General features: G+C 65.2%; 45 protein-coding genes and 1 tRNA gene (1 of these 46 running past the window's edge). 21 read left to right on the forward strand and 25 right to left on the reverse strand.

Going from position 1 to position 57,671, the window contains the following annotated elements:
- Window positions 1-186: 186 nt before the first annotated feature.
- Window positions 187-843 carry a uracil-DNA glycosylase gene (locus A8G00_RS18735; protein WP_103001375.1) on the reverse strand — a complete coding sequence of 219 codons (657 nt, stop codon included), beginning with the start codon at window positions 841-843 and terminating at the stop codon, window positions 187-189.
- Window positions 844-866: 23 nt separating this feature from the next.
- Between A8G00_RS18735 and folK the strand changes: the two genes are divergently transcribed.
- Both folK and A8G00_RS18745 read left to right on the forward strand, forming a co-directional pair.
- Entirely contained in the window at window positions 867-1,367 is a 501-nt protein-coding gene (folK, locus tag A8G00_RS18740; protein WP_061934808.1) for a 2-amino-4-hydroxy-6-hydroxymethyldihydropteridine diphosphokinase, read from the forward strand.
- 45 nt (window positions 1,368-1,412) lie between these two features.
- Window positions 1,413-1,488: transfer RNA gene (locus tag A8G00_RS18745), tRNA-Lys, on the forward strand.
- A gap of 319 nt (window positions 1,489-1,807) precedes the next feature.
- Here A8G00_RS18745 and A8G00_RS18750 read toward each other — a convergent pair.
- The 4 genes from A8G00_RS18750 to A8G00_RS18765 are packed head-to-tail and all read right to left on the reverse strand — an operon-like array spanning window position 1,808 to window position 6,796.
- Complete coding sequence (locus tag A8G00_RS18750; protein ID WP_103001376.1) at window positions 1,808-2,980, reverse strand: acetyl-CoA C-acetyltransferase; 1,173 nt, start codon at window positions 2,978-2,980, stop codon at window positions 1,808-1,810.
- A 14-nt stretch (window positions 2,981-2,994) separates the two neighbouring features.
- The gene (npdG, locus tag A8G00_RS18755) at window positions 2,995-3,660 is read right to left on the reverse strand and encodes an NADPH-dependent F420 reductase (protein ID WP_103001377.1); all 666 of its coding nucleotides are present in this window, start codon (window positions 3,658-3,660) and stop codon (window positions 2,995-2,997) included.
- Window positions 3,650-6,043 carry a 5-amino-6-(D-ribitylamino)uracil--L-tyrosine 4-hydroxyphenyl transferase CofH gene (gene cofH / locus A8G00_RS18760; RefSeq protein WP_103001429.1) on the reverse strand — a complete coding sequence of 798 codons (2,394 nt, stop codon included), beginning with the start codon at window positions 6,041-6,043 and terminating at the stop codon, window positions 3,650-3,652. The genes npdG and cofH overlap by 11 nt, the downstream gene beginning before the upstream one ends.
- Before the next feature lie 33 nt (window positions 6,044-6,076).
- Window positions 6,077-6,796 carry a TetR/AcrR family transcriptional regulator gene (locus tag A8G00_RS18765; protein WP_061934802.1) on the reverse strand — a complete coding sequence of 240 codons (720 nt, stop codon included), beginning with the start codon at window positions 6,794-6,796 and terminating at the stop codon, window positions 6,077-6,079.
- Between the two features lie 97 nt (window positions 6,797-6,893).
- On the opposite strand from A8G00_RS18765, the gene A8G00_RS18770 reads away from it, so the two are divergent.
- From A8G00_RS18770 to A8G00_RS18815, 10 genes are all read left to right on the forward strand, one after another.
- Window positions 6,894-7,916 carry a phosphotransferase family protein gene (locus A8G00_RS18770; protein ID WP_103001378.1) on the forward strand — a complete coding sequence of 341 codons (1,023 nt, stop codon included), beginning with the start codon at window positions 6,894-6,896 and terminating at the stop codon, window positions 7,914-7,916.
- Between the two features lie 22 nt (window positions 7,917-7,938).
- Window positions 7,939-8,679 (forward strand): SDR family NAD(P)-dependent oxidoreductase, encoded by a 741-nt coding sequence (locus tag A8G00_RS18775; protein WP_103001379.1) that lies wholly within the window; start codon window positions 7,939-7,941, stop codon window positions 8,677-8,679.
- Window positions 8,680-8,702: 23 nt separating this feature from the next.
- Complete coding sequence (locus A8G00_RS18780; protein WP_103001380.1) at window positions 8,703-9,929, forward strand: acyl-CoA dehydrogenase family protein; 1,227 nt, start codon at window positions 8,703-8,705, stop codon at window positions 9,927-9,929.
- Window positions 9,930-9,961: 32 nt separating this feature from the next.
- The gene (locus A8G00_RS18785) at window positions 9,962-11,293 is read left to right on the forward strand and encodes an MFS transporter (protein WP_103001430.1); all 1,332 of its coding nucleotides are present in this window, start codon (window positions 9,962-9,964) and stop codon (window positions 11,291-11,293) included.
- Complete coding sequence (locus A8G00_RS18790; RefSeq protein ID WP_103001381.1) at window positions 11,293-12,828, forward strand: AMP-binding protein; 1,536 nt, start codon at window positions 11,293-11,295, stop codon at window positions 12,826-12,828. Before A8G00_RS18785 ends, A8G00_RS18790 begins: the two co-directional genes overlap by 1 nt.
- A 5-nt stretch (window positions 12,829-12,833) precedes the next feature.
- Window positions 12,834-14,912, forward strand: a complete 2,079-nt coding sequence (locus A8G00_RS18795; protein ID WP_103001382.1) for a PQQ-dependent dehydrogenase, methanol/ethanol family — start codon at window positions 12,834-12,836, stop codon at window positions 14,910-14,912.
- Window positions 14,899-16,974, forward strand: a complete 2,076-nt coding sequence (locus A8G00_RS18800) for a 3-hydroxyacyl-CoA dehydrogenase NAD-binding domain-containing protein (protein WP_103001383.1) — start codon at window positions 14,899-14,901, stop codon at window positions 16,972-16,974. The genes A8G00_RS18795 and A8G00_RS18800 overlap by 14 nt, the downstream gene beginning before the upstream one ends.
- Window positions 16,971-18,122 (forward strand): thiolase family protein, encoded by a 1,152-nt coding sequence (locus tag A8G00_RS18805; RefSeq protein ID WP_253258034.1) that lies wholly within the window; start codon window positions 16,971-16,973, stop codon window positions 18,120-18,122. Before A8G00_RS18800 ends, A8G00_RS18805 begins: the two co-directional genes overlap by 4 nt.
- Window positions 18,123-18,125: 3 nt before the next feature.
- Window positions 18,126-18,554, forward strand: coding sequence for a Zn-ribbon domain-containing OB-fold protein (locus A8G00_RS18810; RefSeq protein ID WP_044662062.1), 429 nt, complete (start codon window positions 18,126-18,128; stop codon window positions 18,552-18,554).
- Between the two features lie 155 nt (window positions 18,555-18,709).
- Window positions 18,710-19,723 carry an SMP-30/gluconolactonase/LRE family protein gene (locus A8G00_RS18815; protein WP_253258035.1) on the forward strand — a complete coding sequence of 338 codons (1,014 nt, stop codon included), beginning with the start codon at window positions 18,710-18,712 and terminating at the stop codon, window positions 19,721-19,723.
- Between the two features lie 48 nt (window positions 19,724-19,771).
- Here A8G00_RS18815 and A8G00_RS18820 read toward each other — a convergent pair whose 3' ends face one another.
- The 8 genes from A8G00_RS18820 to A8G00_RS18855 all read right to left on the reverse strand — a co-directional run bounded on the left by A8G00_RS18820 (window position 19,772) and on the right by A8G00_RS18855 (window position 29,477).
- Window positions 19,772-20,752 carry an NADPH:quinone oxidoreductase family protein gene (locus A8G00_RS18820; RefSeq protein ID WP_172451911.1) on the reverse strand — a complete coding sequence of 327 codons (981 nt, stop codon included), beginning with the start codon at window positions 20,750-20,752 and terminating at the stop codon, window positions 19,772-19,774.
- A gap of 3 nt (window positions 20,753-20,755) precedes the next feature.
- Window positions 20,756-21,397, reverse strand: a complete 642-nt coding sequence (locus tag A8G00_RS18825) for a nuclear transport factor 2 family protein (protein ID WP_103001385.1) — start codon at window positions 21,395-21,397, stop codon at window positions 20,756-20,758.
- 2 nt (window positions 21,398-21,399) lie between these two features.
- Window positions 21,400-22,407 carry an LLM class flavin-dependent oxidoreductase gene (locus A8G00_RS18830; protein WP_103001386.1) on the reverse strand — a complete coding sequence of 336 codons (1,008 nt, stop codon included), beginning with the start codon at window positions 22,405-22,407 and terminating at the stop codon, window positions 21,400-21,402.
- A 25-nt stretch (window positions 22,408-22,432) separates the two neighbouring features.
- Window positions 22,433-24,829, reverse strand: a complete 2,397-nt coding sequence (locus A8G00_RS18835) for a CoA transferase (protein WP_103001387.1) — start codon at window positions 24,827-24,829, stop codon at window positions 22,433-22,435.
- 152 nt (window positions 24,830-24,981) lie between these two features.
- Window positions 24,982-25,632, reverse strand: coding sequence for a flavin reductase family protein (locus tag A8G00_RS18840; RefSeq protein ID WP_103001388.1), 651 nt, complete (start codon window positions 25,630-25,632; stop codon window positions 24,982-24,984).
- 15 nt (window positions 25,633-25,647) lie between these two features.
- The gene (locus A8G00_RS18845) at window positions 25,648-26,457 is read right to left on the reverse strand and encodes an enoyl-CoA hydratase/isomerase family protein (protein ID WP_061934776.1); all 810 of its coding nucleotides are present in this window, start codon (window positions 26,455-26,457) and stop codon (window positions 25,648-25,650) included.
- Window positions 26,458-26,553: 96 nt separating this feature from the next.
- Window positions 26,554-27,285, reverse strand: a complete 732-nt coding sequence (locus tag A8G00_RS18850) for a TetR/AcrR family transcriptional regulator (protein WP_253258036.1) — start codon at window positions 27,283-27,285, stop codon at window positions 26,554-26,556.
- 164 nt (window positions 27,286-27,449) lie between these two features.
- Complete coding sequence (locus tag A8G00_RS18855; RefSeq protein ID WP_103001390.1) at window positions 27,450-29,477, reverse strand: PQQ-dependent dehydrogenase, methanol/ethanol family; 2,028 nt, start codon at window positions 29,475-29,477, stop codon at window positions 27,450-27,452.
- 193 nt (window positions 29,478-29,670) lie between these two features.
- Here A8G00_RS18855 and A8G00_RS18860 point away from each other — a divergent pair, with 193 nt between their 5' ends.
- The 3 genes from A8G00_RS18860 to A8G00_RS18870 are packed head-to-tail and all read left to right on the forward strand — an operon-like array spanning window position 29,671 to window position 32,062.
- Complete coding sequence (locus A8G00_RS18860; protein WP_103001391.1) at window positions 29,671-30,441, forward strand: enoyl-CoA hydratase/isomerase family protein; 771 nt, start codon at window positions 29,671-29,673, stop codon at window positions 30,439-30,441.
- Between the two features lie 5 nt (window positions 30,442-30,446).
- The gene (locus A8G00_RS18865) at window positions 30,447-30,872 is read left to right on the forward strand and encodes a Zn-ribbon domain-containing OB-fold protein (RefSeq protein WP_172451912.1); all 426 of its coding nucleotides are present in this window, start codon (window positions 30,447-30,449) and stop codon (window positions 30,870-30,872) included.
- A 2-nt stretch (window positions 30,873-30,874) separates the two neighbouring features.
- Window positions 30,875-32,062, forward strand: a complete 1,188-nt coding sequence (locus A8G00_RS18870; protein WP_103001393.1) for a thiolase family protein — start codon at window positions 30,875-30,877, stop codon at window positions 32,060-32,062.
- On the opposite strand, the gene glgX is transcribed toward A8G00_RS18870, so the two are convergent.
- The 6 genes from glgX to A8G00_RS18900 form a co-directional block, all read right to left on the reverse strand.
- Complete coding sequence (glgX, locus tag A8G00_RS18875; RefSeq protein WP_103001394.1) at window positions 32,042-33,910, reverse strand: glycogen debranching protein GlgX; 1,869 nt, start codon at window positions 33,908-33,910, stop codon at window positions 32,042-32,044. The genes A8G00_RS18870 and glgX overlap by 21 nt on opposite strands.
- The gene (gene glgA / locus A8G00_RS18880; protein ID WP_044662051.1) at window positions 33,907-35,355 is read right to left on the reverse strand and encodes a glycogen synthase GlgA; all 1,449 of its coding nucleotides are present in this window, start codon (window positions 35,353-35,355) and stop codon (window positions 33,907-33,909) included. Before glgA ends, glgX begins: the two co-directional genes overlap by 4 nt.
- Window positions 35,356-35,370: 15 nt before the next feature.
- Window positions 35,371-36,630, reverse strand: coding sequence for a glucose-1-phosphate adenylyltransferase (glgC, locus tag A8G00_RS18885; protein ID WP_025548086.1), 1,260 nt, complete (start codon window positions 36,628-36,630; stop codon window positions 35,371-35,373).
- 50 nt (window positions 36,631-36,680) lie between these two features.
- Entirely contained in the window at window positions 36,681-38,843 is a 2,163-nt protein-coding gene (gene glgB / locus A8G00_RS18890; protein ID WP_061934759.1) for a 1,4-alpha-glucan branching protein GlgB, read from the reverse strand.
- Window positions 38,844-38,861: 18 nt separating this feature from the next.
- Window positions 38,862-41,330 carry a glycogen/starch/alpha-glucan phosphorylase gene (locus tag A8G00_RS18895; RefSeq protein ID WP_061934757.1) on the reverse strand — a complete coding sequence of 823 codons (2,469 nt, stop codon included), beginning with the start codon at window positions 41,328-41,330 and terminating at the stop codon, window positions 38,862-38,864.
- A gap of 88 nt (window positions 41,331-41,418) precedes the next feature.
- Complete coding sequence (locus tag A8G00_RS18900; protein ID WP_103001395.1) at window positions 41,419-42,624, reverse strand: serine hydrolase; 1,206 nt, start codon at window positions 42,622-42,624, stop codon at window positions 41,419-41,421.
- Between the two features lie 236 nt (window positions 42,625-42,860).
- Between A8G00_RS18900 and A8G00_RS18905 the strand changes: the two genes are divergently transcribed.
- From A8G00_RS18905 to A8G00_RS18920, 4 genes are all read left to right on the forward strand, one after another.
- Complete coding sequence (locus A8G00_RS18905; RefSeq protein WP_044662047.1) at window positions 42,861-43,373, forward strand: RNA polymerase sigma factor; 513 nt, start codon at window positions 42,861-42,863, stop codon at window positions 43,371-43,373.
- Window positions 43,374-43,428: 55 nt separating this feature from the next.
- Window positions 43,429-44,361 carry a FecR domain-containing protein gene (locus tag A8G00_RS18910; RefSeq protein ID WP_103001433.1) on the forward strand — a complete coding sequence of 311 codons (933 nt, stop codon included), beginning with the start codon at window positions 43,429-43,431 and terminating at the stop codon, window positions 44,359-44,361.
- Entirely contained in the window at window positions 44,345-46,792 is a 2,448-nt protein-coding gene (locus A8G00_RS18915; protein ID WP_103001396.1) for a TonB-dependent receptor, read from the forward strand. The genes A8G00_RS18910 and A8G00_RS18915 overlap by 17 nt, the downstream gene beginning before the upstream one ends.
- A 102-nt stretch (window positions 46,793-46,894) precedes the next feature.
- Window positions 46,895-50,104, forward strand: a complete 3,210-nt coding sequence (locus tag A8G00_RS18920) for an autotransporter domain-containing protein (protein ID WP_103001397.1) — start codon at window positions 46,895-46,897, stop codon at window positions 50,102-50,104.
- A 148-nt stretch (window positions 50,105-50,252) separates the two neighbouring features.
- Here the strand turns inward: A8G00_RS18920 and A8G00_RS18925 are convergent, their stop codons facing one another.
- The 6 genes from A8G00_RS18925 to gatC all read right to left on the reverse strand — a co-directional run bounded on the left by A8G00_RS18925 (window position 50,253) and on the right by gatC (window position 56,407).
- A complete protein-coding gene (locus A8G00_RS18925; RefSeq protein ID WP_061934748.1) occupies window positions 50,253-50,873 on the reverse strand; it encodes a hypothetical protein in 621 nt (206 codons plus the stop codon).
- 9 nt (window positions 50,874-50,882) lie between these two features.
- Entirely contained in the window at window positions 50,883-52,043 is a 1,161-nt protein-coding gene (locus tag A8G00_RS18930) for a M48 family metallopeptidase (protein ID WP_103001398.1), read from the reverse strand.
- Window positions 52,040-52,783 (reverse strand): hypothetical protein, encoded by a 744-nt coding sequence (locus A8G00_RS18935; RefSeq protein WP_025548071.1) that lies wholly within the window; start codon window positions 52,781-52,783, stop codon window positions 52,040-52,042. Before A8G00_RS18935 ends, A8G00_RS18930 begins: the two co-directional genes overlap by 4 nt.
- Window positions 52,784-52,914: 131 nt before the next feature.
- The gene (gene gatB / locus A8G00_RS18940; RefSeq protein WP_103001399.1) at window positions 52,915-54,411 is read right to left on the reverse strand and encodes an Asp-tRNA(Asn)/Glu-tRNA(Gln) amidotransferase subunit GatB; all 1,497 of its coding nucleotides are present in this window, start codon (window positions 54,409-54,411) and stop codon (window positions 52,915-52,917) included.
- Window positions 54,412-54,531: 120 nt separating this feature from the next.
- Entirely contained in the window at window positions 54,532-56,016 is a 1,485-nt protein-coding gene (gatA, locus tag A8G00_RS18945; protein ID WP_103001400.1) for an Asp-tRNA(Asn)/Glu-tRNA(Gln) amidotransferase subunit GatA, read from the reverse strand.
- A gap of 103 nt (window positions 56,017-56,119) precedes the next feature.
- On the reverse strand, window positions 56,120-56,407 hold the full coding sequence (gene gatC / locus A8G00_RS18950) for an Asp-tRNA(Asn)/Glu-tRNA(Gln) amidotransferase subunit GatC (protein WP_025548067.1): 288 nt from the start codon (window positions 56,405-56,407) through the stop codon (window positions 56,120-56,122).
- Window positions 56,408-56,521: 114 nt separating this feature from the next.
- Here gatC and A8G00_RS18955 point away from each other — a divergent pair, with 114 nt between their 5' ends.
- Together A8G00_RS18955 and ruvX are read left to right on the forward strand one after the other, a co-directional pair.
- Window positions 56,522-57,640 carry a DUF3089 domain-containing protein gene (locus A8G00_RS18955; RefSeq protein ID WP_103001401.1) on the forward strand — a complete coding sequence of 373 codons (1,119 nt, stop codon included), beginning with the start codon at window positions 56,522-56,524 and terminating at the stop codon, window positions 57,638-57,640.
- An 8-nt stretch (window positions 57,641-57,648) separates the two neighbouring features.
- Window positions 57,649-57,671 carry the 5' end (the start) of a Holliday junction resolvase RuvX gene (ruvX, locus tag A8G00_RS18960; protein ID WP_171010046.1) on the forward strand. It continues 442 nt past the right edge of the window, so the window shows 23 of its 465 coding nt (coding positions 1-23); it begins with the start codon at window positions 57,649-57,651; its stop codon lies off the right edge, out of view.

Here is a 57,671-nt window from a genome sequence, read left to right on the forward strand (position 1 = left end):
CAGATTCCGATCCGATTGCATCGGCTCGACTGCTCTAAGTTTTTGTTTTGTCGCGTTTTCCGAGTCAGCAGATGATTCCATCTGCTTGGAAAACGCTCTAGAGCGCGCGACCTGCGATCTGGCGCAGCGCGCTTCAGGCTGCTGTTCAGTCCGAAAGCTGCAGGCGCGACCAGCCTATTGCGCCGGCTAAAGCGTCGCCAGTTCCACCGCCCTCTCGAACACCGCTTCGAACATCCCGGCGGTGAGCCGGCCGGTGTTCTGATTGTAGCGCGAGCAGTGATAGCTATCGATGACGATCTGGCCGCTGGGCATGCGATGCTCCGCCAGATGGGCGAAGCGCGCCTTGGGAAGCTTGCCGCCCAGCACCTTCACCGCCGACTGATGCGCGATCTGGCCCAGCGCGACGAAGACCTGCGCATGGGGCAAGGCGGCGACCGCAGGCTTCAGGAAGGCGCGGCAATTGTGGATCTCCTCCGGCAGCGGCTTGTTCTGCGGCGGCAGGCATTTGACCGCGTTGAGGATGATGACGTTGCGCAGCATGAGCCCGTCGTCGGGCCGCGCCTCATAGACGCCCTGGGTCAGGCCGAATTTGGCGAGCGTGGCGAACAGCAGATCGCCCGCATAATCCCCGGTGAAGGGCCGGCCCGTGCGGTTCGCCCCCGTCTTGCCCGGCGCAAGGCCGACGATCGCGATTCGGCCCAGCGGATCACCGAAAACCGGAACCGGCGCATTCCACCAGCCGGGATGTTCCGCGCGATTCTGCTTACGAAAAGCGGCCAGACGCGGGCAGAGCGGACAATCATGCGGCGCTTCGCTGTGCGGGATAGGACTTTGCAGCGTCATGGCGACGGGATAGGCGCTGTCCGATGGTCAAGACAAGCACCCGTCATGTTTACGCCCTTGCTCTGGGATCGAACCGGCCGCTGTCGGCGCGGATGACCCCGGCATGCCTGTTGAGCGGCGCGGTTCGCCTGATCGCGGAACTGGGCCCGGTTCTCAGCGTGGCCCCTGTCATGCAGACCCGGCCTATCGGGCCGTCACGGCGCATCTTCGTCAATGGCGCGGTGCTGATGGAGAGTTCCCTGCCGCCCGAAGAGATGCTTTCCGGCTTGCAGGCGATAGAGCGCGCTCTGGGCCGCCAGCGGTTCAGGCGCTGGGGGCCGAGGCGGCTGGACATCGACATCATCCTGTGGTCCGGGGGGCGCTGGAACAGCCGCTCGCTGCGCATTCCGCACCCGGCTTTTCGCGAGCGGGACTTCGTACTGACGCCGCTGCTTGCCATTGCGCCGGGCTGGCGCGACCCCGTGTCCCGACTTTCGATCCGCCATTTGCGTTTCCGCCTGCGAAAAGCGGTTTCTGGAGGTTGACCAGCCGCATCGCCCCCTCTAGTGCGTGCGGACCTCAGGACATGAGGGCCCTTAGCTCAGTCGGTAGAGCAACTGACTTTTAATCAGTAGGTCGCTGGTTCGAATCCAGCAGGGCTCACCACCGCCTCTGTGGGGATCGCCGCTTCAATCCGGCGTCACTCGACCGCCTTGATCACAAGCGCGGCGAAGCACCATATTTCGATTGAAACCAACAGGCCGAACAAAATGCCGAACATGGCATCAGGCTTCAGAGCGTCGTCCATCTGCCCTCTCCATTTCTTTCTGGAAGATGAACGGCTTAACCGTGCGTCTGGTTCCCGGAGCGTTTCGACGCACGCCCTCGGTTCACCGCATTGGCGATCATCGCCATGCGCGGCCTTTCTCTCGCGGTTCAGCGTTTTGGGTGCGGGAGGGCGCCCGCACTCCGTCGTGCTCCCTCGTCAGAGCCTTTCCACTATGGTTACATTGGCCATGCCGCCTGCTTCGCACATGGTTTGCAGCCCATAGCGGGCGCGCCGGTCGTGGAGGGCGCTGACCAGCGTCGCCATCAGCTTGGCGCCCGATCCGCCCAGCGGATGGCCAAGCGCGATCGCGCCGCCATGGACATTGAGCCGGGCGGGATCGGCGTCCAGCACTTGCGTCCAGGCGAGCGGCACCGGGGCGAAGGCTTCGTTGACCTCATAGAGATCGATGTCGGAAAGCTTCATCCCCGCCCGGGCAAGCGCCTTTTCGGTCGCGGGAATAGGCGCTTCCAGCATGATGACGGGATCGTGGCCGAGCACCGTCATCTGGTGCACGCGGGCCAGCGGGGTCAGGCCGTGCGTCTTGAGGCCGCGTTCGTTGACCACCAGCAGCGCGGCGGCGCCGTCGCAAATCTGGCTGGCGTTGGCGGCGGAGATCACGCCATCCTCAGTCAGCAGCTTGACGCTCGCGATCCTTTCCAGCGTGGCGTCGAAGCGGATGCCTTCGTCGACCTTGTGGATGACGGTCTCGCCTTCCGGGGTCACGACTTCGAGGGGGAGGATTTCCGCGTCGAACTTGCCCGCTTCGGTTGCGGCGGCGGCTCGGCGGTGGCTTTCGAGGGCATAGGCGTCCAGCACATCGCGGGTCAGGCCATATTTCTTCGCCAGCATCTCCGCGCCGCCGAACTGGCTGAAGGGCTGGTTCGGATAGCGCGCCTCAATGCCGGGGCTGCGATAGGAGCCGAAGCCATGCTTGGCGGGCAGCGTCCAGGGCAGGCCCATGGGCACGCGGGTCATGCTCTCGACGCCGGCGGCGATCACCACATCCTGCACGCCGGACATCACCGTCGCGGCGGCGAAGTGCAGCGCCTGCTGGGAGGAGCCGCATTGGCGGTCGACATGGGTGCCGGGGACGGATTCGGGCAGGCCTGACGCCAACACGGCGTTGCGGGCGATGTTCGCGCCCTGCTCGCCGCCGGGACAGGCGCAGCCCATGATGACATCCTCCACGGCGGCGGGGTCGATGCCGGAGCGCTCGACCAGGCCTGCGAGGACCTTGCCCGCGAGATCGGCGGGGTGGACGGCGGCGAGGCGGCCGCCCCGCTTGCCGCCGGCGCTGCGGGCGACGGCGGCGATATAGGCTTCAGCCATCAATCTTCTCCTGTTTAGACGCCGGTGATGCGGATGCCGGAGCCGGGGACTTTATATTTGCGGTTGAGGGCGATCAGGACGGAGGTCAGCCCCTCCGCCACGACCGAATTGCACAGCGGACCTGCGTTCCAGGCGCGCAGGCCGATCTCCTGCGCCAGCGCGACCACCGTGTCGGCGGCTTCGCTGTCGTCGGCGCAGACCAGGACGTCGCATTCGATTTCCTCGTCCAGCCTGGTCAGGTGATGGGCGCTGATATTCTGGAAGGCGGAGACGACGCGGACCCCCTCGCCCAGCATTTTCTGGACGGCTTCGACGGCGGAGCCGCCTTCGGGCAGTTGCACGCGGCTGACCTTGGGCGGGACCAGAGGCACGGTCACGTCGATCAGGATCTTGCCCGCCAGCGCCGGTTCGACGTCCTTCACCGTCGATTGCTGCGCAGCATAGGGGACCGCGAGGACGACGATGTCGGCCTGCGCGGCGGCGTCCGGGTTGGCGGTGCCGGTGACGGCGCCCTCGCCCAGAACTTCGTTCATCTGGGCGGCGGCTTCCTGCGCGCGTTCGGCGGTGCGGCTGCCGATGATGACTTTATGGCCCTTATGCGCCCAGCGGAGGGCGAGGCCGCCGCCTTCCTTGCCGGTGCCGCCAAGGACGGCGATGCTCGCCAGAGCTTCATTCTGCATAGGCTAAACTCTCCTGTTCTTTTCGACGCCTGCGCGGAGGCGTGAGGATCATGGGCGTGAGTTGCGCGGCATCCATGCCGCGGTCGTGAATAGGCTGCGCGACCGCGCCATAGGCGGTGCTGCGCTGGCGCGGGGTGCGGCCAAGCGAGCGGATCAGCGCCTCCATCGCGGCGGGGGGCATTTCCTGGCCATGCTGCGTTCCTGCTGCACGGGAGATGCTCTCGTTCATCAGCGTGCCGCCCAAATCGTTCGCGCCGGAGGTGAGGCAGGCCTTCACCCCCTCCTCCCCCAGCTTGACCCAGCTTGTCTGGATCGAACGGATATGCGGGTGCAGCGCGAGGCGGGCGACGGCGTGCATCAGCCGGACTTCGCGGAAGGTCGGGCCGTGGCGCGCCTCGCCGCGCAGGCCCATGGGCGCTTCCATGTGGACGAAGGGCAGCGGCACGAATTCGGTGAAGCCGCCGGTGCGGCGCTGGAGGTCGCGGATGCGGATCAGATGGCGCGCCCAGTGGCGGGGCGTGTCGACATGGCCGAACATGATGGTGGCGGTGGTGCGGAAACCGACTTTGTGCGCGGTTTCGATGACGTCCAGCCATTGCGCGGTGTCGAGCTTGTCGGGGCAGATGATGGCGCGGACCTCATCGTCCAATATCTCCGCGGCCGTGCCGGGGAGCGTGTCGAGACCCGCTTCCTTGAGGCGGGTGAGGAATTGTTCGACCGTCAGGCCAAGGGTTGCCGCACCTTGCGACACTTCCAGCGGGGAGAAGGCGTGGATGTGCATCTCCGGCACGGCGGCGCGGACGGCTTTGGCGAGGTCCAGATAGGTCTCGCCGGTATAATGGGGGTGGATGCCGCCTTGCAGGCAGACTTCCGTGCCGCCGCGATCCCATGCCTCCCGGGTGCGGCGGACGACTTCCTCAAGATCGAGATCATAGGGCTTGCCGCGCAGTTGCTCCGCCTTGTCGCCCTTGGAAAAGGCGCAGAAGCTGCATTTATAAAGGCAGATATTGGTATAGTTGATGTTGCGGTTCACGACATAGGTGACGGCGTCGCCCATCACCTGTTCGCGCAAGGCGTCGGCGCTGTCGCAAATATGTTCGAGATCGGTTTCGCGGGCGGAGAAGAGGGTCGCGATCTCCTCCTCTTCCAGCAGCGCGCCCGTCATGGCGCGGTCGACGATGGCGGCGATCCCGGGATCGACCGGCAGGGTGGAGGGGCGCGTGATGCGGGGCTCCAGCGCTATGCCGGGCGACCATCTGTCCTCGCGGGCGAAGCCCTCCGCATCGGCATGGGCGAGAATATGGCGCACCATCGCCTTGTCCTGCCAGCGCGCATTGTCCTGCGCATAGGCGGGATAGACCGGCAGGCGGGCCACGAGCATCCGCCCCTCCCCTTCGGTCGCCATGCGCAGGCGTTCGACTTCGGGCCAGGGCGCTTCGGGGTTCACATGGTCGGGCGTGACCGGCGAGACCCCGCCCCAATCGTTGATCCCCGCCGACAGCAGGCGCGGGAAATCGGCGGCCGACAGGTTCGGCGGCGCCTGGATGTTCATCTGCGGCCCCAGGATCAGGCGGGCGGCGGCGATGGTCCAGAGCAGTTCGTCCATGTCCGGTTCGGGCGCATGGGCCATCACCGTGCGTTCCTTGGCGCGGAAATTCTGGACGATGACTTCCTGGATATGGCCGTAGCGCCGGTGCAGGTCGCGGATCGCTTCCAGCGCTTCGATCCGTTCGGCGCGGGTTTCACCGATGCCGATCAATATGCCGGTGGTGAAGGGGATGTGCAGTTCGCCCGCGAGGCGGATCGTCTCCAGCCGCGCCGCCGGTTCCTTGTCGGGCGAGCGATAATGCGCGCCGCCTTTCCGGCAGAGGCGGTCGGAAACGGACTCCAGCATCAGGCCTTGCGACACGGATACGCTGCGGAGCGCGGCCATTTCCTCGCGGGTCATCACCCCGGCATTGATATGCGGCAGCAGGCCTGTTTCATCCCGCACAAGCGCGGCCATTTCGATGAGATAGGAAATGGTGGTCGCATGGCCCAGCCGCGCCAGTTCTGCGCGGGCGGCGGCGAAGCGCAACTCCGGCTTGTCGCCCAGCGTGAACAGCGCCTCGGTGCAGCCCGCCGCCTTGCCCGCGCGGGCGACCGCCAGCACTTGATCGCGGGTCATGTAGGCGTTCTCGCCGGGCCGGGGCGGCTGGGAGAAGGTGCAATAATGGCAGAGATTGCGGCAAAGCTGGGTCAGCGGAATGAAGACCTTGCGCGACCAGCTCTGCACCCGGCCATGGCCCTGATCGCGAAGCGCGGAGGCGGCGGCGAGCAGGTCGGCCAGGGGCATGTCCAGCAATGCCGCCGCCTGTCCGCTCATCCCGTCCCTGCCTGTCATCATCCTCTCCATCATCTTGTCCTTGCGCCCTTCTCAGCCGACCGGCCCCGGCGGTTCCGGGATCGCGGCCCCTGCTCCACCGATCCGTGCCAGCATGTCCTTCGGAAGATCGGCCGGCGCATCCAGCAGGGCGACCAGCGACTGCATGAAATGTTCGAGGCTGGATTCGCTGCCCCACATGGGATGCGCGCGGCTGCGGTCGGCCAGGGCGCGCTGCCGCGCGGAAAGCACGGCGCTGATATAGGCGCCCATGAAGACGAAGCGCTGGTTCTGAAGCGCGGGCGGCAGATGGGGCATCAGTCGGCGCAGATGGTCGAGACAGCGGCCATAGGCGCGGTTCCATGCCGGATCGATCGCGTCCAGCATCATGTCCCTGTGCGTCATGGCGAAGATCACGATGAACTGGACATAATGATCGTCCGACAGGCCCAGCACCGGCTCCACCAGGATGTTCACCACCTGCCGGATGGTGCGGGGGCCGCCCTGCTCCTCCAGCAAGTCCAGCGCGGCATTGCGTTCGCGATCCAGCGCCACCGCGCCGTCCATGACGATGGCGCGGACCAAGGCTTCCTTCGAACCGAAATAATAGCCGACCGCGCCGTGATTCTTCTGCCCCGCCGCCGCTGCGATCTCCCTCACGGTGACGCCGTCGACGCCCCGTTCCGCGAACAGGCGCAACGCGACTTTCTTGATCTGCCCGGCAGCGGCGCTGCGAGCGGCATCATCGGCCCTGGCAAGTTGAAGTCTGACCATGTGTGCATTTTTCTCATTGCCAAGTGCGTTCGTCAAGTGCATTATCCAATTGATCTAATCGACGGTCGAACAGTCGATAAAAGTGAGGGATGCCTAAGTGGAAACGGCGATCGACATCGAGTCGCTGGCAGCGTGGATGACGGATCAGGGGCTTGGCTCCGGTCCGCTCAATGACGTGACGCCGCTGGCGGGAGGGACGCAGAATATCCTGCTTCGCTTCAGCCGCGACGGGCGCGACTATGTGTTCCGCCGCCCCCCTGCGCATCCCCGCCCGAACAGCAATGAGACGATGCGGCGGGAGGCGCGGCTGCTGCGCGCTTTGGCCGGGACGAACGTGCCGCATCCGGGGCTGATCGCGGATTGCGGCGATGAGAGCGTGATGGGCGTCGCCTTTTACCTGATGGAGCCGGTGGACGGTTTCAATCCGGTCGGGCAATTGCCGGAACCGCATGCCGGTTCGCCCGCGATGCGCCATGCCATGGGGCTGGCGCTGGTGGACGGCATCGCGGCGCTGGGCGCGCAGGATCATCAGGCGCTGGGATTGAGCGATTTCGGAAAGCCGGAGAATTTCCTCGGGCGGCAGGTGGATCGCTGGCGGTCGCAACTTGCGGGCTATGGCGAGTTTGACGGGTGGACGGGGCCGCAAGCGCTGCCTTCGGTCGGCGCGGTCGGGGACTGGCTGGAGCGGCATAGGCCGGACCGGTTCACGCCCGGCATCATGCATGGCGACTATCATCTGGCCAATGTGATGTATCGCAAGGATGGGCCGGAACTGGCGGCGATCATCGACTGGGAACTGGCGACCATTGGCGATCCGCTGCTGGACCTGGGTTGGGTGCTGGCCACTTGGCCGGACGGGAAGTCGGAAAGCACCGTATCGGTCAGGCCGTGGGACGGTTTTCCGAGCGCCGGGGAACTGGTGACGCGCTATGCCGAAGGGTCGGCGCGCGATCTGTCTGCGGTCGACTGGTATCATGTGCTGGCCTGCTACAAGCTCGGCATATTGCTGGAGGGCACCCATGCCCGCGCCTGCGCCGGGAAGGCGCCGCGCGAGACCGGCGACAGGCTGCACGGCCGCGCCATCCATCTGTTCGAACGCGCTGAGGCGCTGATCCGCTGACATGCATGAGAGGGAATTTCCTTTGACCAACGAACTCGACTTCACCGGAAAGACGGTGCTGGTGGTCGGCGGATCGAGCGGCATCGGCAACGGCATGGCGCAGGCCTTCCGCCAGCGGGGCGCGCAGGTCCATGTCTGGGGCACGCGGGCGAGCGCGGCGGACTATGCAGGCGAAGAAGGGTCGGACCTTGAAGGCGTCGGCTATACGCAGGTCGATGTCAGCGATGCGGCGGCGATTGCGGCGACCCCGGTGCCTTTCGACAGGCTGGACGTGCTGATCCATTCGCAGGGCACGGTCCTCTACCGGCGGCAGGAATTTGAGGTCGAGGGCTGGAACAAGGTGATGGCGGTCAATCTCGACTCCATCCTGCATATTTCCAATCTCTGCCGGGAGGCGCTGGCCGCCGCCAGGGGAACGGTCATCGTCGTCAGCTCCATCGGCGCGTTCAAGGCGACGTTCGGCAATCCGGCCTATGCGGCGTCGAAGGCGGGCGCGGTCAATCTGGTGCGGGCGCTGGCGATTGCCTGGGCGGGCGACGGCATCCGCGTCAACGGCATCGCGCCCAGCCTGGTCGACACCAAGATGACCAAGGTGACGATGGACAATGACGAGCGGCGGGAGCGCGCCCTGGCCCGGATACCCATGGGCCGCTTTGGATCGGTCGAGGAAATGGCGGGGGTGGCGCTTTTCCTCGCCTCCCCCCTTGCCGGTTACATTTGCGGGCAGACGCTGGTCGTGGACGGCGGCCTCACCCTTAGCTGAATTTATCCGAGAAGGATCGAGCGATGGATTTCGAATATTCCGACAAGGTGAAGGCGCTGCGGGAGCGGCTCATCGATTTCATGGACGCCCATGTCTATCCGATCGAGAAGGAGCGCGACCATTTCCACCATGACCCCGCGAACCTGTGGAAGCGCTGGCCGGGGACGGAGGAGATCAAGGCGAAGGCGAAGGAAGCGGGCCTGTGGAACCTGTTCCTGCCGCATGAATATGGCGAATGGAGCCCCGGCCTCACCAATCTGGAATATGCGCCGCTGGCCGAGATCATGGGCCGGGTGATCGGGTCTTCGGAATATTTCAACTGCTCCGCGCCGGACACCGGCAATATGGAGGTTCTGGCCCGATACGGCACGCCGGAGCAGCAGGAGAAGTGGCTGAAGCCTTTGCTGGATGGCACGATCCGCTCCTCCTATGTGATGACGGAGCCGGAGGTCGCTTCCTCGGATGCCACCAATGTCGCCACCACCATTATCGCGGACGGCGACGATTATGTCATCAATGGTCGCAAATGGTGGATTTCGGGGGCGCTCGATCCTCATACGAAGGTGTTTATCCTGCTCGGCAAGACGCCCAATGACGGGCCGCGCCACCAGCAGCATTCGCAGATACTGATCCCGGCCGGCACGCCCGGCATAGAGATCGTCCGTCCGCTCGACGTCATGAACGCAGTGCATTCGCCCGGCGGCCATGCCGAAATGGTCTTCAAGGATGTGCGCGTGCCCAAGGCCAATCTGATCCTGGGCGAAGGGCGCGGATTCGAGATCGCGCAGGGCCGCCTGGGGCCGGGGCGCATCCATCATTGCATGCGCCTGATCGGACAGGCGCAGCGGGCGCTGGAATATATGGCGCGGCGGGTGGAAAACCGCGTCGCCTTCGGGCGGAAGCTGGCCGATCAGGGGAGCATCCGGCAGGACATCGCCCTCTCCTTCTGCGAGATCGAGCAGGCGCGGTTGCTGACGTTGAAGGCCGCCGATGCGATGGACCGCTATGGCAACAAGGTCGCCAAGGACCTGATCGCCGCCATCAAGATCGTCGCACCGCGCATGACCCAGACCGTTGCCGACCGGGCGATGCAGGTGTTCGGCGGCATCGGCATTTCCAGCGATTTCCCGCCTGCCGCCGCCTTCATGAATGCACGCTACCTGCGCTTCGCGGACGGTCCGGACGAGGTGCATATGGCGCAGCTTGGCAAGCTCAAGATCGCTGAACTGAACGAACTGCCGGTGCGCTGAAGATTTTGAGCGGAAAGGCGAGGATCATGCTGATGAGCGCCCGGAACCAGAATGACAGCCGGACCAATCCGGGCCTTGGCAGCGCCTGGTGGATGGTGGCGGTTCTGTTCGGGCTCTATGTGCTGAGCTGGGTCGACCGGCTGATCGTGTCGATGCTGGTGACGCCGATCAAGGCGCATCTGCTGCTGTCCGATGTGCAGATCAGCATGATCACCTCGACCTCCTTCGCGATCTTCTATGCGATTTTCGGCCTGCCCTTGGGTTGGGCGGCGGATCGCTTTTCGCGGCGCTGGATCATCTTCGGCGGCGTGGTGATATGGGGCGTCGCGACCACGGCCTGCGGCTTTGCGCAAAGCTATGAGGCGCTGCTGATCGGGCGCATCTTCGTCGGGATCGGGGAGGCGGCATTGCTGCCCGCCGCCTATTCGCTGATTGCCGACGCCTTTCCTTCGCACCTGCTGACGCGGGCGACGTCGACCTTTCAGACGGCGGGCAAGGTGGGATCGGCCACCGCCTTTGCGCTGGGCGGCGTGGCCATCGCCTTTGCGACGGCGCATAGCGGCATCCATATTCCCTTCCATGGCCCTGCCCAGCCCTGGCAGTTGGTCATGATGATGGTCGGCGTGCCGGGCATATTGCTGGCGCTGCTGCTGTTCACCTTCCCCGATCCGGGCCGCCGCCGGACGCCCGGTACCGCCGCGAACGGGGAGCAGAAGGGACTGATCAAGGCCTTCGTCACGCAGAACTGGAAGCTGCTGGCGCTGATGCTGGTGGGCACGTCCGCCCTCGCCATGTGCGGCTATTCCATGACCAACTGGGTTCCCGCCTATATCGAGCGGCATTTCGGGTGGAAGCCGGTGCAATATGGCTTTGCGCTGAGCCTGATGAACATCGTGTCCGCCGTGTCGCTGGTGGTGAACGGCTGGATCGTGGACAAGCTGTTCGCGCGGGGCATGAAGGACGCGCATCTGCGCTTCTACGGCTGGCTGATCCTCGGTTTCCTGCCGGTGATCGCCTACATGTTCTTCGCGACGAACCCCTATGTCTTCCTCGCCTGCTATTGCGTGGCGCAGTTCATCACCGTGCCTTTCATGGTCTATGTTTCCTCGGTCATGGGGCTGATCGCGCCGGCGACGATCCGGTCGCGGATGCTGGCGTCCTTCCTGTTCGTCTTCACCATATTGGGCCAGGGCGCAGGGCCCGCCATCGTCGCGGCGCTGACCCAATATGTGTTCCATGACGAGGGGGCGCTGGGCCGGTCGCTGGCGGTCGTGGTCACGGTCAGTTCCATCCTTGCCCTCATCTCCTTCCGCATGGCGCTGAGATACCTCGCGCCGGCCATTGCTTCCCGAAAGGACGTCTGATGTCTTTGACCATCGGCGGGGTCGATCCCGCGCGCCGCGACCAGCTTGCCATTGCCGACGAGCGGGTGACTTATGACTGGCACCAGTTGGACGAACTGCTCAACCGGGCGGCCAATGCGCTGAACGGGCTGGACCTCACCGAACGGCGGGTGGCCGTGTTCGCGCCCAACAGCGCGGAGACGGTGATCGCCTATGTCGCCTGTCTGGAGGCAGGCATTTCCAGCGTGCCGGTGAGCTTTCACCTGACGCCTTCGGAGGCGGCCTATATTTTGAAGGACAGCGGCGCGGTGGCGGTGCTGGTCGGGCCGGAAACGATGGAGGCCGGGCTTGCCGCCGCGCAGGAAGCGGGCGTCGGGACCGTGATCGGCTGGCGCTGTCCGGAGCGGGAAGGCGTCATCCATTGGGAGGAGTGGCTGGCGGCGGCTTCGGCGCAAGAGCCGGATCATGATGTGCCGCCGCTGCCGCATCTTCACTATACCTCCGGCACGACCGGACGGCCCAAGGCGACCGAGACCCCGCCGCAATATTTCCCTCGTGTCGCGACCGTGAAGGCGCTGGCCGAAGCGATCCGACCGAAGATCACGCCCTCGCCGGGCATTGCCGTGGGGCCGCTTTATCATACCGGGCCGCTGGGCATGGCGCGCAACGTCTTTGGCGGGATGAGCCTTATCACCGTCGAGCATTTCGATGCGGAAAGGACGCTGGCGCTGATCGAGAAATATAAGGTCAAAGGCTCCGTGATGGTGCCCACCCATTTCCAGCGGATGCTGGCGCTGCCGGAAGAGGTGCGGGCGAAATATGACGTCTCCAGCATCCAGCGGCTTGCCCATACCGGGGCGGCCTGTCCACGTGCGGTGAAGCAGGCGATGATCGACTGGTTCGGGCCGGTGCTGGTGGAGGCCTATGGCGGGACCGAGGCAGGGTCGACCACCTTCATCACCTCGCAGGAATGGCTGGAGCGGCCCGGCTCCGTCGGCAGGGCGCTCGCGCCGTTCGAGACGGTTATTTATGGCGAGGATGGGCGGATACTCGGTCCCAATGAGGTCGGTCAGGTCTATTTCCGCGACACGAGCGGTTACGGCATCGTCTATCGCGGCGATCCGGAGAAGACCGCCGCTGCGCATATCGCGCCGGGCGTCTTCACGCTGGGCGAGATGGGCTATGTCGATGAGGAGGGCTATCTCTTCATCACCGACCGGGTGTCCGACATGATCGTGAGCGGTGGGGTGAATATTTACCCCGCTGAATCCGAGCATGTGCTGCTGCGCCATCCCAAGGTCGCGGACGTCGCCGTGGTGGCCGCGCCCAATGCCGAAATGGGCGAGGAAGCGCGGGCGCTGGTCATTCCCAAGGACGCGGGCGATCCGCCTACGGCTGAGGAACTCAACGCCTTCTGCCGGGCGAATCTGGCCGGGTATAAATGCCCGCGCGGCTATGAGATGGTCGACGACATCGGCCGCACCGTCATGGGCAAGGTCAACAAGAAGGCGCTGCGCCAGCGCTTCTGGCCTTCCGACCGCACCATCGGGGGTTGAGTTTCATGCGTTTTGTTCTGCCCCTGCTGCTGTTGCTCGCCGCCTGCGCGCCTTCGGGTGAGGCGAGGCGCGATGGGAGCGATTGGCCGGGCTATGGTGGGATCGATGAGAACCACTATAGTCCGCTTACCGAGATCAACGACGGCAATGTCGGCAAGCTGAAGCTCGCCTGGTATCATGACATCAGCGGCGGCGGGTCGAGCCTTTCCGCGCCCATCGCGGTGGACGGCATCCTCTATTACGCCTCGGGCTATAGCGTCATCCATGCGCTGGATGCCTCGACCGGGCGGGAACTGTGGACCTACGACCCGCAAAGCTGGAAGGTCGCCGGGCAGAAGATGCGCGCCGCCTGGGGCATTCGCGGCATCGCCTATGATAATGGCATGGTCTTCACCGGGACCATCGACGGGCGGCTGATCGCGATCAACGCCCGCTCCGGCCATCCCGTCTGGACCGCACAGACCATCGGCAAGGATGACGAGCGCTACGTCACCGGCGCGCCCTGGGTGTTCAAGGGGAAGGTCATCATCGGCCATGGCGGGGCGGACTTCGCGCCGATCCGGGGCTATGTGACCGCTTACGATCAGAAAACGGGGAAGCAGCTCTGGCGCTTCCATACCGTGCCGGGCGATCCGAAGCTGGGGTTCGAGAACAAGGCGATGGCAATGGCCGCCAGGACATGGACCGGCCAGTGGTGGAAATATGGCGGCGGCGGGACCGCGTGGAACGCCATGGCCTATGACCCCAAATATAATCGCATCTATATCGGGGTCGGCAATGGTTCTCCGTGGAATCAGAAGATCCGCTCGCCGGGTGGCGGGGATAATCTCTTCCTCTGCTCGATCGTCGCCCTGGACGCGGATACGGGCGACTATGTCTGGCACTATCAAACCAATCCCGGCGAGACGTGGGACTTCAACAGCGCGATGGACATCGAGCTCGCCCGGCTCAGGATCGGCGGGAAAGAGCGCGACGTGCTGATGCACGCACCGAAGAACGGCTTCTTCTATGTGATCGACCGGGAGACGGGAAAGCTGATCTCCGCCCGCAATATCGTGCCAGTCAACTGGGCAAGCGGCATCGACATCAGGAGCGGGCGACCCATTGAGAATCCGGCGGCGCGCTATCCGGGCGGCAAGGCGGCAATCGTCTATCCCTCCCCCTTCGGCGCGCATAATATCGAGGCGATGTCGTTCAATCCGGGGACGGGGCTGGTCTACATCCCGACCATGGATCAGGGGCGGGTCTATATCGATCCGGCCGAGCCGTTTCAGGGCTGGAAGCATCTGGACGGCCAGCGGATCAGCGTCGGCACGGGCGCGCCGCCTGCGGGCGTGGCGCCCGACCGGCCCGCGACCAGTTTCCTGCTGGCCTGGAATCCGGTGACGCAGAGCGAGGCATGGCGCGTGCCCATGTCCGGCATCAGAGGGGGCGGCGGCACCGCGACGACGGCGGGCAATCTGCTGTTTCAGGGCAATGCGGCGGGCAGGTTCGTCGCCTATGCGGCGAACAGCGGCAGGCCGCTCTGGTCCTTCGACGCGCAGACGGCGGTGATGGCGCAGCCGATCACTTACAGGGCGCGGGGACGACAATATGTGACGGTGATCGCCGGTTCCCGCTTCCCCAGCGCCACCGGCATGGGGCGGGAATGGAATTATCGCACGCAGCAATGGCGCGTCCTGACCTTCTCGCTCGATGGCAAGGCCAGCCTGCCGCCCGTCCAGCCCGTGGAAACGCCGGTGATCGACATGCCGGATTTCGCCGTCGATCCTGCCAAGGCCGTCATCGGTGCGGGCGTGTTCGGTCAGCGTTGTTCCATCTGTCATGGCGCCAATGCCGTGTCGGGCGGCGCAGCGCCTGACCTGCTCCAGTCGGGCGTGCCTATCGACAAGGCCAGTTTCGAGGAGGTGCTGCACAAGGGCATTTTGCGCGAGCGGGGCATGCCGCGCTTCGAAGAACTGACCGACGCAGAGATCGAAGGTCTTCAACATTATTTCCGCCAACGCGCTCGTGAAGTGCTGGCTGCGCAAGCCGCAGGCAAGCCGGGCGCCCAGACACATAGAGGCTTGAATGAAGGTCAATGACGTCGTCACCTATGAGGTGGACGGTCCCATCGCGGTCATCACGGTCAATTCGCCGCCGGTGAACGCGCTCTCCAACGCCGTGCGGCAGGGCGTCGCGGGCGCGGTGCAGACAGCCATCGGAGATAGCGGCGTGGGCGCCATGGTGCTGATCTGCGAGGGACGCACCTTCTTTGCCGGGGCGGACATCACCGAATTCGGCAAGCCGCAGGTCGAACCATCGCTGCGCAACCTGCAACTGATCGTGGAGAATGCGACCAAACCGGTGATCGCCGCGATCCATGGCACGGCGCTGGGCGGCGGGCTGGAACTGGCGCTGGTGGCGCATTATCGCATCGCCGTGCCTTCGGCCAAATGCGGGCTGCCGGAGGTCAATCTGGGCCTGCTGCCCGGTGCTGGCGGCACGCAGCGTCTGCCGCGCATTGTCGGGGTGGAAAAGGCGCTGGACCTCATCACGTCCGGCGCGCCTGTCGGTGCTAGGGCCGCGAAGGAGATGGGGCTGGTCGATGAACTGGCGGCGGAGGGCAGTCTGCGCGCCGACGCCATCGGCTTCGCCCAGCGCGTTCTGGACGAGGGGCGCCCGCTGCTCAAGGTCCGCGACCGCAGCGAGAAACTGGACGAAGCGCGCGGCAAGCCGGAAATCTTCGCGGACTTCCGCAAGACCAATGCGAAGAAATTCCGGGGCTTCAAGGCGCCGGAACATATCATCCGCTGCATCGAGGCCGCGCTGGAGAAGCCCTTTGACGAGGGCATGGCCTATGAGCGCAAACTGTTCAACGAACTTCAGGCCGACAGCCAGTCCGCCGCCCAGCGCCATGTCTTCTTCGCGGAGCGGCAGGCGGCCAAGATCGTCGGGCTTGCCGCCGACACGCCGACCCTGCCCATCGCCAAGGTGGGGGTGATCGGCGCGGGCACCATGGGCGGCGGCATTGCGATGAACTTCGCCAATGTGGGCATCCCCGTGACCATCGTCGAGGCGAAGCAGGAGGCGCTCGACCGCGGCCTCAAGATCATTCGCGGCAATTATGAAACCACCGCGAAGAAGGGCAGGATGAAGCCCGAGGATGTCGACACCCGCATGGGCCTGCTGACCGGATCGGTGGCGATGGAGGATCTGGCCGACTGTGACCTCATCATCGAGGCGGTGTTCGAAAATCTCGACGTGAAGCGGGAGGTTTTCGGCAAGCTCGACAGGATCGCCAGGCCCGGCGCGATCCTCGCCACCAACACCAGCTATCTCGACATTGACGACATCGCCGCCGCCACCTCCCGGCCGGAGAGCGTGGTCGGGCTGCACTTCTTCTCGCCCGCCAATGTGATGAAGCTGCTGGAAGTGGTGCGGACCAAGGACACCAGGCCCGAGATCATCGTGACCGCGATGAAGCTCGCCAAGACCATCGGGAAGATCGGCGTGCTGGTGGGCAATGGCTTCGGCTTTGTCGGGAACCGCATATTGGCTGCGCGCAACACTCAGGCGGATCGGTTGGTGTTGGAAGGCGCGACGCCTTGGGCGGTGGACAAGGTGCTGTATGATTTCGGCTTTGCCATGGGGCATTTCCAGATGCGCGATCTGGTGGGGCTGGATGTCGGCTGGAACCGGGAGGCGACCAGCTCCGCCAATGTGCGGGAAATCCTCAACGAGATGGGCCGCCACGGGCAGAAGACGAAGGGCGGCTATTATGACTATGACGAGAACCGCAGGCAGACGCCCTCCACCGTCGCCATGCAGGTCATCGAGGATTTCGCCGCGAAACAAGGCATTGCCCGGCGCGCGGTGAGCGACGAGGAAATCCACGACCGCATCCTGTTCGCCATGGTGAATGAGGGGGCGCGGATTCTGGACGAAGGCATCGCATCGCGGGCGTCGGACATCGATATTGTCTGGATCACGGGTTATGGCTGGCCGAAATATCGCGGCGGGCCGATGTTCTGGGCTGATTTGCAGGGTCTGCCGGTCGTTCTCGAAAAGCTGAAGGCGCTGGAGGCCGCGCATGGCGAGGCGTTCAGCCCCTCCCCGCTGATCGAGCGGCTGGTGGCTGAGGGCAAGGGGTTCAAGGACGCATGATCAGAGGAGACCGCATCGCCATCACCGGGGTCGGTGAAACCCCCTTCCTGCGCAAGGGCGAGGAGGGCGTCATGAAGATGATGACCCGCGCCAGTCTGGCGGCGATTGCCGATGCGGGCCTGACGCCCAAGGACATAGACGGCTATATCTCCAACAAATATGCGGGGCATGGGTCGGACGAGGTCGCCTTTGCCATCGGCGCGGTCGAGAAGCGTTTCTGCGCCACCACCGACAGCGTGGGCGGCACGGCGACGTCGGGGCAGGCGCTGCAACTGGCGCAGATGGCGATCGAGGCGGGTCTGGCCCGGCATGTGCTGGTGCCCTATGCGATCCAGTCGACCAAGCCGGGCGGCGTCTATGGCTTCCATGCGCGCGAACCGCAAAAGGCGGGGATCGAAATGCCGGTCGGCTTCTTCGGCCAACCCACCTATTTCGCGACCATGGCTAACCGCTATGCCCATGACTATGGCATGACGGAGGAGGAACAGGCATCCATCCCCATGACCTATCGCGCCTGGGCGGTGCTGACGCCGGGCGCGCAGCGGCGTGACCCGATGGATTTGGAAGCCTATCGCCAGTCGCCCATGATCTCCACGCCTTTGCGGGCGGCGGATTGCTGCCTCACCACCGATGGCGGCGGGGCCTATGTGGTGAGCGCCATCGAGGAAGCGCGGGACATGCCGCATCCGGTTGTGAGCGTGCAGGGGCTGGGGCTGGGCTTCAACAACTGGCCGCAGGGGGTGCTGTTCACCCAGACGCCCTGCACCTATGACTTTCCCGGCGAGGTTTCCGCGAAGATCGCTTATGCCATGGCGGGTTGTGATCCCAAGGATCTGGACCTCGCGCAGATTTATGACGGCTTCACCATCTCCGCGTTGGTGCAGACCGAGATGCTGGGCTTGTGCGAGCGGGGCGAAGGGCCGCGCTTCTATGCGGCGGGGCATGGGATGCCGGGCGGGCGGATGCCGATCAACACCAGCGGCGGCCATATGTCGGGCGGCTATGTGCCGGGCATGAACCTGCTGATCGAAGCGGTGCGGCAGTTGCGCGGGCAAGAGGGCGAGCGGCAGGTGCCGGACGCGAAGCTCTGCGCCGTCGCGGGGCTTGGCGGCAACAATCATTCCACCACCATATTGGCGCGGAGCTGATCCATGGGCATTCCTATTTATCCCCCCAAGATCGAAGATCCGCTGTTCCAGGGCTATTATGACGGGCTGGAAGCAGGCGAACTGCGCATCACCGCCGACGCCGGGACGGGGGAATGGATATGGTATCCGCCCGAGGTCATTCCCGGAAAGCCCGACGCCGTGCTGGAATGGCGGCCGGTTTCGCCGGAGGGCAGCGCTTACACCTTCACCACCGTGATACGCAGCCTGCTGCCGGGCGATCATAAGGCGGAGGTGCCGTTCACCGTCGTTCTGTTCGAGCCGGACGATGCGCCGGGCGTGCGGGTGCCGGGGCTGCTGGTTGGCGCTGAGGGCGTGGAACCGCGCTGCGGGATGCGGTTGCGGTTCCAGCCCGTGCAGGCGGGGGATCACAAGATCGCCGGCTTTGCGCCTGTGGGGGTGATGAAGGAATGACGAAACGATTCTCCGACCTCTCCCCCGTTCGCCCTGAGCTTGTCGAAGGGCTTCACTTCTCTTCACGAAAGAAAGGGGCTTCGACAGGCTCAGCCCGAACGGGGAGAGGTGGTGATAAATTATCCAAACTCTCTCTGACACGGCGGGAAATTCTATTGGGCGGGGCAAGCATCACTCTCGCCAGTTGCGCGCCATCGACCAGGATAGGACGCGCCACACCGCCAAAGCCCTTCACCCTCACCGATTTCACCCTCGTCCGAGATGGGCTCGATGCTCCCGAAGGCATAGCGAGCAGCCCCGATGGCCGCCTGTTCATCTCCAATGGCGGTGGCGCCATCGGCGTGCTGGAGCGGGACGGAACGCTGCGCCAGATCGGCAAGGCTCTGGCGCCCAATGGCGTGGCGGTCGACCGCGAAGGTCGCGTCATCGTCGCCAATATGGGCCTGCTCAACAAGGGGCCGGGGCCATTGCAGCGGATCGATGTCGCGACGGGAACGGTCGAGACGCTGGTGTCGGAACTGGAGGGGCGGCAGTTGGTCGCCTCCAACGGTCCGGCGACGGCGCGCAATGGCGACATTTACTGCACGCACAGCAGTTGGGGGCCTATCGGCAATATCGGCACGACCACGCCCGCCGGTTTCATCTACAGGGTCGCGCCGGATGGCAGGGCTTCCATCGTCGCGCGCGCTCTGCGGGGGGTGAACGGTCTCTGCCTCGATCGTGAGGAGCGCTTTGTTTATGCATCGCTGACCGCTGAAGGGCGCATAAGGCGCTGGCGGCGGCAGGCGGACGGATCGCTCATCGATCCGCAGGATTATGGGCCGCAATTGGGTGTCGTGATCGCGGACCATCAGGCGAAGGACATTCGCGCCATGCCCGTCGCGGATCGTGCGGAGCTTGGCTATTGCGACGGCATCGCTTTCGATGCGGCCGGCAATCTTTGGGTGACGCTGCCCTTCGCCAATCGGATCGTTGCGATCACGCCGGATGGGCGGAAGGTGGACATTGTCCATGATCCCGAAGACAGGATGCTATCCAGCCCGACCAATCTTTGCTGGGGCGGGGCGGATTTGCGCGACCTTTACGTCGTCTCGCGGGCAAGCGGCGTGGTGGTGAAGGCGCGGACGGATATTGCTGGATTGCCGTTGGCGAACTGGCCTGCGGCTTAAAGCGACATACTTCCGCAAAGGCAGGAGCACGTCGCCCTGTGGGGAAGCTTAGCTCGCCAGCTCGATCACGATCTTGCCCTGCACCTTCCGGTCCATCATCCAGCGGATCGCCTCACGGCTTTCCTCGAAGGAGAAGCGCTTGCTGACTTCGGGGCGCAGGCCGCCCTCCTCATACCAGCGATAGAGCTGCGCCATATTTTCCGCATGGATGTCCGGTTCGACGCGACTGTGCACGCCCCAGGTCACGCCGATGATGGCCGCCGTCTTCACCAGCGGCAGGTTGAGCGGGATTGCCGGGATCGTCCCCGCCGCGAAGCCCACGACCAGATAGCGCCCGTCCCAGCCCATGGTGCGAAAGGCCGGTTCCGCCAGCGCGCCGCCGACCGGATCGAAGATCACATCGACGCCGCGTTCGCCTGTCAGGGCCTTCACCGCCTGCTTGAGATCGTCCTGCGCATAGTTGACCGTCTCGTCAGCGCCATGGGCGCGGGCAAGGGCGAGTTTCTCCTCCGTCGAGGCGGCGGCGATCACATGCGCGCCCATCCGCTTGCCGACCTCGACCGCCGCGAGGCCGACGCCGCCCGCCGCGCCCAGCACCAGCAGCGTCTCGCCCGGCTGCAACCGGCCGCGCTGGCGCAAGCCGTGGAGCGCCGTCGCATAGACCATGGTGAAGCCCGCCGCCACGTCGAACCCCATCCCCTCCGGGATCACGGCGGTACGGAAAGCAGGCGCTATCGCAAATTCAGCGAAGGCGCCTTCGAAGGGGATCGTCGCGATCCTGTCCCCGATGCGAAGGCCGCTGACGCCCTCCCCCAGTGCATCGATGATGCCCGCCGCCTCGCTGCCCGGAATGAAGGGCAAGGGCGGCTGCCTCTGGTACAAGTTCTGGATCATCAGCGCGTCGGGGAAATTGACGCTGGCGGCCTTCACCCGGAAGCGGACTTCACCCGCCTTCGGTTCCGGAACGGGCACATCCGCGAAATGCAGTTCTTCCGGCGGCCCATGATGTTCGCACAGCAGCGCCCGCATCGGTCAGCTCCCCAGGAACTGTTGGCGCATCTTGTAATAATCGTCGCTCGGATATTTCTCGCTATGCTGCCCCGCCGGCCATTGCGCATAGGGGATTTCCGACGGGAAAGCGGGTGACGTATAGTCCGACAGGCCGCGGCGGCGGATGATCTTCCACACACCGTTGCGCCGTTCCAGATCGTCGAGATAGCGGCCCTGGAAGAAGACGTCCTCCTCCCCCGTGCCATCCTTGCGGTCGCGGCGATGCTGCGCGAAATAATAGCATTCGGAGAAGGCCTTATCCCCCTTCACCTCGACCGAGACGTTCGAGATATGGTGGCAGGCATATTTGAGTCCCGAGATGATCTTGAAGGCGAAGCCCACGAAATCGGAGGATTTGCCTTCGAACTTCCCATGTTTATGCGTCGATTCCGGCCAGAAGAGCGAGCGCAGCAAGGCCTCGTCCGCCCGGTCGTTGGATCGGGCATAGGCATGGAGCAATTCGGTGATCGCCTGCTTGGCTTCGATCACATCCAGACGCTCGGCCATGCTCATCGGCTTGCCTTTCCCTTTTGCGGGCGCGGCCGAAGCCTGACCCACCGCAGCCAGTCCGAAAGGAACGGCCAGCATGGCGGCCAGCGTGCCGCGACGGTTCTGTCCTTCCATGCTCATCCTCCCGGAATTTCCAGCAGGCCCGGCTCGGCCTTGAGCCGGGGCAGCACTTCCTTTTCGAACAGGCGCAGGCTGCGCCAGGAGACTTCGGGGTCCAGCCCGCCCAGCAGCGCGTGGAACGTAACCGCCGTGCCGCGTCCCAGATCCTTGAGATAAGCGAAACATTCGTCCGGCGTCAGCAGCTTGATATTGGGCATGGCCTTCAGCCCTTCGACCGTCTCGGCCGCGCTGTAGCGAGTCTGGCCGGTGCCGCGTTCCTGCGCCCATTGCGCATAGGTGTTGGTCGCATAAGCGATATGAGGCGCCACCAAGGGCCAGTCGCGGTCCGGATCGTCCGAGACGTAGAGGAAGCTGGCGGCGGGCTTGCGCAGTTCCTCCGGCGGTCCGAAACCGGCCTTCGCCCGTTCTTCCTTGTAGAGCGTGAAGAGGTCCGGATGGCCGGGGAAATATTGATAGCCGCCCTTGGCTGCGCGGATGGCGGACTTGTCGGTCGAGCCGCCCATGTAGATTTTGGGGCCGCCCGGCGTCGCGGGCGCGGGCGTCACGCGGACGGTGCGGCCGCGAAATTCGAAGGGCTCGCCGGTCCAGGCGTTCTTCAGCGTCGCCATCGCCTCGTTCATGATGGCGAGCCGCTTGCTGATGTCGCGGTCGAACATCTCGAATTCATGCGGGCGATAGCCCATGCCCGCCGTCAGCCAGATGCGGCCCGGCGCGATATTGTCGAGCACGGCGAGGTCTTCGGCCAGGCGCAGCGGATCGTGCATCGTCACCACCAGGGCGGAAAGATGGGCGACGATATTCTGTGTAGCGCCAAGGATCGAAGCGGCCTGGATCATGGAGGACGGGCAATAGCCGCCCTCCGCGCCATGATGTTCGGCCAGGAAGACCTGCGTGAAGCCAAGCCTGTCGGCCCATTGCGCCTGCTCGATCGCGGTGCGGTAGAGCAGCGGATGCGGCGCGCCGAAATCCGGGCGGTTCATGTCGTAGCGAAGGTTGAGTTGCACCTTGGCGATTCCTCTCTTTATCGTGTCAGGCGGCGGAGACGCGGGACTGGATGCGGCCCTTCACATCCGTAGCCTGCATCGCCTTGCCGCTGTCGATCAGCGCGTCGATCTCGGCATCCGAATAGCCGATCTCGCCCAATATCTGCCGCGTATGTTCGCCGAGGCGCGGGGCGGAGCCTTTGGCAAGGCCCGGCGTGCGACTGAAATGCATGAAACTGCCGAACTGGCGGACATGGCCATACATGGAGTCGAAATTCTCGATCACGCGGTTGCTGGCCGTCGCCCAGTCCTGCCAGAGTGCCTCCCGGACCCAGCTTGTTTCGCGGGCGATCTCGCTCGGCGCGCCGGCCGCTTCCAGCAGGGCGTGGGCGTCTGCGCTGCTCTTGTCCGCGAAAAAGGGCTTCAGCGCGTCCAGCAGCGCCGCGTCGTTGGCGGACCGGTCGCGGGGCGTGGCGAAGCGGGGATCGGCAAGCCATTGCTCCTGCCCCACGGCCTTGGCGAGCGCGGCGAAACGTTCGTCCGAACGGCAGGAGATGCAGAGCCAGCCGTCAGCGGTCCGGTAAATCCGGTCGAGCGCGTTGAAGCCCGCCTGTTCCTTGTCCAGCCGGAATCCGTAGACGACCTTCCTGTCGGCATCGAGGAAATGTTCGGACGTGGTCCACAGGCTGGAATGAAGCTGCGGGATTTCCATATAATCGCCCCGGCCGGTGACGGCGCGATGTTCAAGGCCCATCAAGATGCCCGCCGCGCCGAGGAAGCCGTTATTATAATCCTCATTCCCGAACACGGCGCGGGTCGGCGGATTGCCTTCGCCGCCGCCTTCATAAAGCAGGCCGGTCCAGCCCGACACCAAGGGCGCGAAGCTCTTGAGCAGCGACTTCGGCCCCCGGGAGCCGTAGCCGGGCAGATAGACGTAGAGCAGGCGCGGGTTGAGCTTCGACAGCGCCTCATAGCCGATGCCGAGCTTGTCCGCCTTGCCAGGGCGAAGGTTGTGCGTGACGACATCGGCCGTCGCCACCAGCTTGAGCGCCGCTTCGAGCGCTTCCGGATGCTTGAGGTTGAGCACGATGTCGCGCTTGCCGCGCTGGGCCGCGTCGAAACAGTCGGGCAGCGGGCGCATCTGGTCGCCGCCGGGGGTCTCCACCTTGATGACGTCGGCGCCAAGGTCGGACAGCAGACGACCGCCATAGCCGACCGCGAAGAAGGAGGAGAAGTCGACCACCTTGATGCCTTCCAGCGGCCGGTCGAGCGGCTTGCCGTCGGCAGCGAGCACAGTGCGGCGGCGGGCGATGAGGTCCGCCAGCGCTTCATTGTCCGCTCCCACTTCCGGCGCGGGACGGGGCGCGGCGGCGGGGGCATTGGCCATGCGCACGGCGGGCGCGGCCTGGTAGATGGTGCCGAAATCCTTGTCCGGCATCGATATGCGCTGGCCGACAAATTCCACCTGTTCGTCCAGCAGCACTTCGGCGGGCTCCAGCACCGGCAGCGCCGCCACGTCCGCCGCCTGGAACATGGCGATCCATTCGGCGCGCGGCCGGGTCTTGAAGGCGTCGAAAATCTCGACGCGGGCGATATGATATTCCTCGTCGGTCAGCGGCACCGACATTTCCGGCGCGGTCACGGTCTGGATACGGTCGCCAAAGCCCAGCACGTCCATCGCCGCCTTGAAGCCGCCCTGCCCGCCGGTATGCATCTGGAGATAAAGGCCGTCCGCGCATTCGAACATGCCCGTCACCAGCCGGGTCTTGCCGAAACGGTCCACCGCGCCGGAATCGCCCGCCTTGATGTAGCTGATCCCCTCTTCCTGCCACCAGTTGTTCATCGGTGACTGGGCCAGCATGGCGTCGAGCAGCGACGCCTCCACCTGCTGCCCCTTGCCGATATGGCGGCGGGCGCGGATGGCCGACAGCGCGCCGATCACGCCGAGGAAGGCCTGCCCATAATGCAGCGCCGGATGGCCGAGATAGACCGGGCCGGGGCGGAAGCTGCTGGAGCGGTCGATCATCGTCCCGAGCAGCGCGGCAGCGAGGGATTCGCCATGGGGCCGATCGGCAAAGGGCGTGTCCGAACCATAAGCGGTGAGCGCGCAGACCACCAGTTCGGGGAAATCGCGTCCCAGGCTTTCACTGTCGAGGCCGAGGGCGGCCGCATCCTTCTCTTCCAGCGCGTGGATGAAGATGTCCGCGCCTCGCAGCAGGCCGCGCAGCGCCTGGAGGCCGCCGGCTTCCCGCACATCCAGTTCGACGCTGCGCTTCGACCGGTCCCAGGCCTTGCGGCTGAAATCATGGGCAAAGAAGGCGCCGCCTTTCGGCTCCACCTTCAAAATGTCGGCGCCATGGTCCGCCAGCAGCATGGCGGCGATGGCGACAGGCATTTGGTCCGCCAGTTCAATGACGGTCAGATGATCCAGGGGACCGGGCATCTCATCACTCCTATGGCGGGCGCGGCCCGCTGCCTTTTTTGCGGAATTATCTTTATGGCTTCACATTGTCCGACGGATCGAAAAATGATCTTTGATGCAGAAAACACCAGTTCGGCCCCAAGCGCAAGTAATTTTGCACCATGGGTTCAAATTCATTCCGCCACCCTGTCCTTCGCCATGCGCGACGGGTCGTAGCGGGGCCGGTCCATCTGGAAACTGTCGCCATTGCGGACATACCAGCCGCTGCCATGGGTCCGGCCTATCAGCTTCATCGCGGGCGTGTCGAAATAGACCCGTTCCCGGTCGGTGATGAACTCGTCGCGGATATGGGCCATCAGGATTTCGCCGATGACCACCGTCTGCATCGTGCCGATGTCCATCGCGGCGACCTTGCGGCATTCGAAGCTGACCGGGCTGGTGGCGATGCGCGGCGGCGCGACCAGCTCCGACGGCGCGGTCTGGATGCCGGCATAGTCGATCTCGCTGACGTCGGCGGGCGCGTCGACGCTGCAGAGGTTCATCCTTTCGGCGTCCGCCTCGCAGACGAGGTTCACGACGAAATCGCCCGTCGCGATGATGTTGGACGCGGTGTTCTTCAGCCCCCGCGACACCGGTTCCTTCAGCAGCCCCAGCGCAACCAGCGGCGGCTCCGTACCGACGCAGTTGAAGAAGCTGTAGGGCGCGGCGTTGACGATGCCTTCGGCGGTTTGGCTGGTGATCCAGGCGATCGGGCGCGGCGTGATGGTCGAATTGACGATCTTGTACCGCGTGACCATCGGAAGGGCGCGCATGTCGAACTGCATGGGTCGGACCCTCCGTTATTCCGCGGCCTTGGCGGCGGCTTTCGCGGCGGCGCGCGCCTTGAAGCGTTCGCGGGCGCGGGGCACTTCCTCGCCCGCCTGGCAGATGTGGCAATAGGCCAGTTCCAGCGCGTGGGCCGTCGCCAGATCGCCGCTTTCCGCCTGCTGGAGCAGCCGCTTGGTCAGTTCGACGGCATGGCGATTGCCGTCACCGATGGTCCGGCCGAGCGCCAGAGCCTCCTCCACTGCGCTGCCCGGCTTCACCACGCGGCTGACGAGGCCGAGCGACAGCGCCTCCGCCGCATCCAGCGTCCGCCCCGAAAAGACGATCTCCGCCGCCCGGGCCCGGCCCAGTTGCCTGGTCAGGAACCAGGCCGCGCCGCCGTCGGGAACGAGGCCGAATTCCAGGAAGGGCGCGCCGAAACGGGCATTGTCCGCCGCGAAGATCATGTCGCAGGCCATGGCGAGGCTCCACGACACGCCGAACGCGCCGCCCTCCACCGCCGCGACCGTTGGAATGGGCAGCGCCCGCACACGGCCGATGATCCGCTGCCCCATTTCCAGCCGCGCCGCCAGCGCCAGCGCGCCTTCCCCCCTTGCGGGCGGCAGCTTCACGTCGCCGCCATTGCTGAAATAATCCTCCGCCCCGCTGATGATGAGCAACCGCGCGGGCGTCGCATTCTCAAGCGCGTCGAGCGCGGCGGAAAACTGCTCCCACATGGCGAAGGACACGGTGTTCTTCGCGCGGGGCCGGTTGAGGACGATATGCGCGATCCCCTGATCCTCAGACAAGAGCAGCAATTCGGGGGTTTCGCTCACCGCGTTCATCTCTCTCGCTCTCCATTCCCGCCCTTTTGCCAGGGGCAGGAACTGACTAGCCGACAGTGCGCGACTCTTCAAGTAAATTTGCATCCATGTGCAAATTCATGCCGCAACCTTGGGACGTTGGGGCATCGGCAGGGCATCCATGCCGCGGTCCGATATGTCCTTGATCAGCGCCTCCACATCCTTGCGGGCCGCGCTCTTCAGCGCGCCCAGCAAGGATGTCAGATAGCTTCCGACCAGCCGCACGATGATCTGGTCGTCGGGAATCCGCCCCTGCGCCCAGTCGTTGATCGTCGCATATTCGAATCGCACCAGATCCTCGACCAGCTTGTCGACCTCCACCCAGGGCTGGAGCTGCTTCTTCGCCTCCAGCACCTCGATCCACTGGCGGTTATGGTGGACCGCGGGCGAATGCATCGCCGCCCAGATGTCATGGTCGACATCGGAACTGAAATAGAGCGCCATGATCGCCTTGATATAATTGCGGATCTTCCGGTTCCGCTGCACGACGGAGATCATGCGCTCCAGATTGTGCTGCATCGTGCCGGGTTCGCTGGAATAGGCGATGCGGCTCACATATTCGTCGAAATATTCCTGAATCGCCGACGCGATCATCCGTTCGCGAGTCTGGAAGGCGTTGTAGAGGGTTCGCTTGGCAACGCCGGCGCGCTGGCCGATCTCATTCATGCTGAGCGCGGCAATGCCCTGTTCAGCGATAACCTTCCGGGTTTCCTCCAAAATCCGGCGGCGGCGCTCGATAATCGCCGGACTGGAATAGGTCTGCGGCCGCTCTCCGCCTTCCTTCAATTCTTCGTTCGCTTTACTCGCCAAGATCGCTCGCCTTCATTGCCCGACACTCATCCCAAGTGCCGGGATCATAGCGGGATTGGATGATGGTGCAAATTCATCGTCTTCATGACGCATGAACCCCGCCCCGCCCGAAGGCGAAGCGGGGCTGCCATGCGCCCGTAAAGCGGGTGGGATCTGCATCCGCGTCACTTGCCCTTGGGCGCGGTTTCGCGCGCGCGCTGACGGATATAGTGCCGTAGCCCCTCCAGTTCCGCGTCGCTCAACTGCGCGAAGGACCCCATGCCCCGCGACATCAGGGCGCCGTCATGCACCACCGACCTGAAGGTTTCAGCGTCCAGCGGCACGCCCGACTTGCGCAGGTCCGGCGCCGCGCCGCCCGCGACCATGCCCGAACCATGGCAGATGATGCAGCTGCTGTTGTAGATGCCCGCCCCCACTTTCGCCTTGTCGGCGTCCACCACGAAGGCCGGATCGTCCTGGATCGGTTCGTCCACGGGATCGACCCTGGGCAGCTTCCGGGCCCCGCCGATGGTGAAGGTCAGCAATCGCCGCTGCTGCTGGCGATAATCCCAATTGGGCGAATTGGCGAAGCTGCTGCGGAAGCCGGTGATGACGCTGACATATTGCCGGCCGCCGACCGAATAGCTGATCGGTGCGGAAAGTATGCCGTTCTGCGCCGGCCAGGACCAGAGCTTGCGCCCCGTCGTCGCGGAAAAGGCGTTGAACATGCCGTCATTGGTGCCCTGGAACACCAGATTGCCCGCCGTCGCCAGCGTGCCGCCGTTGAACACGCCCGGCTGGGGCACGGACCAGGCGATCCTGTTGTTGGCGACGTCATAGGCGACCAGCTTGCTCGTCGCGGCGGGCGGGACGAGGTTGGCGGGCGGAGCGCCCAGGCCGGTATTCACCATCATGCCGGGCTTGTACGTCCAGCCCTTCACATTGGCCGGATCGACGAAGACCCGGCCGCCCTCCATCACCGGGATATAGCTGTAGCCGGTCTTCGGGCTGAACGACATGGCCTGTATGCCGTGCGCGCCATTGGGGAAGGGATACATCATGAACGGCTTGCCGTCGGGATATTGCGCCTCCGGGTTGATCTCCGGCCGCCCCGTCACGGGATCGATGCGCTTGGCCCAATTCTGCCTGGCGAACTCGCCCGCCTGGATGAACTTGCCGGTTTCGCGGTCGATGGCATAGAAGAAGCCGTTCTTCGGCGCGTGCAGCAGCACGGACCGCATCCGGCCGCCGATCATGACATCGGCCAGTTCGATGTCCATGGCGTCGTTCCAATCATGGCTGTTTTCAGGATTGACCTGATAGTGCCAGACATATTCGCCGGTCTTCACGTCCAGCGCGACGATGGAGGAGAGGTAGAGATTGTCGCCGCCGCCGGGGCTGCGGATCTTGATGTTCCACGGAAAGCCGTTGCCGGTGCCGATATAGATGCGGTCATATTTCGCGTCATAGGCCATGGCGTGCCAGACGGAGCCGCCCCCGCCCCATTTCCACCATTCGCCACTCCAGGTCTTGGCGGCTGCCTCCATCGCCTTGTTCTCGAAACCCTTGGCCGGATCGCCGGGCACGACATACCAGCGCCAGGCTTTCTTGCCGGTCTTGATGTCATAGGCGGTGACATAGCCACGCGTCGGACTGTAGTCCGCGCCCCCGAAGCCGATCACCACCTTGTCGCCGGCGACCCATGGCGGGCCGGTGATATAGCCGCCCTCCGCCTCGTCCAGCGTCTTGACCGACCAGCGCGGCTTGCCCGTCCCGGCGTCTATCGCGATCAGGCGGCCTTCGCGGGTGGCGGTGAAGATCGTGCCGTCCTTATAGGCGATGCCCCGCGTGCCCCATCCCGCGCGCATCCGCCATTTGGCTTCCGGCTGACTGGCGACGTCGGGATCATATTGCCATAGCAGCTTGCCGGTTCGCGCATCGACCGCATGAACGACGCTGAGTCCTACCGCGAAATAGATGACGCCGTTGACCGCCAGAGGCTGGGTATAGCTGTCGAAACTGTCGACATCATAGGACCAAGCAAGGCCGAGCTTTCCGACATTCTGCTCCCGGATCTGCGCGAGCGGGCTGTAATGCTGTTCCTTGTCGTCGCCGCCGAAGCTGGACCAGTTGGCCCCGGCCGGAGACGCGCTCTCCGCCGAGCGGGAAACCACCCCCGTGGAGAGCGCGAGCAGCGCGGCGCCCGCCGCCATGACCGTAAAACCTGCCTTCCTCATCGATCTCCCATCCTCCGTCCGGGCGCCCAAATGCCGCCTTTTATTGCACCATCGTGCAATATTGTGCCGTTGTCAACGCGACTCAGCGATTGACAGGACGGAATTTCCCCATTTAATATTGCACCAAAGATCATATTTAGGAGAAGGACGTGCGCCGCAGCGCCCCGTCATGACCGTCCGGATCGCAAGCCAGGGCCGCGTCGGCATCGTGACGCTCGATCAGCCCGGACGGGCGAACGCCTTCACCATGGCCATGCGGGAGGAAATCTGGCACGCCTTCGACGATCTGGCGGAGGATGAGGATGTCCGCGCCGTCATCCTGACGGGCGCGAACGGGCAATATTGCTCCGGCGCGGATACCGGCGACATGGGCCATCAGGGTACGGCCGCCTTCCTGCGCCGGATGCGCTGGCTGCACCGGATGGTGAAGGCGGTCGCCGGCATCCGCAAGCCGGTGATCGCGGCGGTGGACGGCGCCTGCGTAGGCGCCGGCTGGAGCCTGGCGCTGGCCTGCGACATCGTCATCGCCACGCCGCAAGCGCGCTTCTGCCAGAGCTTTGCGCGGATCGGATATGTGCCGGACGCAGGCGCCGTATGGCAGCTCAGCCGGTTGGTCGGACCGATGCGCGCCAAGGAAATCGTCTATTCCGCCCGCATGGTCGACGCGCAGGAGGCTTTGCGGCTGGGGCTGGTGCTGGAACTGGTGGAAAGCGAAGCGCTGATGGCGCGTGCGCTGGAACTGGCGGCATCCCTGGCCGAGGGCCCCACGCTGGCGATCGGCATGGCGAAGCGGCAGTTCGAGGCCGCGCCGGGCCTGTCGCTGGATCAGTATCTGGAACTGGAATTCGCCATGCAGCCGCTGATGGCGACGACGCAGGACCATCGGGAAGGCTTGGCGGCTGCGCGGGAGAAACGGCCGCCGCATTTCGGGGGCTCATGAAACCGATGTCGCAAACCGCCTGCCCGCAACGGCCGCTTCCCCTTCCCGATCCGCTTTCGGAACCCTTCTGGGCTGCGGCGCGGCGGCACGAGCTGCATATGCAGAAATGCGACGCCTGCGGCCGGATGGCCTATCCGCCGGAGGTCGCCTGCCGGAACTGCGGCGGCGCCGGTTTGGGCTTCACGCCGCTATCGGGACGCGCGACGCTGCATAGCTGGACCGTGCTGCACGACCCGCCCTCGCCCGGCTTTCGCGACCGGCTGCCCGTCATCCTGGCGGTGGTCGAACTGGAGGAGCAGGCGCGCCTGTTGATGAGCGGCAACCTTGTGGATATCGCCGCCGATGCGCTGCGCATCGGCCTCCCCCTCGAAGCGCGGTTCGAGGATGTGACCGAGGACTGCACGCTGGTGCAGTTCGGCCCGGCGCGCTGACCATGTGGGACCATCGGGACAAGGTGGCCGTCGCCGGGCTGGGCTATAGCAGGCTGGAACGCCGGTCGGACCGAAGCCTGGCCGCGCTGACGCTGGAAGCGTGCGACGCCGCGCTGGCCGATGCCGGATTGCGGCGCGGCGATCTGGACGGCATCGCCACATCCCCCGCCATGCCGCGCTATGGCGGGCGCAAGGGCGTGGACGAAGGGATCGACGTCGTGACGCCCTGGTATCTGGCGGGATTGCTGGGGGTCGCTCCGGCCATCCGGTGGATCGGCTCCACCAACGGCATGGTGACGCAGAGCGTCATCGACGGCGCGCTCGCCATATCAGGCGGGCTTTGCGACCATGTGCTGGTCTATCGCGCGCTGCATGTGCCCGACGGGCGATATGTGAATTTCGAATCGGCCCATGCGGTGGGAGGCGACCAGTATCTGGCGCCCTATGGCTTCAGCATGCCGCCGGCCTGGGCCGCCGTGGCGCTGCGCCGCTATTTTGCGCTTCATGGTTATGACCGGGCGGATTTCGCGCCTTATATCGCCCGGAACCGCGCCAATGCGCAACGCAACCCCAATGCCTATTGGCGAGGCAAGACGATCACGGTGGAGGATTATCTCGCCGCCCGGATGATCGCCGATCCCATATCCATCCTCGATTGCGACATTCCGGTCGATGGCTGCTGCGCGATGATCCTGACCTCCACCCAACGGGCGCGGCATTTGCGCCGGCCGCCTGCCTTGCTCACCGGCTTCGCGGCCTCCGCCCATCAGGGCGCGGGAGGCACGCCGATGAACCTTGAGGATATGTGGGACGGCGCGAAGGATGTGGCGCGCCGGCTGTGGGAGGCGACCGGGCTGTCCCCGGCGGATGTGGACAATGCGCAGCTTTATGACGGTTTCAGCGTGCTGGTGCTGACCTGGCTGGAGGGCATGGGTTTCTGTCGCGACGGCGAAGGACTGGCCTTCCTGCGCGAGGGGCATGGCGATCCGGACGGACGCCTGCCGATCAATACGGGCGGCGGAGCGCTGGGCGAAGGGCGGCTGCACGGCATGACCCAGCTTGCCGAGGCGGTCGCGCAGGTCACGGACCGTGCGGGCGAGCGGCAGGTGCCGGGGGCCTCGCGGGCGTTGGCGACGATCTCCAACGGCCTCGCCAAATCGACCGCCTTCCTATTCAGCCGGGATGGGTAGGACCGTTCGGGCGGGAATGTGCACCGCGCCGAAGTCATGCGGCCGGTCGTCGCCATTGATGAAGACGGTGAAGCCCGATCGCCGGAAGCGCATGGCCAGGCAGCGGCGATCCGGATCTTCCCATTGCGCGACGGTCATCGGCTGTCCCCGCTCGTCGAGCCACTCGACATCCGTTTCCGAGAGCCAGCCCGCGTCGCTGAAGTCCGGCGTCGACGCCCGCATGTCGGCAAGCGCGAACGCATGCGCCTCTATGTCCCGGTCGCGGCCCTGCCAGTCGACCCAGCCAATTGCATTATCCTGCGCATAGGCGTTGTTGTTGCCCTGCTGCGTCCGGCCGAACTCGTCGCCTGCGGTGAGCATGATCGCGCCGCGCGAACAGAATAGCGTGCCGAGCAGCGCCTTGATGTCGCGCCGCCGCGCTGCCCGAATGGCCTGATCGGCGGTCGCGCCCTCGATGCCGTTGTTCCAGCTGAAATTTTCCCCATGGCCGTCGCGGTTCTGCTCGCCATTGGCTTCGTTGTGGCGATGGTCATAGGCGGTCACATCCGCCAGCGTGAAGCCGTCATGGGCGGCCAGGAAATTGACGGTGCGCGTTGCCGGATCGGCATGGAAAATGTCGGACGATCCCGCGATGCGGGTCGCGAGCGCGCCGGTCATGCCGCGATCCCCGCGCCAGAAGCGGCGCATATCGTCGCGATAGCGGTCGTTCCATTCCAGCCAGCGGGGCCCGAAACGGCCGAGCTGATAACCACCGGGGCCGATGTCCCACGGTTCCGCGATCAGGATGCGGTCGGACAGCAGCGGATCGTCGCGCATGGCCCTCAGCAATGGCGCCTCGCTGTCGAAACCCGTCGGCAGGCGCCCCAGCGCGGGAGCGAGATCGAAGCGGAAGCCGTCGACTCCCGCTACGCCGACGAAATGGCGCAGCGACGCCAGGATCAGCCGCTGCGCGACGGGATGGTTGCAGTCGATGCTGTTGCCCGTGCCCGTATCGTTGATCAGGCGGCCATCGGGTTCATGCCGGAAATAGCTGCGCGCATCCAGGCCGCGGAGCGACAGGGTCGGGCCCTCGCGGTCGCTTTCCCCGTCATGATTATAGACCATGTCGAGAATCACGCCGATCCCGGCCGCATGCAGCGCATCCACCGCGCCACGCAGTTCCGCCATGCCGCCCGGCGCCAGCCGGGGATCGAGCGCGAAATAGCTGACCGGATTATAACCCCAGGCATTGCGCAGTCCCAGCGGCGCCAGATGCCGTTCGTCGATCCAGGCGTTGATCGGCATCAGTTCAATGGCGGAGACGTGCAGGCGACGCAGATGCTCGATCACGGCGGGGTGCCCAAGGGCCGCGATGGTGCCGCGCTGCGCCTCCGGAATGTCGGGATGCAGCATGGTGAAGCCGCGGACCTGAACCTCATAGATCAGCCCGCCGGACTGGAAGATCGGCGGTTCCGGGGGCACCAAGGGAAACGGCGCGGACACCACCCCCTTGGGCATCAAGCCTGCCGTGTCGCTGCCTTTGCCGCGCGGTGCGGCCAGCATCGGATCATAGGCGAACGGCCGGTCGATGGCAGGCGCATAGGGATCGAGCAGCAGCTTGTCCGGATCGAACCACAGCCCCGCATCCGGATCAAAGGGACCGTCGGCGCGCAGGCCATAGCGGGCGCCCTCCCCCACGCCGGGCGCATCGACGGACCAGATGTCCTCGCCCTCCCTTGCCATGGGCAGGCGCGTTTCGCGATCCTGGGCATCGAACAGGCTCAGCCAGAGCTGGTCCGCATCTGGCGCATGGACCCGGAAACGGGTTCCGCTGCCGTGCATGGCCGGACCCAGCGGCCGCGGGCTCATGCGGTGGTCCGGACCAGTGCGCGGAACAGTTCCGCATAGCGCGCCGCGCTGTGGGTCCAGGAGAAATCGGCGCGCATGCCGGCGCGCTGCATCGCCTGCCATGTCGGCCGATGCGCATGAAGCCGGATGGTGCGCGCAATCGCTCCATGCAGCGCCAGCGGATCGGACGGCGGGAAGACGATGCCGGTCGCCACGCCCGCGCCGACGGCGGCTTCATTGGCGTCGATCACCGTGTCCGCCAGCCCACCGACCCGCGCCACCACCGGCACGCAGCCATAGCGAAGGCCGTAAAGCTGGGTCAGGCCGCAAGGTTCGAAGCGGGAAGGGATCAATATGGCGTCGGCGCCCGCCTGCATCAGGTGCGACAGCGGCTCGTCATAGCCGATCCGAGCGCCCACCCGCCCGCGATGCCGGTCCGCCGCCGCCAGGAACGCGCCCTCCAGCGGATGGTCGCCCGACCCCAGAAGGGCAAGCTTGCCGCCCAGCCCCACCAGATGGTCGATGGCGTCCATCACCATGTCCATGCCCTTCTGCCAGGTGAGGCGGCTGACGATGATGAAGATCGGCGCGTCGTCGCGGTCGAGGCCGAACTGCGTTTCGAGGACGCGGCGGCTGGCGCCGCGCCCGCCCAGCGCCCGCGCGCTGAAGGGTTTGGCGATCAGGGGATCGGCGGCGGGGTCCCATATGGCGGTATCGACGCCGTTCAATATGCCGTGCAGCCTGTCGGACCGGCCGTTGATCAGGCCGTCCAGCCCCATGCCATGCATCGGGGAGCGGATTTCGTCGGCATAGGTGGGGCTGACGGTGGTGATGGCATCGGCCGAGACAAGCCCTGCCTTCAGATAGCCCGTGCCGCCATAATATTCGACCCCGTCCACGCCCCAGGCTTCGGGCGGCAGGCCGAGCTGGGGAAAGACATCCGCGCCGAAACGTCCCTGGAAGGCAAGGTTGTGGATCGTCACCACCCTGGGCACGGCGTGAGCCGGCCCGAAGCGCATATAGGCGGCGGTCATCGCCGCCTGCCAGTCATGCGCATGGACCAGGTCGGGCCGCCAGCCCTTCACCCCTTCGGCCGCCATGTCCGCGCCGGCACGCGACAGGGCGGCGAAGCGTTTCCAGTTGTCGGGCCATTCGCCGCCGCCCGCATCGCCATAGGGGCCGCCTTCCCGCGCGAAGAAGTCCGGGGCATCCAGCACCAGCAGGTCGAGGTCGCCCAGCTTCGCCGCCAGCACCGCCGCCGGCGCACCGAACAGCGCGTCATAGCGGCGCAGCAGCTTCGCCTTGCCCAGGCGCGAAAGAACCGCCGGATAGCCCGGCACCAGCGTCCTGACCCCAATGCCATGCCCCGCCAGCGCGCCCGGCAAGGCGCCCGCCACATCGGCCAGCCCCCCGGTCTTCACCAGCGGATAGATTTCGGACGTGACCGAAAGCACCCGCATCGCCATTCCCCCGCCCAAGTTTCAGTCCGCCAGCCGTTCGATCATATATTGGGTGATCAGCGTCACGCCGCTTTCGGTCCGCCGGAAACGCTGCGCGTCATGCTCCGGATGTTCTCCGACGATCAGGCCGGGGGGGATGATCACGCCTGAATCCAGCACGCATTTGTGCAGCCGCGCACCGCGCCCGATCACGCAGTCGGGCATGATGACGCTCTCCGTCACGGACGAGAAGCTGTGCGTGCGCACCCCGGTGAACAACAGGCTGCGGTGGAGCGACGATCCCGACACGATGCACCCGCCCGCGATCAGGGAGGATGTTGCGGAACCGCGCCGTCCCTCCTCATTGTGCACGAATTTCGCCGGCGGGGTGACTTCGGAATAGGTCCAGAGCGGCCAGCTCCGGTCGTAGAGGTCGAGCGAGGGCACCACGTCGGTCAGGTCGATATTCGCCTGCCAATAGGCGTCGATGGTGCCGACGTCGCGCCAATAGGGCACCGGTTCGCTCTCTGCGCGGACGCAACTGCTGGAGAAGCGGTGAGCGACGGCTTTGCCATGCTTGACGATGTGCGGGATGATGTCGCCCCCGAAATCGCGCTTGCTGTCCGGATCGTCCGCATCGCGCCGCAGTTCCTCGATCAAAAGGGCGGTGCGGAAGACATAGATGCCCATGGACGCCAGCGCCATGCCCGGGCTGCCGGGAATGTGCGGCGGGTTCTTCGGCTTCTCGACAAAGGCGGTGATCACGTCCTGCTCGTCCACATGCATGACGCCGAAGCCGCTGGCTTCCTTCACCGGCACCTCCATGCAGCCGACGGTGACGTCCGCGCCGCTGTCGACATGCTGCTGGAGCATCAGCTCATAGTCCATCTTGTACACATGGTCGCCCGCCAGGATGACCATATATTCCGGCGCATAGCTTTCGATGATGTCGATATTCTGGAACACCGCATCGGCCGTGCCCTCATACCATTGGCTTTCCGACACGCGCTGGCTGGCGGGCAGGATGTCGAAGCTTTCGTTACGCTCCGTCCGGAAGAAGTTCCAGCCGCGCTGCAGATGCCGGATCAGCGAATGCGCCTTATACTGCGTCGCGACGCCGATGCGCCTGATGCCGCTGTTGAGCGCGTTGGAAAGGGCGAAGTCGATGATCCGCGCCTTGCCCCCGAAATGCACCGCGGGCTTGGCGCGCCGGTCGGTCAACTCGGCCAGGCGACTGCCCCTGCCGCCGGCCAGAACATAGGCCATGGCGTCACGGGCGATCGGCTGGTGTCTTGGCTGCATCGCCCTCTTCTCCTTCATGCTCGCGAGCGCTCGGTTTCCGCCCGTCGGTTTCAATAGTCCAGTTCCAGCATCAACGTTCCAAGCGGCGGAATGGTGACATTGGCCCATCCTTCCTCATCCGCGACGACAATTCCCATATTTCCCGCGCCGCTGCCGCCATAATCCGCCGCATCGCTGTTGATGATCTCGCGCCAGCGGCCGCCGGAGGGCAGGCGCATCCTGTAGCCGTGGCGCAAGGTCGGCGTGAAGTGGCTGATGACGACGATGGGCGATACCCCGGGCGCGCGACGGACCCAGGCGAAGACCGAATCCGCCGCCGCGTCGACCAGCACCCATTCGAAACCCTCCGGCTCGCAATCGCGGGCATGCAGCGCCGGGCGGGAACGATAGAGGCGGTTGAGGTCGCTCACCAGCAACTGCACGCCCCGATGCGGCGCGTGATCGAGCAGGTGCCAGTCGAGCGCCCGCGCTTCGCTCCATTCGGCCCGCTGCGCGAATTCCTGCCCCATGAACAGCAGCTTCTTGCCCGGATAGCCCCACATCATGGCGTAATAGGCGCGCAGGGTCGCGAATTTCTGCCAGTCGTCGCCCGGCATCTTGTGCAGCAGGGACGCCTTGCCATGCACGACCTCGTCATGGCTGAGCGCCAGCACGAAATTCTCCGTAAAGGCGTAGAGCAGGCCGAAGGTGATGTCGTCGTGATGATGGGCGCGGTGCACCGGATCGCGCGCCAGATAACGCAGCGTGTCGTGCATGAAGCCCATATTCCATTTGAAACCGAAGCCCAGGCCCCCTTCATGGACGGGGTGGGACACTTTCGGCCAGCTCGTCGACTCCTCGGCAATGGTCATGACGCCGGCATGGGTGCCGTAGAGCGCCTTGTTCATCTGCCGCAGGAAATCGACCGCCTCCACATTCTCCCGCCCGCCCTGGCTGTTGGGAATCCACTCCCCTTCCTTGCGGCTGTAATCGAGGTAGAGCATAGAGGCGACGGCGTCGACGCGCAGCCCGTCGACATGGTAGCGCTCCGCCCAGAAGAGCGCGTTGTTGACCAGATATTGCGCCACCTCTCGCCGGCCGAAATTGTAGATCGCCGTGTTCCAGTCGGGATGGAAGCCCTTGCGCGGATCGGCATGCTCATAAAGGGCGGTGCCGTCGAAATGGGCCAGCCCGTGGGCGTCGGTCGGGAAATGGGCGGGCACCCAGTCGAGGATCACGCCCACTCCCGCCCGGTGCGCGCCGTCGACGAAGCGGGCAAAGCCTTCCGGATCGCCAAAGCGCGCGGTCGGCGCGTAAAGGCCCGTGGTCTGATAGCCCCAGCTAGGATCATAGGGAAATTCGCTGATCGGCAGGAATTCGATATGGGTGAAGCCCATGCCGACCACATAGGGGATCAGCCGGTGGGCAAGGTCATCCCAACTCAGGAAATTTCCATCATCGTCGCGCTGCCATGAACCGGCGTGCACCTCATAGACGGAAATGGGTTCGCGGCGCGGATCGGCCCTTTGCCAATAGTCGCGGTGGCGCTCATCGCCCCAGTCATGGTCGGGCACCGCCGCCACGATGGAGGCCGTGGCGGGCCGCAGTTCGGAGCGGAAGGCGAAGGGATCGGCCTTCAGCGGCAGGACCGTCCCGTCAGGCCCGACAATCTCATATTTATAGGCGCTGCCCACCCCCACTTCGGGCAGGAAGATTTCCCATATTCCCGCATCCTGCCGCCGCCGCATCGGCGCCCGGCGTCCGTCCCAGCGGTTGAAGTCGCCCACCACCGACACCCGCTGCGCATTGGGCGCCCAGACCGCGAAATGCGTGCCCCCCACCCCTTCATGGGTGATGAGGTGCGCGCCCATCTTGTCGAACAGCCGGGCATGAGACCCTTCGGCAAAATAATAATCGTCCATCGGCCCCAGCACCGGGCCGAAGCTGTAGGGATCGATCAGCGTATATTCGCCGCCATCGGCATAGGTCGCCCGATAGCGCAGGGGCTGGCGCTTGCGCAGGGCAACCTTGCCGAAGAACAGCCCTGCCGGATGGACCCGGTCCAGCGCGCCTGCGGCCTTGCCGTCCAGCCTATAGGCATCGACCCTCACCGCATCGGGCAGGAAGACGCAGGCGGTGAAGCCCTTTTCCGCCGGATGGACGCCAAGCGTCGCGAACGGATCGTCCTCCCGCCCCTCCAGCAGGCGGGCGATCTGTTCCGGGGTCAAGCCCACGCTAGTTCCGGCCTCGCGTCAAACCGGCACCTTCCAGATGTCCGTCGCATATTCCCTGATCGTGCGGTCGGACGAGAACCAGCCCATGCGCGCGACATTGTGGATCGCCTTGCGCGCCCACAGCGTCTGGTCCTGCCATATCCCGTCAACCCTGCGCTGCGCGGCCGAATAGCTGTCGAAATCGGCCGCGACCATGAACCAGTCATGATCGTAGATGCCCTGCACCAGATCCCTGTACCGTCCCGGATCGTCGGGGGAAAAGACGCCGCTTGCGATCGCATCCAGCGCCTGGCCCAGTTCGCGGCTGTGGCCGATCACCTCGCGCGGGTCGTAGCCATGGGCGCGCCGTTCGTTCACCTGGGCGGCGGTGAGGCCGAAGATCACGATATTCTCCTCCCCCACATGGTCGCGCATCTCCACATTGGCGCCGTCGAGCGTGCCGATGGTGAGCGCGCCGTTGACCGCGAACTTCATGTTGCCGGTGCCCGACGCTTCCATGCCGGCGGTCGAAATCTGTTCGGACAGGTCGGCGGCCGGGATCATCATTTCCGCCAGCGACACATTGTAATTGGGCACGAACTGCACCTTCAACAGGCCCTGCACCGCCGGGTCGTGATTGACCGCCCGCGCCACGTCGCCCGCCAGCTTGATGATCAGCTTGGCATTGTGATAGCTGGGCGCGGCCTTGCCGCCGAACAGCTTGACGCGGGGCACCCAGTCCTTTTCCGGATGCGAGCGTATCTGGTCGTAGAGCGACACCGCCTCGATGATGTTGAGCAACTGCCGCTTATATTCGTGGATGCGCTTGATCTGGATGTCGAACAGGGACGAAGGGTCGATCCGGGCGTTGACCCGCTGGCGCAGCAGATCGGCCAGAGCGACCTTGTTGGCGCGTTTGACGGCCAGGAATTTTTGCTGGAACGCGCTGTCGTCGGCGAAACGATCCAGTTCCCGCAGCGCTTCGGGATCGTCCATGAAGCGGTCCCCGATCGCTTCCCTGATCAACTCGAACAGCCCGTGATTGCACTGCATCAGCCAGCGGCGGAAGGTGACGCCATTGGTCTTGTTGTTGATCCGCGCCGGGTAGAGCCGGTGGAAGTCGGCGAACACCGTTTCCTTCATCAATTCGGTGTGCAGCGCGGACACGCCGTTGACGCTGTGCGATCCGGCAAAGGCCAGATTGCCCATGCGCACCCGCCGCTCTCCCCCCTCGTCGATCAGGGAGATGGTGCCGATGGCCCGGTCGTCGAACTGGCCGGATCGCCGCGCCTCCCCCAGCAGGCGGCTGTTCACCGCATAGACGATCTGCATATGCCGGGGCAGCAGCCGTTCGAACAGCGGCACGGGCCAGCTTTCCAGCGCTTCGGGCAGCAGCGTGTGATTGGTGTAGCTGAACGTCCGGCGGGTGATGTCCCACGCTTCGTCGAAATCGACGCCGTGATTGTCGAGGAGTATCCGCATCAACTCCGCCACGGCGACGGCCGGATGGGTGTCGTTGAGCTGGATCGCCGCCTTTTCCGGCAGGGTGCGGATGTCGCCGAAATATTGGATATGCCGCCGGACGACGTCCTGCAGCGACGCGGAGGAGAAGAAATATTCCTGCCGCAGCCGCAATTCCTGCCCCGCAGGCGAACTGTCGGCGGGGTAGAGGACGCGCGTGAGCGCCTCCGCCCGATTGCTTTCCGTCAGCGCGCCCAGATGGTCGCCGGCATTGAAGCGGTCGAGCAGGATCGGGTCTATCGGCTGCGCTTCCCACAGGCGCAGCGTATTGACGCGCTTCCCGCGCCAACCCGCAATGGGGGTGTCATAGGGCGTGGCGATGACGCGCTCGGCCGGCCGCCAGCGCATCTGGTGCGGGCTGGCGTCCTCATTTTCCGACGGGTCGACCCGGCCGCCAAAGCCGATCTCGTAGCTCGCCTCTCGCCGTTCGAATTCCCAGGGATTGCCGTGGGTCAGCCAGGTTTCGGGCAATTCCACCTGCCAGCCGTCCGAAATCTCCTGCCGGAACATGCCGTTCACATAGCGTATGCCATAGCCATAGGCGGGCACGTCCACCGTCGCCATGCTTTCCATGAAGCAGGCCGCCAGCCGCCCCAGGCCGCCATTGCCCAGCGCCGCATCCGGCTCCAGCGCGGCGATGATGTCGATGTCGACGCCCAGCGAACTCAATGCCGCCTGCATGTCGTCCAGCATCTCCATGTTGGACGCCGCGTCGCGCATCAACCGCCCGATCAGGAACTCCAGGCTCAGATAATAGACCCGCCGTCCCTGCTCCTCATAGGTTTTCTCCGTCGAGGCGATCCATGCATCGATCACCCGGTCGCGAATGGCGAGGATCACCGCATGCAGCCAGTCGTGCGGCTTCGCGGCGGTGGCGTTCTTGCCGATCCGGTAGGTCAACCGCTCTACGATCTCATGGGCAAGGACCTCCGGATCGACCTGCCGGGGAGCGGGCTTCGGGAGGGTGGGTTGGCCTTTCAGGTTCATAAACGTGCCCCTTTTCGCCTTCGAGTCCGGGCGCGATGATGGCACGCCGTCCCGAGGCTCGCCAACAGCAAATTTTGCAGCGCAGCAATTAATCGGCGCGGCTTTCGATGATGGCATGGCGAACACCCTGCCTCAACTCGCGACGGACCGGATGGATGCTTGAGGGAAAATGCTGGGTCATGAAAATGCCGATCAGCCGCTCCACCGGATCGATGAAGAAGAATGTCGAGAACACGCCGCCCCAATAATATTCCTGCGTCCTGAGATCGGTCGCGAAGCCGAGGCCGAAGCCCACGCCCGCATAATCCGCCTCGCTGAACATGGAGGAGGACAGGCTGGCGAGATCGCCCCCGCCCGGCAGATGATTGGCATGCATCGCCGCGACCGTTTCCGGCTTCAGCAGCCGCACGCCGTCCAGTTCGCCGCCGCGCAGCAACATGCGGGCGAAGCGATGATAATCCGCCGTGCAGGAGATGAGGCCCCCGCCCCCCGAACGCAGCTTGAGCGGCCGGCGCCACCCGCTGCGTTCGCCCCGGTCGTAGAGCGACAGCGTGCCGTCCTGCGCCCATTGCCAGGCGTCCGTCATCCGCCCGGCGCGATCCTCCGGCAGTTCGAAGAATGTGTCCGGCATGCCCAGCGGATCGAAGATGCGTTCGCGGAAAAATCGCTCCAGGTCGAGGCCGCTCAGCCGCTCCACCACGACGCCCAGCACATCGGTGGACACCGAATAATTCCACCGCTCACCCGGCGAGAACTCCAGCGGCAGCGCAGCCAGCGCGGCGATGAATTCGTCGGAACTGCGTTTCTGCTGGAACTCGTCGAGGCCGAGTTCACGGTAACGCGCGTCGATGGCCGTCTGCCGCTGCAAACCATAAGTGAGGCCGGATGTGTGCCGCAGCAGGTCGATCATCAGCATCGGGCGGCGCATCCGACCCGCCCCATCGGCCCCGACGGCGAGATCGGCGAATTCCGGCAATATCTTCGTCACCGGATCGTCCAGCGCCACCAGCCCCTGCTCCACCAGCATCATGAAGGCGACCGAGGTCACCGGCTTGGTCATGGAGGCGATGCGGTAAAGCGCGTTATCCCCAAGCGGCTCGCCGGTCGCGCGTGCGGCACCGCTGCGGACCGAGGCAATGGGTCGTTCGTCACGCGACAGGAGCCATTGCATATGGGGCAGCTTGCCGGGGACGACATAGCGTTCATGAACGAAGGCGGCCTGCGCCTGCAATTTCCCGGCATCCATGCCGGATGCCCGCGCCGCCTCCACATCCACCTGCCCGATAAGCTGCATCGATCCTCCTGCCGGCCTGCCCGCTGCCCCTAGAGCAATTTCACCATGAGGGAAAATGCTCTTGTCTTTCGAGGCCGCATTTTCCGAGCCGCCGACCTCAAACGGTCAATCCGGAAATGCTCCCGATCAGGCATGGCCGGAGGTAAATGGCAATATCCCATGGGCCGCTTGCCCGTTGCAACGCCTTCATCGGCCCATTATGGCAACCGCCTGATCCCACTGGACGCAAGCTCTTCATGGCTACCGGCCTATCCGCCATCTTCCTGAACAACCGGCCCGCCCTGCTGCGGTTCCTGCGCGCGCGCGGCGCGGGCGACGAGTCCGAGGATCTGTTGCAGGACATGTGGATGAAGCTGGAGGAGAAGGATCTGGGGCCGATCGCCGATCCCCTGCCCTATCTCTACCGCATGGCGAACAACCTGATGCTGGACCGCTATCGTTCCGCCACCCGCCGCGAACGGCGCGAGCAGGATTGGGCGGAGGGCGCGGGCGGCGTGATGGCCGACCCGTCGGAGGACATCGCCGTGGACGAACGGCTGATCCTGAACGAACGGCTGGAGGAGGCGCGCGCCGTGCTGCAATCCCTGGGGCCGCGTGTCGAGCTGGTGTTCCGCCGCTTCCGCCTGGAGGGCGTCGGGCAAAGGCTGATCGCGGAGGAACTGGGCGTCAGCCTCACCACCGTGGAGAAGGATCTACAGAAGGCCTATCGCGCCATGATCGCCCTCAAGCAGAAAATGGATACGGAATGAGGAAGGCGGCGGCGTCTGGCTCAGATGAGGGGCTGACATGAACAGGGCTGAAGCCATGATGAACGAGGAGGCGCTCGGATGGGTCATCCGCACGCGCGATCCCGAATTTGCCGATTGGGAGGCCTTCACCGCATGGCTGGAGGCCGATCCCGTGCATGCGCCCGCCTATGATGCATTGATGGCGGCGGATGCCGATCTGGCAGAGATCGTTCCGGCGGAGCCCGTGACCATGGCGGCTCCGGCCAATGATGCGGGCGAGCGCGGCCGGCGCTGGTCCCGATCGCTGATCGGCGGCAGCGCGGTGGCGGCGGCGCTGGTGGCGGCCATATCGGTCGGCATGTGGAACCGCAGCGACATCTACACCGTCACGACCAGGCCCGGCGAAACCCGCACCATCGCGCTGGACGAGGGCACCCGCGTCGAACTGAACGGCGGCACGACCATGCGCTTCGACCGGCATGACGCGCGCTTCGCGGCGCTCGACAGCGGCGAGGCCGCCTTCACCGTCCGGCATGACGCCGCCAATCCCTTCCGCGTCACCGTGGGCGACGCGCTGTTCGAGGATGCGGGCACCGTCTTCAACATCGTCCGCGCCGGCAATGCGACCCGCATCGGCGTGTCGGAGGGCGAGGTCATCTACAATCCGAAGGCGGAAGCCATCGCCCTGCCCGCCGGCCGCGCGCTGATGGAGGATGAGAACGGCCTACGCGTCATGGACGTCGCCACCGACGCCGTCGCAAGCTGGCGTCAGGGCCGCCTCACCTATGCGAACGCCCCGGTGACGCAGATCAGCGCCGACATCGCCCGCTCACTGGGCGTCCGGCTCACCGCCACCCCCGGCGCGGGGACGATGCGCTTCACCGGAACGATCCGCCTGCACCACGACCCGGCGCGCTTCTTTGGCCAGGCAGCGCCGCTGATGGGCCTCAGCGCCGTCAGGCAGGGCGACGGCTGGCTGTTGAGGGAGGGGGATGGCCCGCCACGCTGACGTCCTGTTCGTCGCCGCCCTCGCCATGATGGCCGCTTCGCCTGGGCAAGCGGCGGAAAGACAGCAGATCAGCATCGCCCCCGGACGGCTGGGCGAGGCAGCGATAGCGCTCGGCCGCCAGACCGGGGCCAGCATCGGCATGTCGGACCAGTCGCTGGCGGGCGTGGCCACTCCCGCCGTGGAGGGACGCCTGTCGGTGGAAGCCGCTCTCAAGCGGCTGGTCAAGGGCAGCGGCGCCAGCATCCGGCGTATCGACGCGACCACCTGGCGGATCGTCCGGACGCCGGCGGTGGTGCGCGAGCAGCCCCGCGCCCGCATCGCCCAACCCGCTCCGCAAGCCGCGCCCGAACCGGCCGAGATCATCGTCACCGCATCCAAGCGCGACACCCCGCTTCCCCGCTATGCCGGGATGGTCGATGCGGTGGGCGACGACGCCTTCACCGCCGGGGAGGCGGCCGGCGGCACCGCCAGCCTGATCTTCCGCGTGGCGAGCCTCAGCTCCACCCATGCGGGCACGGGCCGCAACAAGCTGTTCATCCGCGCCATCGCGGACTCCGGCGTTGCCGGACCGACCCAGGCGACGACGGGACAATATCTGGGCGACATGCGCCTCAACTACGCCGCGCCGGACCCGGACCTCCGGCTCTACGACATGCAGGGCGTGGAGGTGCTGGAAGGGCCGCAGGGCACGCTATATGGCGCGGGATCGCTGGGCGGCATCGTGCGCATGATCCCCAATGCGCCCAACCTGGTGCGCGCCGGCGGGCAGGTCTCCGCCGGGCTCAGCGCGACGCAGCATGGCGATCCGGGCGGCGACCTGGCCGCGACGATCAACCTGCCGGTCGTGACGGAGAAGATCGCGCTGCGCATCGTCGGCTATGGCGTGCAGGACGGCGGCTATATCGACGATGTCCTGCGCGACAGGCATGACGTCAACCGCATCCGCACCTATGGCGGCCGCGCCGCGCTCCGTTTTGCGCCGGACGAGAACTGGACCGTCGACCTCACCGGCGTGTTCCAGCGGATCGAGGGCGACGATGCGCAATATGCCGCGAAGGCGATAGGCGACCTCAAGCGCGCCTCCGCCGTCGCCCAGCCCTATTCGTCCGACTATGCGCTCGCCAATCTGCGGGTGGAGCGGCAATGGGACGATCTGCGCTTCGTCTCCTCCACCGGCTTCGTGCGCAACATATTGACGGAAAGCTTTGATGCGACGCCTTATGAGATGGCCGGGGCGGACGCGCCCGCCGCCCTGTTCCGGCAAAGGAACAAGGTCGACATCTTCTCGACCGAAAACCGCATCGTCCGCGACCTGGACAATGGCCTGGGCTGGATATTGGGCGCATCCTATCTGGAAAGCACGTCGGATATTCAGCGTTCGCTGACCTCCTATGGAACGGCCCTGATGCAGCCGCAGGTCATTCCCGGCGTGCCGATGTACGGGCGGGGCATGGCCGCGACCTCGACCGGCGTGCACAACCGCATCCGCGAGGCGACGCTCTTCGGCGAAGCGTCGTTCGAACCCATGCGCGGCCTGATCGCCACGGTGGGCGGCCGACTGACCAACAGCCGCCTGACCGGCGAGGTGCTGGACCCCATCGCCCTGCTGTCCCTTGCCGCCATCGCACGCGCGGAGGCGCAGGCGAACCGGAGCGAGACGATCTTCCTCCCCTCCTTCTCCCTGCTGACCGACGCCTTGCCCGGGACGACCGTCTATGCCCGGTTCCAGCAGGGTTTCCGTCCCGGCGGGCTGGCTGTCGACGACCAGCATATCCAGCGGTTCCGCAACGACCGCGCCTCCACGGTGGAACTGGGCTTCCGCAGGGGCATTCCGGGCATCGATCCTGTCGCGGTCACGGGCAATGTCGCCTATACCAGATGGCGGGACATTCAGGCCGACGTCACCGACCGGATCGGCATTCCCACCACCGCCAATATCGGGGACGGGCGCATCTATACGGTGGAGGGGCGCGTCGCCGTCCGCCCCGCGTCGCGGCTGACGCTGGACGGCAGCATCATCTACAATGACAGCCGCCTCAGCCGCCCGGCGCAATTCCTGCGCCTGCTCTCCTATGAGGGGCAGTCTTTGAGCCTGCCCAATGTCGCCAATTGGGGCGGCCGCATCGGCTTCGACTATCGGGCGCCGGTGGGAGGGGACATGCGGCTCCAACTCAGTGGATCGGCCCGCTATGTCGGCAAGTCGCGCCTGGGCGTGGGGCCGATATTGGGCCGGGAACAGGGCGACTATGTGGACACGGCGCTCAGCGCGGCGCTGACCCATGGGACGGTGCAATGGTCGCTTTCCCTCACCAACCTGCTCGACAGCAGCGGCAACCGCTTCTCGCTGGGCACGCCCTTCGACCTTAGCGGGGATTATGTGACGCCGCTGCGTCCGCGCACTGTCCGGCTTGGCCTGGATTTAGCCTTCTGATCCTGCATCGCATTATTTTTAACTGACGGGACAGGCGTTCCCGCGCCGTCTTCGCCGCATGCGCGCTCATCGGAAAGAGGCGCGGCACGCAGAGGAGACATCATGCGCAATCTACTGGCCTGCACGGCCATCGCTCCCGTTCTGGCCGCCCTGACGGTGGCCGATGCGGCGGCGGAAACCACCATCGGTTCTTCCACCACCACCGCCGTCCGCACCTCCACCGTCGCCAATGGCGCCGCGGATGACGTCACGGTCAGTTCCGCAGGATCGATCACGCTGACCGGCGGCACCGCCATCACACAGGACAGCAACAACAAGGTCAGCAATGCCGGCACGCTCAAGATTTCCGGCGCGGACGGCGCGACCGGCATTCGCGCGGCGGCGGGCACCAGCGGCAACATCACCCATAGCGGCACGATCACGCTGGACGAGGACTATACCCCCACCGACGACGACAAGGACGGCGACCTGGACGGCCCCTTCGCCAAGGGTTCGAACCGCAACGGCATCTGGGTCCAGCCGGGCGCGGCGCATATGGGCAATATCGACAGCAGCGGCACCATCACCATCGAAGGCAATCAGTCCGCCGGCATCCGCATCGACGCGCCGCTGACCGGCAATCTGTCGACCAGCGGCTCCACCAGCGTGGTGGGCGACAATGGCTATGGCGTGCTGGCCAATGCGGTCACCGGCAATGTCACCATCCGCGGAACGACAGCCGTCACGGGCGCCAACAGCACCGGCCTTGCGCTGCAAGGGGACGTGACCGGAGCGGTCAAGATCCAGGGCACGATCACCAGCACCGGTTATCGTTATACTTCGCGTCCGAGCGACGCTTCCAAGCTGGATGCGGACGATCTGCTCCAGGGCGGATCGGCCGTGACGATCGCCGGCAATGTCACGGGCGGCGTCATCTTCGACATTCCACCGACGCTGGACAGCACCAAGCCGGATGTCGACAATGACGGGCTGACCGACGCCAGCGAAGGGTCCGCCGCGATCATCACCTATGGCTCCGCCGCCGCCGTGCGGATCGGTTCGGCCTCGGCGGCCACGACCATCGGTCCGGTGGCTGCGGACAGTTCGGGCTATGGCCTGATCGTCAAGGGATCGATTGCCGGATATGGCGTCTATGACGGCGTCAGCGCCAGCGGCCTCGCCATTGGCGGGCTGGGCGGCAATGTCACCCTGACCAAGGGCCTGCTGGTGTCGGGATCGGTCGGCGCCATATCCTATGACAGCAATGCGACGGCCATTCGTTTGGGCAGCGGCGCCACGGCCGACACCCTCCAGATCGGCGGGGCGGTGAGCGCGACCGGCTCCAGCGTCGCCGGCACGTCGGCCCGCGCGCTGGTGATCGACGCAGGCGCGACGAGCCGCGCCATCGTGAACAGCGGCGCCATTTCCGCCACGGCGCTCAGCAGCAAGGATGGCGCGGCCATCGCCATCCTAGATTCTTCCGGCACGGTGTCGTCCCTGTCCAACACCGGCACCATCTCTGCGACTGGAGGCAAGAGCGGATCGAACGTCGCCATCGATATGACCGCCAATGGCAGCGGCGTCGCCCTGACCCAGTCGCTTGCCTCCGCCACGGCAAGCGCGCCGAAGATCACGGGCGACGTGCGGCTGGGATCGGGCAATGACGTCGTGACGGTCTCGGCCGGCAGCATCGCGGGCAATGTCGACCTGGGCGACGGCAGCAACCGCCTGGCGCTGTCCGGCTCCTCCACCCTGACGGGTAATGTGGCGCTGGGCGGGAACGGTTCCAGCCTTGGTCTGGCGGAAAGCGCGCAGATCAATGGCGGCGTGGATTTCGGCGGCGGCGCCTCGACGCTGACCCTTTCCGGCACCGCCACGCTCAACGGCGCGATCAGCAATGCCGGCAATACCGCCGTCGTGATGAATGGCGGCACCCTCAACGCCGGCAACAAGGGCACGGTCGCGCTCGCCTCGCTGTCAGTCGGCGGGTCCTCCGTCATCGGCGTGACGGTCGACACGGCCAACGGCACCAACACGCTCTACAATGTCGCGGGGGCCGCAAGCTTCGCCAGCGGATCGCAGGTCAAGGCGACCCTGACCAGCGTGGCCGGTTCGGAAGGCGATTATGTCATCGTCCGCGCCGGATCGTTGAGCGGCACGCCCGCCCTCTCCAGCACGACGCTGATCCCCTATATGTTCAAGGGGGCCATCGCCAGCAACGCCGCGACGGGGGAAGTGACGCTGTCGATCGCGGCCAAGACCATATCCGAACTCGGCCTGACCGGGTCGCAGGCGCGGGCCTATGACGCGATCTTCAACGCGCTGGACAAGGATAGCGCCGTTGCGGGCAGCTATCTTGCCATCACCGACGGCGACACGCTGAAGGCCAATCTGCAACAGATGCTGCCCGACCATGCCGGCGGCACGTTCGAGGCGGTGACCGCCGGTTCGCGCGCGACCGCCCGCATCCTTGGCGATCCGGGCGGCATCTACCGCACGGCTGACGGGCGTCTGGGCTTCTGGCTGCAACAGGTGGCGTTCGGCAGTTCCAAGAGCGTGGGCGACACCGCATCCTACGACATCAACGGCTGGGGGGCGAGCTTCGGCGCGGAATATCTGACGGGGATCGGCGCCCTGGGCGCATCCTTCGCCTATATCCATGGCAGCGACTCTTCGGGCAGCACCGACAATGCGGTGGATTCCGACCAGTTCGAACTGGCGGCGCACTGGCGGGGCGATTTCGGCCCGCTCCAGACCTATGCCCGCTTGTCGGCGGCCCATGTGGATTTCCGGGGCAGCCGCCATTTCGAATCCGGCGACGTCGTGCGCACGGCGGATGGCGACTGGTCGGGCAAGCTTTACTCCGCAACGGCGGGCGGCTCCTATGAGATGCGCTTCAACCGCTTCACCCTGCGTCCCGCGGCCAGCATCGATTATTACCGCCTGAAGGAAGACGGCTATGGCGAGACGGGTGGCGGCGCTGCCTTTGACCTGATCGTCGACGGCCGCACCAGCGACGAATTGACCGCCAGCGGCAATGTCACGGTCGGTTACGATTTCGGCAGCCTCAATCGGGAGGATGGCTGGATGCGGTTCGAGCTGGAGGGAGGACGGCGCCAGATCATCGGCGGATCACTGGGCGACACCACCGCCCATTTCGCCGGTGGCGAGGACTTCACCCTGATCTCGGACAAGCGCACCAGCGGGTGGACCGGCCGCGCCCGGCTGATCGGCGGCACCGAAACTTTCCGCGTCGGCGGCGAATTCGGGGCGGAGGAACAACAAAATCATGTCGCCCTCTCCCTCCGCGCGACGGTTAACTTCATCCTGTGACGTCCTAGCAGTGAATTGGCGGGCCACACCCCACAGACCCTCCCGGCCCGCCGATCCGCCATGACATGAGCCGGTTCCCAACGGTGTCATGGCTGTAAAGGAAGGGGCGCTGCCTTCCCCCGGCAGCGCCCCTTTTCGCTATCCCCCGTCAGCGCCGCGCAAGAGCGGGAGGGGTTTCGAGGCGGGCCGAGGACCATATCTGCCGAAAGGCTGGAACGTCCCGATCGAAATAGAGAATGGCCGGCGCATCGAACGTCACCAGGTACAGCCTGCCCTTGACGATGGCGCCCACCGCTTCGCCGCTGCGCGACACATCCTCCATCTGCTTTCGGAAACTGTAGGAGAAGCGCACGCCCTTTTCGCCCAGAAATGTCGCGGGCTCGATGGCGGTCATCGAGAAGAGCGTCGTCCCAAGCGCGATGCGATAACTATTTTCCAGCAGCGCAGGAATATCGGTCAGCAACATGGTCGAGGAAAAGCGCGGCAGCGGCCTGGTCTTCCTGCTCACCTCCCGAAACAAGGTCCGTCCGGTTTCAATACTGTAGAAATTGACGCCGTTCAGATCGTCACCGTCCAGCGTCCATGTCTCCGAATTGCGGCCGGGACGGGCGGACAGGCGGTTCCACTCCCGGTCCGGCGTGACGGTCAGGGTCGATTTGGCCACGGCAACGGACGTCCCCGCCGGCATCAGGGCATTGCCAGCCATCAGCGGCTGCGCCACCAGAACCGCGCAGATCACGGCCAGAAAAGATGAAATTCGTTTCGCCACGAGAAAATCCTATTCGTCGGTCATCGTCTGGAGCATGGGAATATCGGCCGCCTGGGGACGCAGCCGGATGTAATTCTTGAGCGCATCCGCGCCTTCGGTCCGCTGACGGTTACGCATCAGGCACAGACCCAATCCGCGCCAGCCCTCCGCCAGGCCGGGGTCGGCCGCGAGCGCCGATCGGTAGAAATCGGCCGCCGCCGCCAGATCGCGCGGATTGCCGCGCTGGCGGTACAGTTCGGCCCGCGCGAACAGCAGAGGCGCGGTCCAATGCTCCCCCGCCAGCGACGACAACAGATATTCCGTACCGCCGAAATCGTTGAGCTTCATCTGGTCGGACAGAAAATCCGGCAGCCATTTGGCAAGCGCCGCCGAATAGCTTTCCGCGCCCTCCGGCTTGGCCGCGACATCGGCGGACAGGGCCGCGAGATAGGTCGCGCGATCGAGATTGGTCGGATGGGTGGAGAAGAAGGCGACACGATCATAGCGTTGGCTGCGCTGTTTGCGCCCCAGCGCGGTCGCATCCGCCTCATCCATGAGCCGCTGCCAGACATGCGCCGCCGCCTGCGCCGAATAAGGGGACTGGATCGCATATTTGAGCGAGAGCAGGTCGGCCTGTTTTTCCTGATCGCGGCTGAACTGGAAGAATGAGCCGACCGCCGCCTGCTGCACGGTCGCGCCATATTGACCCAGAAAGGCCGCCCAGGCGGCGATGTCGGTCGCTGAACGTTGCCTCCGGAAGCCTGAAAGGCTGTGTCGCAGCTCGAAATGAGCGAACTCGTGGCCGAGTATCGCCGCTAGTTCCGCCTCGCTTCGAACCCGCAGCAGGAGCCCGCTCCAGACCTGCATCGTGCCGTTGGGGGCCATATTGGCGTTGAAGGATGCGACCCGGACCAGATAGATGCGCACGCCCCGGCATCGGTCCTGACCCACAGCCCGGCACAGGACGCCAGCCACATAGGCCTGCAGGGCCGGATCGTCGATGAGGAATTTGGAGTCGCGCAGTTCCCGCTCATCCTCATCGGCCAGCATCCACAGGCCACGCTCGTCCGTCCCTTGCGGCTGATAGGCCTGGCTGTAGGGCGGGAGATCGGAGGGCCCGGGGGCCGCCACCGCCGCCACCGGCAGAGTCAAGGCCAGCAGCGCCATTGCCCGCAGCAACGCGCCCGTCATTGGGCGGCAGCGGCAAGGCTGGGGGTGCTGCCGGGGAAATCCTCCAGCAACTGCGTTACACGGCGGCGGGCACCCTCCATGGTCCGGACATCGCCGCCCATCTGCAGGTCCGCATTGAGCCAGAGCAGGTCCCCGCTGGCAAGGTCCACCAGACCTGCAAAGCCCTTATGCTGGCCGGAGGTGATGCCGACGCCGCCCATGGCCGCGAACAGCTGGAAAATCTTCCGTCCGGTCGATCCGAACTGGTCCTCCGTAAAGATGAACAGCCCATAGCGCGCGCCCGAGCGGGCGGCGAGCGCGGATACGCCGGGCCCCAGCGTCCAGTCGAACGCCGCGCCTTCGCGCTTCTTCGTTGGCAATCGATTGCCGGGGAAGAACTGAAATTCGATCACCGATTGCGCGACGATGCCGAAGAGCGACTGATATTCGGCGAGGCTTTCGGCCTGCTGTCCCACAGGATCGGCCGAACCGACAATCTCATTGCCCAGACGCTGCTGCGCTTCCGCCAGGGCCAGATCCAGATTGTCCCGCGCCTGCTGCGTCCAGTCGGCATTGGGTTCGAACATGCCCGCGGTCGACTGGCTCCCAACGGTCACCCTGGGCCTGAACAACAGGATTTTGGTCGAATTCGGATCGAGCAGGAAGCCCTGCCGCACGGCGGACTTTTCCTGCGCCATGACGGCCGGCGACAGGCAGCCGAGCAAAAGGCACAAAATGGCGTGGCCGAACGCAAATCGCATGAATGTTCCCCCTGCACACAGCCAAGTCCCCCGACTCATGGCGGCTGTTGCTCAAGGGCTTAGCAAAGAGAACATCTTAGGTACAGATCGAACGACGCCTGCCGGAACAGACATCGTTCATAATGGACCAATCAGGCCAGCGCCTTCCTGATCAACTCATTCACCACCTGCGGATTGGCCTTGCCCTGCATGGCCTTCATCGTCTGACCGACGAAGAAGCCGAACAGCGCGTCCTTGCCCGCTTTATACTGTTCGACCTTGTCCGCATTGTCGGCCAGCACCTTGGCGACCGCGGCCTCGATGGCGCCGGTGTCGCTGGTCTGCTTCAGCCCCTTTTCCTCAACGATCCTGGGCGCGCTGTCGCCGGTTTCGAGCATGATCTCGAACACCTGCTTGGCGATGGTGCCGCTGATCGTGCCATCGGCAATGAGGGCCAGCAGTTCCGCGCCCTCTTCCGGGCTGACGGGGCTTTCCTCCAGCGTCTTGCCCAGGCGGTTGAGCGCGCCGTAAAGCTCCGACAGCAGCCAGTTGGCGGACGCCTTGGCGACCTCGCCCTCGCTCTTCTTCTGGATGCGCGCGCCTTCGGCCAGGAGCGCCTCGAACCAGCGCGCCGTGTCGGCGTCGGCGGTCAGCGTCGCGGCATTATAGGCGGAAAGGCCCAGCGCCTGCTCATAGCGCTGGCGCTTGGCGTCAGGCAATTCAGGCAGCGACTGGCGGCATTCCTCCAGGAAGGCGTCGTCCAGTTCCAGCGGCAGCAGGTCGGGATCAGGGAAATAGCGATAGTCATGCGCGTCTTCCTTCGACCGCATGGAGCGCGTTTCATTCTTGTCCGGGTCGTAGAGCCGGGTTTCCTGCACCACCTTGCCGCCGGCCTCCAGCACGTCCACCTGACGGCTGGCCTCATGTTCCACCACGGCCATGACGAAGCGGACGGAATTGACATTCTTCGTTTCGGTGCGGGTGCCGAAGGGTTCGCCCGGCTTGCGGACCGAGACGTTGACGTCCGCGCGCATCGAGCCCTGATCCATATTGCCGTCGCAGGACCCCACATAGCGCAGGATCGTCCGCAGCTTCGACAGATAGGCGCCAGCCTCCGCAGGCGAGCGCATGTCCGGCTTCGACACGATTTCCATCAGCGCCACGCCCGAACGGTTCAGGTCGACATAGGACCGCGTCGGATGCTGGTCGTGCATCAGCTTGCCTGCGTCCTGCTCGACATGGATGCGCTCGATGCCGATCGTCTTGACCTGCGCATCGGGGTTCTTCTCGTCCAGGCTGATCTCGATCGCGCCCTCGCCCACCAGCGGATGGTAGAGCTGGCTGATCTGGTAGCCCTGCGGCAGGTCCGCGTAGAAATAGTTCTTCCGGTCGAAACGCGACCATTTGTTGATCTGCGCCTTGATCGCCATGCCGGTGCGCACCGCCTGGCGGATGCACTCGCGGTTGGGCACGGGCAGCATGCCGGGCATGGCCGCGTCGACCAGGCTCACCTGGGTGTTCGGCTCCGCGCCGAAAGCGGTGGCCGCGCCGGAAAAGAGCTTCGCCTGGCTCGTCACCTGCGCATGGACTTCCAGGCCGATCACGACCTCCCACTCGCCGGTTGCACCCTGGATGCGATATTCACTCATGTTTCTTTTTCCGTTCGGGCTGAGCCTGTCGAAGCCCAGTCCTTTCTTGAAGAGAAGTGAGGCCCTTCGACATTGCAAGGAGACAAGCGGCTCCTTTCAACAGGGCGAACGGTGTTTGCTTTACCACCATTTCTCCGGCCGCGCCGCAAAGCCCGCACGTTCCTCGATCGCAAGGCCCGCGTTCAGCACGGTCTGCTCGTCCAGCGCCTTGCCGATGATCTGAAGCCCCAGCGGCAGACCTTGCGCGTCCAGCCCGCCCGGCACCGCCATCGCCGGCAGTCCCGCCAGCGAAGCCGGCACGGTGAAGACGTCGTTCAGATACATGGCGAGCGGATCGGCCTGCTTCTCGCCCAGCGCGAAGGAGGCGCTCGGCGCGGTCGGCGTCAGCAGCAGGTCGCACTTTTCGAACGCCTGCTCGAAATCGCGGGCGATCAGCGCCCGGACTTTCTGCGCCTGCGTGTAATAGGCGTCGTAGAAGCCCGCCGACAGCACATAGGTGCCGATCATGATGCGGCGCTTGACCTCCGGCCCGAAACCGGCGGCGCGGGTCGCGGCATACATGTCCTGCAGGCCCGCCCCATCGGGCAGGTCGCGCTGGCCGTAACGCACGCCGTCATAGCGGGCGAGGTTCGACGACGCCTCCGCTGGCGCGATGATATAATAGGTCGGCAGCGCGTACTTCGTATGCGGCAGCGACACTTCGACAACCTCGGCGCCCGCATCCTTCAGCCATTCGATGCCGCGGTCCCACAGCGCCGCAATCTCGGCGTTCAGGCCATCGGGGCGATACTCCCTGGGAATGCCGACCTTCTTGCCCCGGAGGTCGCTCGACAGGCTGGCTTCCCACTGCGGCACGGCCAGATCGAGCGACGTCGAATCCTTGGGATCGAAGCCCGCCATGCTTTCCAGCAGGATCGCATTGTCGCGCACCGTCCGCGCCATCGGCCCGGCCTGATCCAGCGAAGAAGCGAAGGCCACGATGCCCCAGCGGGAGCAGCGGCCATAGGTCGGCTTGATCCCCGAAATGCCGGTGAAGGCGGCAGGCTGGCGGATCGAGCCGCCCGTATCGGTGCCGGTCGCCGCCGGGCAGAGCCGCGCCGAAATCGCCGCCGAAGAACCGCCCGAGGAACCGCCGGGCGCCAATGCGGCATTGTCGCCGCCGCCCCGCCGCCAGGGCGAGATCACATTGCCGTAATAGCTGGTCTCGTTCGAAGACCCCATGGCGAACTGGTCGAGGTTGAGCTTGCCCAGCATGCCCGCGCCCGCGTCCCACAGCTTCTTCGAAACCGTGGATTCATAGGTGGGCTTGAAGCCTTCCAGCATGTGGCTCGCGGCGGTCGTCTGCACGCCTTCGGTGCAGAACAGGTCCTTCATGCCGATCGGCACGCCCGAAAGCGGCTTCAACGCCTCGCCCGCAGCCCTCGCCCTGTCGGCGGCGTCGGCGGCTTCCAGCGCCTTTTCCGGCGTTTCCACGATGAAGGCGTTCAGCGCCTTGGCAGCGGCGACATTGGCATTGAACGCCGCCGCCACTTCGCGCGCCGAAAAGTCGCCCGCGCGGAAACCGTCGCGGATTTCGGCTACTGTAAGATCAGTAAGGTTGGTCATACCCAAATTTCCGTTCGCCCTGAGCCTGTCGAAGGGCCGCACTTCTCTTCAAGAAAGGACTGGGCTTCGACAAGCTCAGCCCGAACGGGTGAAAGATTCCCACTCATTCGATAACTTTGGGAACCGCGAAGAAGCCATGTTCGGCCTGCGGGGCATTGGCCAGCACCTTGTCGCGAACATTGCCGTCGGTGACGACATCGTCGCGCAGGCGCAGATGATTGGGGATGACAGCGGTCATCGGCTCCACGCCGGTCACGTCCACCTCGCCCAATTGCTCCACCCAGCCCAGGATGTTGTTGAGTTCGGGCACCATCGCCTCCGCTTCGGCGTCGGTCACCGAAATGCGCGAAAGGCTGGCGATCTTTTTCACGGTCTGAAGGTCTATCGACATGGCCCCGCCGCTACCACCCGGCCACGCCCGCTTCAAGTCCCGATCCTCCGAGACCTTGCGCACGCTCGCGGCTTACGCCAGACAGAAACAGTCCATCACTAGGGAGAGCAATCCTTGGCCCGCAAGTTCCTCTATGTCGTAACCGGCCTGATCGTGCTGGTGATCGCGGCATTGCTGGCCTATCGCATCTGGGGGATGCAGATGATCCGCGCGGTCATGGTCCCTCGGGAAGCCTTCGCGCAAATCGAACCGCTCCCCGCCAACGCCTATGACGATCCGAAGATGTGGATCGCCCGGCCCGATATCGTGAAGGACAACCCCGCCCTCTGGACTCCCGAAGGCGTGAAGGACGCCCCGTCGGCGGAAAAGGCGACGGTCTTCTTCATTCACCCGACCTCCTACATCACCACGCTGGGCGACGCGCATTGGAACATGCGGCTGGATGACCAGGAATCCCTCGCCACCGCGCGGCGCTTCGTGCAGAATCAGGCGAGCGCCTTCAACGCGGCGGGTTCCGTCTGGGCGCCCCGTTACCGCCAGGCCAATTACGGGGCGTTCCTGACCGACAAGCCGGCTGGCGAGCAATCCCTCGCCGCAGCCTATCGCGATGTTGCGCAAGCCTTTGCCGCATTCCTGAAAGCCAATCCCGAAGGTCCGCTGATCCTCGCGGCCCATAGCCAGGGGTCGCTCCATCTGCTCAAACTGTTGCGGGAGCAGGTCGCCGGCAAGCCGGTCGCCGACCGCATCGCCGCCGTCTATGCCGTGGGCTGGCCGATTTCGGTAGAGGCCGACCTGCCCGCGCTTGGACTTCCCGCCTGCGCGCGGCGGCAGCAGTCGCATTGCATCGTGAGCTGGCAAAGCTATGCCGAACCGGCCGATCCGTCGGCGGTGATCGAAAATTTCGAACGCAAGCCGAGCTTCACCGGCAGGCCGCACAAGGGCACGCACATGCTCTGCACCAATCCCATCACCGGCGCCTTCAACGGGGCCGCGCCCGCCAGCGCCAATCGCGGCACGCTGGATGCGCGGGATGCCGGCAAGCCGACCCGGCTGGTTCCCGGCATCGTCCCCGCCCGCTGCGACACCAGCGGCGTGCTGATGATCGGCGAGCCGGTGGACATGGGGCCCTTCACCTTGCCGGGCAATAATTATCACGTCTATGACTATGCGCTGTTCTGGGCCGATGTGCGCGAGGATGCGAAACAGCGGCTGGCCGCCTTTCTGAAGAAATAGACATGTCCATTCTTACCGCCGACCGCGCGGT

The sequence above is a fragment of the Sphingobium sp. SA916 genome, from assembly GCF_002894065.1.
Taxonomy (GTDB): domain Bacteria; phylum Pseudomonadota; class Alphaproteobacteria; order Sphingomonadales; family Sphingomonadaceae; genus Sphingobium; species Sphingobium fuliginis.

Coding starts and splice junctions, on each gene's coding strand:
- A8G00_RS18750 (WP_103001376.1), bottom strand. CDS start 2,980: ATGGCTGAAGCCTATATCGCCGCCGTCGCCCGCAGCGCCGGCGGCAAG.
- A8G00_RS18840 (WP_103001388.1), bottom strand. CDS start 25,632: ATGCAGTTCGACATGCGCGCCCTTCCGATGGTCACGCGGTACAAGATC.
- A8G00_RS18870 (WP_103001393.1), top strand. CDS start 30,875: ATGTGGGACCATCGGGACAAGGTGGCCGTCGCCGGGCTGGGCTATAGC.
- A8G00_RS18930 (WP_103001398.1), bottom strand. CDS start 52,043: ATGACGGGCGCGTTGCTGCGGGCAATGGCGCTGCTGGCCTTGACTCTG.
- A8G00_RS18935 (WP_025548071.1), bottom strand. CDS start 52,783: ATGCGATTTGCGTTCGGCCACGCCATTTTGTGCCTTTTGCTCGGCTGC.
- gatA (WP_103001400.1), bottom strand. CDS start 56,016: ATGACCAACCTTACTGATCTTACAGTAGCCGAAATCCGCGACGGTTTC.
- folK (WP_061934808.1), top strand. CDS start 867: ATGGTCAAGACAAGCACCCGTCATGTTTACGCCCTTGCTCTGGGATCG.
- gatB (WP_103001399.1), bottom strand. CDS start 54,411: ATGAGTGAATATCGCATCCAGGGTGCAACCGGCGAGTGGGAGGTCGTG.
- A8G00_RS18825 (WP_103001385.1), bottom strand. CDS start 21,397: ATGGAAGGACAGAACCGTCGCGGCACGCTGGCCGCCATGCTGGCCGTT.
- A8G00_RS18805 (WP_253258034.1), top strand. CDS start 16,971: ATGATCAGAGGAGACCGCATCGCCATCACCGGGGTCGGTGAAACCCCC.
- A8G00_RS18900 (WP_103001395.1), bottom strand. CDS start 42,624: ATGCAGCTTATCGGGCAGGTGGATGTGGAGGCGGCGCGGGCATCCGGC.
- A8G00_RS18845 (WP_061934776.1), bottom strand. CDS start 26,457: ATGAACGCGGTGAGCGAAACCCCCGAATTGCTGCTCTTGTCTGAGGAT.
- A8G00_RS18810 (WP_044662062.1), top strand. CDS start 18,126: ATGGGCATTCCTATTTATCCCCCCAAGATCGAAGATCCGCTGTTCCAG.
- A8G00_RS18795 (WP_103001382.1), top strand. CDS start 12,834: ATGCGTTTTGTTCTGCCCCTGCTGCTGTTGCTCGCCGCCTGCGCGCCT.
- A8G00_RS18865 (WP_172451912.1), top strand. CDS start 30,447: ATGTCGCAAACCGCCTGCCCGCAACGGCCGCTTCCCCTTCCCGATCCG.
- A8G00_RS18785 (WP_103001430.1), top strand. CDS start 9,962: ATGAGCGCCCGGAACCAGAATGACAGCCGGACCAATCCGGGCCTTGGC.
- A8G00_RS18820 (WP_172451911.1), bottom strand. CDS start 20,752: ATGCGGGCGCTGCTGTGCGAACATCATGGGCCGCCGGAAGAACTGCAT.
- A8G00_RS18735 (WP_103001375.1), bottom strand. CDS start 843: ATGACGCTGCAAAGTCCTATCCCGCACAGCGAAGCGCCGCATGATTGT.
- glgX (WP_103001394.1), bottom strand. CDS start 33,910: ATGAGCCCGCGGCCGCTGGGTCCGGCCATGCACGGCAGCGGAACCCGT.
- A8G00_RS18765 (WP_061934802.1), bottom strand. CDS start 6,796: ATGGTCAGACTTCAACTTGCCAGGGCCGATGATGCCGCTCGCAGCGCC.
- npdG (WP_103001377.1), bottom strand. CDS start 3,660: ATGCAGAATGAAGCTCTGGCGAGCATCGCCGTCCTTGGCGGCACCGGC.
- glgC (WP_025548086.1), bottom strand. CDS start 36,630: ATGCAGCCAAGACACCAGCCGATCGCCCGTGACGCCATGGCCTATGTT.
- glgA (WP_044662051.1), bottom strand. CDS start 35,355: ATGGCGATGCGGGTGCTTTCGGTCACGTCCGAAATCTATCCGCTGGTG.
- A8G00_RS18780 (WP_103001380.1), top strand. CDS start 8,703: ATGGATTTCGAATATTCCGACAAGGTGAAGGCGCTGCGGGAGCGGCTC.
- gatC (WP_025548067.1), bottom strand. CDS start 56,407: ATGTCGATAGACCTTCAGACCGTGAAAAAGATCGCCAGCCTTTCGCGC.
- A8G00_RS18835 (WP_103001387.1), bottom strand. CDS start 24,829: ATGCCCGGTCCCCTGGATCATCTGACCGTCATTGAACTGGCGGACCAA.
- cofH (WP_103001429.1), bottom strand. CDS start 6,043: ATGACAGGCAGGGACGGGATGAGCGGACAGGCGGCGGCATTGCTGGAC.
- A8G00_RS18920 (WP_103001397.1), top strand. CDS start 46,895: ATGCGCAATCTACTGGCCTGCACGGCCATCGCTCCCGTTCTGGCCGCC.
- A8G00_RS18910 (WP_103001433.1), top strand. CDS start 43,429: ATGATGAACGAGGAGGCGCTCGGATGGGTCATCCGCACGCGCGATCCC.
- A8G00_RS18915 (WP_103001396.1), top strand. CDS start 44,345: ATGGCCCGCCACGCTGACGTCCTGTTCGTCGCCGCCCTCGCCATGATG.
- A8G00_RS18895 (WP_061934757.1), bottom strand. CDS start 41,330: ATGAACCTGAAAGGCCAACCCACCCTCCCGAAGCCCGCTCCCCGGCAG.
- A8G00_RS18855 (WP_103001390.1), bottom strand. CDS start 29,477: ATGGCGGCGGGCGCCGCGCTGCTCGCGCTCTCCACGGGGGTGGTTTCC.
- A8G00_RS18905 (WP_044662047.1), top strand. CDS start 42,861: ATGGCTACCGGCCTATCCGCCATCTTCCTGAACAACCGGCCCGCCCTG.
- A8G00_RS18800 (WP_103001383.1), top strand. CDS start 14,899: ATGAAGGTCAATGACGTCGTCACCTATGAGGTGGACGGTCCCATCGCG.
- A8G00_RS18860 (WP_103001391.1), top strand. CDS start 29,671: ATGACCGTCCGGATCGCAAGCCAGGGCCGCGTCGGCATCGTGACGCTC.
- A8G00_RS18790 (WP_103001381.1), top strand. CDS start 11,293: ATGTCTTTGACCATCGGCGGGGTCGATCCCGCGCGCCGCGACCAGCTT.